We start from the raw sequence: 57671 nt of genomic DNA, 5'->3' as shown, positions 1-57671 counted from the left end.
ATCGCACGGTTCCACAAATATCCATTATTTTCAATTAATTTAAAATAATAATAGTGCTTAAGCACCAGAGTTACACAAAAATAGTGCCAAGTATCCCCGAATTTTGCCACTTTACGGAGCTACTTGGCACACATAAGCTATTTAGTTTGATTCCGTCTGCCACTTTTCTGATGTGGCTTCTTTTGTTTCTGGTTTTTTATTAAGCATCTTTACTACATTCCAGCCGACTGCTGCATTTACAATTGCCATTAAACTAAACAAAAAATAATCACCTTCCGGATCTGGAAGCATTAAATCCATGATCAGCCAACCTCCGGCAGTAGTAGCACCAACAAAAGCACCAAACATAGGTTTCCGAAATCGACTCATTTCTTATACCCACCTTTAACTCTATTAGTAACTCGCATAAAAATTAACAGATATGTGTACAGACCCTCTTTTTACTAACTTCTATATATAAACAAAGCATGCCATATACAAAGTAGATTGACCCTGAAGGATACATTTATGCCTTCATCGCAGGCCTTCTTCTAACCTAGTGAAACAGGTAACATTGAATAACCTATTCAATGCACCAGGTAAACATTAATGTGCTCCGGTGGTTATCCTTTCCGCTTCCCCTCCTTTACGTTGCTTCCTATCAAGCATTCTTACAAATTGCCAACCAATTGCAGCGTTAACCAATCCCATTAATCCGAATAACAAATAGTCACCAATTGGCTCTGGAAGTAATAGATCCATGATCAACCAACCTCCAGCAGTCGAAGCACCTACAAGTCCTCCAATTATTGATTTACGATAACGATTCATTTTTTGCACCACCTCTAATCGTTTTTACGAAGTACTTTCTATGAAGAATAAAAAAGTGGATAAATATAACTTCTTGCTAATGTACTCTTCATGTTTATCCTATGTCTGAGATAGCCATGAAATAACTAGAATTTGCTGTTGGCCTTGTCCACTGGCAGGCTTGGAGGAGCGTTTCTATTTTTTAACTAGAGGGAATTTGGAGCTAGCGTATGTCCCGTCAATCTATATTGATAGAACAGCTTATATAAGGAATACGATAAAAGAAGGATGCATCCTGTTTTCATAAGGAGATTCTCACCGTAAAAAGGAAAACCGACTCCTTCTCACTGGAGAAAGGAATCGGTTCTTTAGTTAATGTATATGGTTATTTCATTGATTCTCCGATTTCGATAAATGTTTCTGTGACATGGTCTTTACCAAATGCCTCTAACATATCATTCGAAATATCTAATTTTATAATATAGTAATAGGTTCCATCATAAAGGTGTAGATTCATACGATCTTCCAAGAAATATGCTTCTTCCCAGCCATCTACTTCTACCTCAAACCCAGTATTCTCATTCATATAGAGCTTCGGTTCGCTATTTCGTATTTCCAAATCCATCTTGATGTCGTTTTCCCCATCACCTCTATAATCGATTAGATAGTCGACTGTTTCACCATCTCTGTAGGAAATGACACGCGGATTTCTTGTTTCTGGCTCACCAATTGGAAATTTCTTAGGGAACTTTAATCCATCCATTTTAAGCTCATGGAAAGCCGTATCGATTGGCTCTAGCGACTGGACAATAGATAGCATTTCATCTTGGGTGTAATCTTCCGCATCGATAAAATAACATACATTGTCAATTAATACACCTGCTTCAACATCGGAATTTTGATATGCATGGAAATAATAGTCATTTCCATTCTTTGTTTCGACAACTTCAAGATCCCTTAGTAATGGACAAGTGTCTCCTTCGTCAATTTTCGAAGTAGTGAAATTAATTTCTTCTCTTTTATGGGATGTTGTATCAACGTATATGGTTTGAGAATATCGTCCTTTACTTGGATCACCGGAATAATGATTGGTTTTATCAGTAACCGTTTCAGGGAACTCGGTTGGGAACATAACCGAGGTACTGCTGTCCCATAATTCAAGGAACAGGTCGGATTCTTCAAACGATGCATCTGATAAGGCAATTTCATCCTGACCAACTTCTTCTCTTTCCCTTTCCTCTTGCGCTTCAAAACTAGTTGTCTCATACGTATTAATATCACCAAGAGATACTCGATAAAGATACGTTGTATAATTATCGTCATTTCTTTCTTTATCTGTATAAATGATAAATTGTCCATTATGAGTTAGGGTGAAATATCCCGAATATACACCTACCTCTATCTCGGGAATGATCTTTGTTTCCTCCCTATCGAAATTATATAGATAAAGGTTTTCGTCTCCTTCTAATAACAAGTTTCCGTGTATGTCAAAATTACGCACACTGTAATCTAATTCACCATAAACACGGACTTCTCCACTTTCTAAATTATGAAAGAAGTATTCTTTATACACTGGATCACTTGAATTTTCACTAATGCTGTAATATAAATATTTCCCATCTGGGGAAAGTCTAGCATTGTATATGAATAAATTGTTATTATCAAATTCTTCTTGATAAGGTTCCACATCTTCTATTTTACGGACATCTCCGGTTTCTGTGTCAAAAAGATATAGCTCTACTACAGTATCAATTAGTATTTGTTTACCATCGTCTGTTGGAATGATTTTACTAATTGAGGCATGCTCAGTTCCAAGTAAATCGTCGAGAACATAATCTTGCGTTGTTTTAGTTTGCACATCATAAAATGTCAATTGTTTTTCCCAGTCGTCATTTTCTGTCTCGAAGTAAACCGTTAAGTCATTCGAAACTCCAAGAATATCGTCTCTGTTTAAACTATCATCCTCTGGGATTTGATGTGTCGTTTCTTCTTCCTCTAAGTCATAGATGGAAAAATGGATGCCATCATCATGACAGTCATACAGTAAATACTTCCCATCCGGAGATAGATTCAAATCTACACATCTTCTCTCTTGATCTGGGTCATTCGCTAACTCAAGAGCCTCAATAACTTGATCATTTCGATCGATAAAATATGTATAATAATCTTTTTTTCTGTCAATGTCTTCTTTGGCGGTAAATACTACTGCAGAACCTTCTGAATCAGTCTTTATGCCTTGCAGAGAATAATCTCTAGATTCTTCATGATCATAAGAATAAAGTACTTCAATAGCTAACGAAGTTTCTCCTGTTTCTTCATTAGCTTGATCATCATTTTCTGATTGCTTCCCTTTTGTTTCCTCGCCAGAATTGGAACAAGCGACCAAAAATGATAGCATTAACAAAATTAAAAATCTTTTCTTCATCTAACCATCCTTTTAATAATTTTCTGTCGATTGCTGGTTTATTCTCCTACATCAAACTGTCGAATTCACCCCTTCTGCCCATGGCTGTGTAACCAGCATAAATTAGTATTTTGACATACATTAATAACCCTAGCACTAATAAAATGAAATATCTTGTGCAGAAGGGCATAGGAAAATAGTCGGATTAACCGATAAAATGTTATATTTTGTCGAATCACGTCGTTTGAGGTAATGGTGGATAATTAACCTTGTTGGGGAGTGATCTGTTTTAGAGAGAAGAGTAGCTCAACTAACTATGGGAGCTTAAACTATAATGGGTATAAAAGAAAGTAACTGTTGGTGGTTCTCTTGAAATAATCGCAGTTTTCCATACTGCGTGAGTTTCAATTTCATAGGCCGAACGAATGACATGAACATTTGGCATAGCACGTTTGCTAGCTAATTGTTCGATTGATTCATATGTTGGACCATCCTCTCCAACTAAATATTCCTTATAATTATTCTGTATCGATTTATATTTTGGGGAACCATCAATACTATTAGTAATAGAAACTAATTGTGAGCAAGCTCAGGCTTGCTCTTTTATTTTGCCTATGTTTCTGTTGCCATCCGAATAATAAACGCCTGTGGAACTAAGATACCAGAAGGCAGAACATTTGGACATAAAATACCAGTTATATATAATAACGATTTTTTAATTGAGGTTTCTTTTGAAAGAGAACTGTATGCTATGAGACTAGATTAATACATGAAGATGAGAAAACAACGTTTCACGGATTAAGAGATCACATGCATCATTTTATTTGCTAATAACATAGATATTGCTTATGTATCAAAGCGATTAGGTCACATTAATGTTAAATCACACAGAATTATTATCTGGAATTAATACCAGAAAAAAAGCACCAGCAAGATGCTGATGCTTTAAATCTGTTAAGTGCTTTATAAGGTTCAAGTGAAGCAACTTAAAAAGCTCTGTAAACATTGATGTATCAATGTTTCTATTAACGTTTTAAGAACTGAGGTGCACGGCGAGCTCCTTTAAGACCGTATTTCTTACGTTCTTTCTGCTAGTCTCGACAGCCTGAGCCTACATTCAAATGTAGGCTCAGGCTGTCGAACCTAATTGCTCTTATAGCTTTGCACTAATCTAGCTATAATTAAGATTACGACTATGAGCAATAAAATTAATGCTGCCGCCAAGAAAGCATAACCCCAAAAAGTAAATTCAAATCCAGCATCAGCGGAAAGAATATGGACATCTTCACCAGCTCCCAAACGAGAATTTAAGTCCTCACGGTTTATTGCTGAACCACGAGCTATAAGAAAAACGCCTGCGGCTGTGAATGAAAATGGATATAACAAGAGCAGCAAGGAATAAAGGTAGTGCCTATTTTTTAATAATTTTATATAGACGATTATGGCAGTAAATATAAGCAGGATAAGAACGAAAACAGCTATAAACATATTAAAAACAAAAAACAAAGCGCCCACAATAAAATCTCCCTTATTCGGTAATAAATGATAGTTGAGGTCTACGCATTTGATTGCTTTTCTCTTGTTCATAATACACATATAAAAATAATCTTTCAATATCACTTATGATTAATTTCAGACCTATCTCGCCCCTTAACGTGGTGGATCAAGCGGAGCATACCAGCTCCGCTTTTTCAGTTTCGCCCATGCTGGGCGAAACTGAAAAACGTCATTCCAAAATAGGAACGACGTTTTATAAGGTGCTATATTCATTTACTGTGATATTAACACTCATTATTTAGTAGTTCGTTATTGTCACTGTTTGCCTCGTCTAGTAATACATGACATTTTAGCTAGGGGTATTCAAATCCAAATTTGGACATAAAAAAACCCTCTCTGCTTTATAAGAGCATAGAGGGCAAACCATTTGTATAAGGTTTTTAACGTTTTGAGAACTGAGGTGCACGACGAGCGCCTTTAAGACCGTATTTCTTACGTTCTTTCATACGAGGGTCACGAGTTAGGAACCCTGCACTCTTAAGCGCTGAACGATAACCTGGATCTGCTTCTAGTAAAGCACGTGCGATACCATGACGGATAGCACCAGCTTGACCAGTAAATCCACCACCATGAACATTAACGATTACATCATATGTTCCTTGAGTTTCAGTAGCTTGTAGTGGTTGGTTAAGAATTAGAATTTGAGTTTCATATGGGAAATAGTCTTTTGCATCACGACCATTTATGGTTACATTACCAGTACCCGGTACTAAACGTACACGTGCAGTTGAGCTTTTACGACGACCTGTGCCGTAGTATTGTACTTGTGCCAATTGATTTACCTCCTTTTATTATCCGCGAAGTTCGTAAACTTCAGGTTTTTGTGCTGCATGATTGTGCTCAGCACCTCTGTATACATGTAATTTCTTAGCCATTTTACGTCCTAAAGATCCTTTTGGAAGCATGCCTTTAATTGCAATCTCAAGCATTTGCTCAGGATATTTTGTACGCATTTCATCAGCAGTACGTTCTTTTAATCCACCTGGATGTCCAGAGTGACGGTAGTACTTCTTGTCACTTAATTTGTTTCCAGTTAGTTCAATTTTGTCAGCGTTAACGATGATTACATAATCACCAGTATCAACGTGTGGTGTATAAGTTGCCTTATGCTTTCCACGAAGGATTGCAGCAACTTCACTTGCTAGACGACCAAGGCGTTGGCCTTCAGCATCCACAACAAGCCATTTGCGTTCGATATTGTTTTCATTCGCCATGAAAGTTGTGCGCATGATTGGTTCCCTCCATATTTTTCATTCATTAATTTTTAAATGTTTAAAGTTCGTTATTCCTATATTTTCAACACAATTAGTTCCGGGGCTAATCGCGGTTTTAGAAATAAAATGCCATAGACCATAATATATCAAAATAGGGTAAATTGTCAAGAGTCTGGCAGATTTATTTATTGATATTTTTTTATAATTCATTGCAAAAACACTCTTTCTATTATACAGCATTTCTATCTAAAAAGAAAGGTGTCGATATTTCCCAGGAAATGTAGTGTTTTGTCAGAAATAATGATTCCTTAATAGCTTACTCTCCACAGGAATAAACCTTGAGCTGGAGCTGTTTTCCCGGCATATTTCCGGTCCTTTGCCTCTAACAACGTGCCAATATCAGGCGGGCTAATTTTCCCTTGCCCAACATCGATTAACGTTCCTACTAAGATTCGAACCATATTATATAAAAATCCGCTTCCTCGGAAAATAAATTCTATTTGCCCGTTATCTTGATTACATGAAACCTCATACAACGTTCTTACCTTATCCCCTTTGACAGTTGCCTTTGCTGAAGAAAAGGTGGTAAAGTCATGGGTTCCTTCTAAATAACGACAAGCTTCTTGTATCGCTTCTATATCAAGCTTATATGGAAAATGATACACATGATTTCGTCTAAAAACATCAGGATTCTTTGTATTTAATAAAAAATAACGATATTCCTTCTCCACTACATTGTATCTAGAGTGAAAATCATTGGAAACTATTTCTGCATGTGTCACATATACATCACTCGGTAATAAGGCATTGAGTGCCTTCCTCCAACTATTTCCCGGGATATCTAGATTCGTTTCAAAGTGAATGGTTTGTCCCTTAGCATGAACCCCTGTATCGGTTCTGCCGGATGCATGAATATGGATTTTTTCACCTTTGTGGATTTTTTCCAATGCATGCTCTATTTCTTGTTGAACGGTTCGTTTATCGGGCTGGACCTGATAGCCATGGAAATTGGTTCCATCATAGCTAATCGTACATTTAATTTTCAGCAAAACTGTCCAACCTCCAAACTATGAATAATTTCTCGTTAAGAATAGCCCAGCAATTACCAATAGGAAGAAAAGCAATACAAAGATATCGATCTTATCAATTTTTAATTGCCTTAGCTTCGTTCTTCCCTCTCCTCCCTGGTAGCCTCTAGCTTCCATCGCCATCGCAAGCTCTTCAGCACGCTTAAATGCACTAACAAATAGCGGTACTAATAGAGGAACAATTGCTTTTAACCGTTCCTTCATTGGTCCAGTACGAAAATCCACTCCCCTTGAGGCTTGTGCCTTTGATATCTTATCTGTCTCTTGTAAAAGGGTTGGGATAAAACGTAAGGATATCGACATCATGAGAGCTAGTTCATGCACTGGGAACTTGATTTTCTTTAATGGATGTAACATATCTTCAATCGCATCTGTGATCTCTATTGGTGTTGTCGTTAACGTTAACAGCGATGTAATCAAGATTAATAGGAAGAATCGTAACGATATCGCAAACCCCTGTATAATGGCTCCTGAGTATATTTTAAACCCAAATAAATCAATAACTACGGAACCTTCCTTTGTTACAATCAAATGCAGCATAAAGGTAAAAATAATTAAGAACCATACTGGTGTTAATCCCTTCAATATAAAACGAAACGGGATTCTCGTGATAACAATCGTTATAATCGCAAATGCTGTCAAAATACTATAGCTAACGACATTATTAGCAAAGAACACAATAATAACGAATAAGAAGATGATCGTAATTTTCATTCTAGGGTCTAACCGATGCACTAAAGAATTTCCTGGGACATATTGTCCGATAATCATCATGTTATTCATCCGATTCAGCCCCCTTTAGTAATTGCTGAATCTCAACCGCAAGCTCTTCAACGGTTTGACGCTTGAAGGGGATGGTTAACCCAAATTTCTCCTGAAATGAGGTAATAAATTGAATAGCTTCAGGGACTTCTAATTGCACCTGATGAAGCGCTTCTCGTTGCGTAAATACTTCTTCTGGCGATCCCTCCATATATTTTGTTCCTTTGTTCATGATAATGACATGGTCAGCGTATTTGACGGCATCCTCCATACTATGTGTTACTAGTATCGTAGTTAAGTTGCGCTCTTGGTGAAGCGTATAGAACATGTCCATTATTTCCAATTGACCTCTTGGATCTAGCCCTGCAGTTGGCTCATCTAAAACAAGAATCTCTGGCTTTATAGCAAGAACTCCAGCTATCGCAACCCGTCTCATTTGTCCACCACTTAGATCAAAAGGGGATCTTTCTAGTAAAGACTCATCCATTCCAACTGCAGGAATAATATCTCGTATTCGTTCCGCTATTTCTGTATCGGAAACCCCAAAGTTCTTCGGTCCAAACGCGATGTCCTTTTCGACGGTTTCATCAAATAATTGGTGTTCAGGATACTGAAAGACGACTCCTACTCGACTACGAAGTTCCTTTAAATTCTCCGGTTTTTTATCCGAATTAATATGAAAGTCACCAATTCGAACTTCACCTTTAGTTGGTGTTAACAGTCCATTTAAGTGCTGGAGTAATGTTGACTTACCAGATCCAGTATGACCAACTATCGCGACAAAGGATCCAGATGGAATATGAAAGGATAGGTCCTTTAACGCAGAATGAGCAAAAGGTGAGTTTGCTTGGTAGATGTAACTTACATCTTTGAATGTAATGTCCATAATTCCTCCAATAATTCTTCATGATTTAAAGGTTCCGTCGAGATCTCTAGCCCATTTCGTTTTAATTCATCTGCCAGTAACGCAATATAGGGAACATCTAAGCCGATTTTCCGTAACTCATCCTTTTTAGCAAAAACCTCTCGCGGTGTCGCCTCTTCCCATACCTTACCGCTATTCATCACGATAACGCGCTCTGCTTGTACTACTTCCTGTAAATCATGTGTTATCGTAATAAGTGAAATCTCATTCTTTGCTTGAATCTCTGAAACGGTTCGCATAATTTCTTTACGACCCTTTGGATCTAACATTGCTGTCGCCTCATCTAGGATTAGAACAGCTGGTTGAATGGCTAGCACACTAGCTATCGCCACTCGTTGCTTTTGTCCGCCTGATAGTCGATGTGGTTCTGTAAGGCGATAATCTTCCATCCGTACAGCCTTTAATACCTCATCAATTCTAGTGACCATTTCTTCTCTTGGGACACCTCTATTCTCCATTCCAAAGGCTACATCATCCTGAACAGTTGTCCCGACAAACTGGTTATCAGGGTTCTGGAAGACCATTCCTACTTGCTTACGAATTTCCCAGACGTGCTCGTCGTTAACTGGCATCCCATTTATTAAAATTTCCCCTTCTTGGGGATACAATAGTCCATTCATTAACTTAGCGATTGTCGATTTACCAGATCCATTATGCCCAATAATCGCTACCCATTCATCTTGATATATTTCAAATGAAACGTTCTCTAATACCCAAGGCTGCTCTTCTCCGTATCGAAACGATACATTCCTAAACTCTATAAACTTCTCTCTCATCTTTATTCCTCCTATTCTCTACGTAGCCTTTAGGTTACATCCATGTATGTATTTTACTACTTCTGTTGTTGAATGTTAATAGATAGGTGTTTAATTTAGCGAAGGGTGTCTGGGGAAAGTGGTTGGGGCTGACCTTACTTAGCTTAGTGAACCTAAAGCAGGATAATTAGCTTTCAACTATGCTTGTATAGCATAACCGTGTATCCGAAACATCTGCCCATTATATGGTATATTTCCCTATTACAGTTCTAGCGACCATCTAAAGGTTCGGATGCCTAATTCCTCTATAACTAACCCTAGTTAACCACTTCATACCGCTTATATTACATGTATATTGCCCATTCAATCGAAACAAGTGATCCACTTAACCTGAAATCCAAGCCCTTTTCTATACAAAAAAAGGGCTTGGATTTCACCTCGTGGAAGAGATCAAGTCCTGCCCTTAACGCGTATGGATTGATTAAACTAGCTCAATAATTGCCATTTTCGCTCCATCACCTTGGCGTTCGCCTAACTTAAGAACGCGTGTATATCCACCTTGTCTGTCTTCATAGCGCTTCGCTACATCATTGAATAGCTTTTGAAGAACTGTATCTTCTTCATTAGCCTCTTTGTTGTATAAGAATGCAGCTGCTTGACGACGAGCGTGTAGATCACCACGTTTACCTAATGTAATCATTTTGTCTACTACAGATCTAAGTTCTTTAGCCTTAGCTTCTGTTGTTTCAATCCGCTCATGAATAATTAAATCAGAAGCAAGGTTGCGAAGTAGTGCTAGTCGTTGATCTGTTGTACGTCCTAGTTTTCTTGCCATGGACTATCCCTCCCTTTCTTGAAACTCTAAAGATGTCCGATATTAATCTTCTTTACGTAAACCTAAACCTAAATCAGCAAGTTTAACTTTAACTTCCTCTAATGATTTACGACCTAGATTACGCACTTTCATCATATCTTCTTCAGATTTATTTGAAAGCTCTTGAACTGTATTAATGCCAGCACGTTTTAAACAATTGTAAGAACGAACCGATAGGTCTAATTCTTCAATTGTCATTTCCATTACTTTTTCTTTTTGGTCTTCTTCTTTCTCAACCATTATTTCAACATTCTGTGCTTCGTCTGTTAAGCCTACGAAAATATTTAAATGCTCAGAAAGAATCTTTGCCCCTAAAGAAATTGCTTCTTCTGGACGAATGCTTCCATCAGTCGTAACATCTAAAGTTAATTTATCGTAGTTCGCACTTTGACCTACACGAGTATTCTCAACTTGGTAAGTGACACGTGATACTGGTGTGAAAATGGAATCAACTGGAATAACACCAATTGGTTGATCTTCATGTTTGTTTGCATCTGCTGGAACATAACCACGACCACGTTGTGCAGTTAATTTCATACGCAAGTTTCCTTTTGCATTTAATGTTGCAATTGGAAGTTCAGGATTCAATACTTCTACATCACTATCATAAGTTAGATCGGCAGCAGTAACGACTCCTTCACCTTGCACATCGATTTCTAATGTTTTTGGTTCGTCTGAATAGATTTTAAGGGCTAGCTTTTTCAAATTCAAAATGATTGTCGTAACATCTTCAACTACTCCATCAATAGTTGAAAATTCATGTAATGCTCCATCAATTTGAACTGACGTAACAGCAGCACCTGGAAGTGAGGATAGTAGGATACGACGCAAGGAGTTTCCAAGAGTTGTACCATAACCACGTTCGAGCGGTTCTACCACAAATTTTCCAAATGTAGCATCATCACTAATCTCAACCGTTTCAATCTTTGGCTTTTCTATTTCAATCATTCCATAATACCCTCCTTTAAAACGTCGAAACCCCGGCTAGATATGATCTAACCGAAATTCCTCGGGATCGGCAGTTGGCGTTTCTGCACTACCTGTGTAATTTATCGTACGTTTGTCTTTGCGATGCTGTATAGTAAGGTCTTAATAAGAAATATATCTCCTCGCCCCTAAAGGCGTGTTGCTATACCATCTTCTCATAATTACCTTGGTGTACTTAAATTTATCTCTATTACCATCTATACTTTTAGTCATCATAACCCATTATAGACAGGGTGACAAATAATATACGTTTAAATTATACACGACGACGTTTTGGTGGACGGCAACCGTTATGAGGTACTGGAGTTACATCTTTAATAGCTGTAACTTCTAGTCCAGCTGCTTGTAGAGAACGAATAGCCGCTTCACGTCCAGCTCCTGGACCTTTAACTGATACTTCTAGAGTTTTCATTCCATTATCAACCGCAGTTTTAGCAGCTGTTTCAGCAGCCATTTGTGCAGCAAATGGAGTAGATTTACGAGAACCTTTGAAACCTAGTGCACCTGCAGAACTCCATCCAACAACATTACCTTGAACATCAGTGATAGTTACAATAGTGTTGTTGAAAGTAGAACGGATATGTGCTACACCAGTCTCAACATTCTTTTTCACACGACGTTTACGTGTATTAGTTTTACGAGCCATCTATTAGTTTACCTCCTTACATTATTTTTTCTTGTTAGCGATTGTACGACGTGGGCCTTTACGAGTACGAGAGTTGTTCTTCGTATTTTGACCGCGAACCGGTAAACCACGACGATGTCTTAGACCACGATATGAGCCGATTTCAATTAGACGTTTAATGTTAAGCGATACTTCACGACGAAGATCCCCTTCAGTTGTGTAACCATCAACCGCTTGACGAATACGTCCTAACTCATCTTCAGTTAGATCACGAACACGAGTATCTTCAGAAACGCCTGCTTCTTTAAGGATATCTTGTGCAGTTTTCTTACCAATACCATAAATGTATGTTAAAGAGATTACTACACGTTTATCACGTGGAATATCTATACCTCCAATACGTGCCATAAAAAATGCGCACCTCCTTCAATTATCCTTGTTTTTGCTTGTGTTTCGGATTTTCACAAATCACCATTACTTTGCCTTTTCGTTTAATGACTTTGCATTTTTCACAAATTGGCTTTACAGATGCTCTTACTTTCATCATCTTTACCTCCTTTTATATCGGAGCTCGCTTATTTATAACGGTACGTAATTCGTCCTCTTGTTAAATCATATGGAGAGAGTTCTACCGTTACTTTATCACCTGGTAAGATACGGATGAAGTGCATACGGATTTTTCCCGACACATGTGCCAAGACCGTATGACCGTTTTCAAGCTCTACGTTGAACATTGCATTTGGCAATGTTTCTGTTACGGTTCCTTCCACTTCAATTACATCATCTTTCGCCATCGCGCCTTACTCCCTTCTTTTAAATCAGTCACAATATTGTTCTAAAACAACATATAAACGATAAATTTTCATTTGTGACACGACCAGTTTCTAGAAGGCTGTTTTGGACTTCTGGAGACGTATAATCCATGTTCAATATGATGTTTACTCATTCTCTTTGGTCGAGATCATATTTACGTGTTCCCCATCTGCTACCAAGACACAACGATCATCAATCACTCAAACCGATAATGCCTTGTCGCCTCTTGCAAATTCGACAAACAAGACCTATTCGTGGCATCGAATCAGTTTCGCTTCATGACGTTCACCTAAATGAGGGTGGAATGTTAAACACAGGGTGTCATTATCCACATAGTAAGCATTAAAGCTAAACGACTCTTATTACTATGAAACAAATAGAATTGTCTATTCGTGCAGGGCCTACAATGAATTACTTTTCAATAATCGATTGAATGTCTTGAAAAACCTTATTGATATCTTGATCACCATCAACGGTTACAAGATATCCTCTATCTTCATAAAAGTCTAGTAACGGCTTCGATTGTTCGATGTTGATCGCCAAACGATTTTTAACCGTTTCTGGTTTGTCATCATCACGTTGAATTAACGCTGAACCATCAATATCACAGATACCCTCTTTTTTGGGAGGATTATATATCACATGATAAGCTCTACCACATGTTGGACAAATTCTACGACCGGATAAACGCTCCACTAATTTATCTTCTGGTACTTCTACATGTAATACATGGTCAATCGCTTGATTCATTTCCGATAAAAGTGCTTGTAAAGCTTCTGCTTGTGCAATGGTTCTTGGGAAACCATCTAACAAGAACCCTTTCTCACAGTCAGCTTTACTCAAACGCTCTTTTACGATTCCAATTGTTACTTCATCCGGAACAAGTGCGCCTTGGTCCATGAAGCTTTTAGCTTTCACGCCAAGTTCTGTTCCTTCTTTAATAGCGGATCGGAACATATCTCCTGTTGAAATATGAGGGATGTTATATTTCTCGCTTATTTTATCTGCCTGTGTACCTTTGCCTGCACCAGGAAGACCCATTAACAATAGATTCAAAACTTTCCCCTCGCTTCATTGGCAAATTCTTACTTAATAAATCCTTTGTAGTGTCGCTTCACTAACTGACCTTCTAATTGCTTCATTGTTTGAATTGCTACACCTACAACGATTAGTAGACTTGTGCCGCCGATTTGAATTGATTGTGGAAGACCTGCAAGTTTACCGAATACAATAGGTAGTACGGAAACTGCAGCCAAGAATATTGCTCCTACAAATGTTAAACGATTGATAACACGAGTAAGATACGTTTCAGTATTTTTACCTGGACGAATTCCTGGAATATATCCACCCTGCTTTTGTAAGTTCTCAGCCATTTGCTCAGGATTAACTTGAACAAATGTATAGAAATACGTAAACGCAATAATTAGCGCCACATAGATAAGCATACCTGTTGTTGTTGTATAATCAAAGATCGATTCAATTGTATTAGCAACATTACCATCAAAGAATCCTGCAACAGTTCTTGGAGCCATAATAAAGGCAATCGCGAAGATTACTGGGATAACTCCCGCAGCATTTACTTTTAGAGGTAAATGTGTAGAATGACCACCAACTGGAGAACGATTTACAAGTTTCTTTGCATATTGAATTGGGATCTTACGTAACGCTTGTTGTACGAAAACAACACCAGCCGTGATTGCTATCGCAACTAAAGCTATTAAAGCTACAATAACGATATTGATAAACAGTTCATCTCCAGGATTTGTAAAGTACTGGGCATATAACTGTTCAACAGCGTTCGGTATAGCAGCTACGATACCTGCAAAAATGAGTATCGAAATTCCATTCCCAACTCCATTTGCAGTGATCTGTTCACCTAACCACATTAGGAATGTTGTTCCAGCAGTTAATACTAATGCAATGATAAGGAACTTCATTGGATCTGGATTGGCAATTAAGAAACCACCAGCCATTGCATTGAAGCCAATAGACATGGCTATTGCTTGAACGAATGCAAGGACCACTGTTCCATAACGGGTAACTTGGGCAAGTTTCTTTCTACCCACTTCACCCTGCTTTTTCCATTCAGTAAACTTCGGTACAACATCCATTTGTAGTAATTGCATAATGATTGAAGCTGTAATATAAGGCATTATCCCCATTGCGAAAATGGAGAAATTCATCAATGCCCCACCGCCAAATGTATCTAGAAATCCAAACACATTATTTTGCGAGTTCAAATGTTCAATTGCAGTTTTATCTGTGAATGGCACAGGAATAAATGTGCCTAGACGGAATACAATTAACAAAGCAAGTGTAAAAAATATTTTCCGTCTAATGTCAGCCACGCGCATAAAATTGGAGAATGTACGGAACATTAGATCACCTCTGTTTTACCGCCCGCTTCTTCGATTGCTGCCTTTGCTGAAGCAGAGAACTTATGAGCTTTAACGGTATATTTGTTTTCGACGGAACCATTACCAAGTACTTTAATACCTGATTTTACGTTCTTTACGACACCTGATTCTAATAATAACTCAGGAGTGATTTCTGTGCCGTCTTCAAATCGGTTTAAAACGTCTAAGTTCACTATAGCATATTCTTTACGGTTTATGTTCGTAAATCCACGTTTTGGTAAACGTTGGAATAAAGGCATTTGTCCACCTTCAAATCCAGGACGTACACCACCGCCAGAACGAGCGTTTTGTCCTTTGTGACCACGACCGGAAGTTTTTCCGTTTCCAGATGATGTTCCGCGACCTACACGGTTTCTCTCTTTACGTGAGCCTTCTGCTGGTTTCAATTCATGAAGTTTCATACGAGCACCTCCTCTTTACGCTTCTGTTTATTAACCTTCTTTAACCGTTACAAGATGAGATACTCTGTTAACCATTCCACGAACAGCCGGAGTATCATCAAGAACTACGGTTTGACGAATTTTTTTAAGACCTAGTGCTTCAACAGTTTTCATTTGTTTTTCTTTTGCACCTATTACACTGCGTGTGAGGGTGATTTCTAATTTTTTAGACATAGTGTTTCCCTCCTTATCCTAACAGTTCTTCTACAGACTTTCCTCGTAGTTTTGCTACATCTTCCGCGCGCTTAAGGTTAGTTAAACCATTCATAGTAGCGCGAATCATATTAATTGGTGTGTTAGAACCAAGTGACTTAGTTAAAATATCACCAACACCAGCAAGCTCAAGTACCGCACGAACCGGACCACCAGAGATAACTCCAGTACCTTCAGAAGCTGGTTTCATTAATACACGCCCAGAACCGAATTCTCCATGAATTTCATGTGGAATTGTTGTTCCAACGATCGGTACAGTGATTAAGTTTTTCTTCGCATCATCAACTGCTTTTCTAATTGCATCTGGTACTTCTTGTGCTTTACCAGTACCAAATCCAACATGGCCGTTCTTATCTCCTACAACTACTAATGCAGCAAAACGGAAACGACGTCCACCTTTTACAACTTTTGCTACGCGGTTTACCGCAACAACACGTTCTTCAAGATCTAATTTATTAGGATCGATTACTGTTTTCATCTGTGTCCCTCCTTTTACAATTAAAATTCAAGACCTGCCTCACGAGCAGCATCTGCTAATGCTTTTACACGTCCATGATAAAGGTAGCCTCCACGATCAAATACAACTGATTTATGACCTTTATCTTGGGCACGTTTTGCAATCAATTCTCCAACTTTAGTTGCAGCATCAACACTGCTAGTTGAATCAACGCTTAATTCTTTATCTACAGTAGACGCGCTAACTAATGTTACACCGTTAGTATCATCAATTAACTGTGCATAAATGTGTTTATTTGAACGATACACGTTTAAACGAGGACGCTCAGGTGTTCCGAAAAGATTCTTACGAACACGGTTATGTCTTCTTTTACGTGCAACATTTTTGTCAGGTTTTGTGATCATCTGGGTCACTCCTTTCTCGCCTAACTAACCTTACTTAGCAGTTTTACCTTCTTTACGACGTACATATTCATCAACGTAACGAATACCTTTACCTTTGTAAGGTTCTGGTTTTCTAATAGCTCTAATGTTAGCTGCAACAGCGCCAACTTTTTCTTTATCGATACCTTTAACAATCACAGAAGTGTTGTTTGGAACATCGATTTCAATACCGTCGATTGGATCTATTTCAACTGGATGTGAATATCCAGCGTTTACTACGATTTTATTACCTTGCTTTTGTGCACGATAACCAACACCGATAATTTGAAGATGTTTTTCAAAACCTTTCGATACACCTTCAACCATGTTAGCTAGTAGGCTACGAGTTGTTCCGTGTAATGAACGATGTGTTTTTTGATCACTTGGGCGTTCCACTGTGATCACGTTATCTGCAACAACAATCTTCATATCAGGATGAAATTCTCTAGTTAATTCACCTTTAGGGCCCTTAACTGTTACTGTATTTTCATTAAGTTTTACTTCTACACCACTCGGAATCTCAATTGGCTTAAGTCCTATACGAGACATTCCATGCACCTCCTCATCATAAAAAATTAATTACCAAACATATGCAAGTACTTCGCCACCAACAGCTTGAGCGCGTGCTTCTTTATCAGAAAGTACACCTTTAGATGTTGATACGATTGCAATACCTAAACCGTTTAGTACACGAGGTACTTCACCAGCTTTAGCATAAACACGTAATCCTGGCTTACTAATACGTTTAATACCTGTAATTACTCGTTCCTCATTCACACCGTACTTAAGGAAAATACGCAGAACGCCTTGTTTGTTATCTTCAATAACTTCATAATCACGTACAAAGCCTTCTCTTTTTAGAATATCAGCAATTTCAGTTTTAATTTTAGAAGCAGGAAGTTCTAACTTTTCATGTTTAACCATGTTCGCATTACGAATGCGAGTTAGCATATCTGCGATTGGATCTGTCATAACCATTAATCATTACCTCCTTCCCGAATCGGGGTTTACCAGCTTGCTTTTTTGACACCAGGAATTTGACCTTTATAGGCAAGTTCGCGGAAACAAATACGGCAAAGTTTAAATTTACGCATTACTGAATGCGGACGTCCACAACGTTCACAACGAGTATACTCTTGTACTTGATACTTTTGTGTGCGTTTTTGTTTCGCAATCATTGATTTTTTAGCCACAATTTTCCCTCCTTGTATTAGCTCATGTCTATTTTTGGAAAGGCATGCCAAGCTGAGCTAAAAGTTCACGTGCTTCTTCATCAGTATTAGATGTTGTTACGATAACAATATCCATACCGCGCACTTTACTTACTTTATCGTAATTAATTTCTGGGAAAATTAATTGTTCTTTAACACCTAGCGTGTAGTTACCACGGCCATCAAAAGCTTTTTTAGAAATACCACGGAAGTCACGTACACGTGGTAGAGATACCGCGATTAGCTTTTGTAGGAATTCATACATGCGCTCACCGCGAAGAGTAACTTTCGCACCAATCGGCATTCCTTCACGTAAACGGAATCCTGCGATTGATTTTTTAGCACGTGTAATCATTGGTTTTTGACCAGAAATTAATGCTAGTTCTTCAACTGCGCTATCTAGTGCCTTAGAGTTTTGAACTGCATCACCAACACCCATGTTGATAACGATTTTTTCGATTCCAGGCACTTCCATAACAGACTTGTAATTAAATTTATTCATTAAAGATGGTACAATTTCATCTTGGTATTTTTGTCTTAATTGATTCACCATGTTGCCCTCCTTTCACAGCACATACTATTTATCTAATGCTTCACCGGAACTTTTAGCGATGCGGACTTTCTTTCCATCACGCACTTCGTAACCAACACGTGTCGGTTTGCCGGTCTTTGGATCTACTGGCATCACGTTAGAAACATGAATTGGAGCTTCTTGGTTAAGAATTCCACCTTGTGGATTCTCTTGAGAAGGCTTAGCGTGTTTTTTGATCATGTTAACACCTTCAACAAGAACGCGATCCTTTTTCGGATATGCTTCTAAAATTGTGCCTGTTTTACCACGGTCTTTACCGGAAATAACAATTACTTTATCACCTTTTTTTACATGCATGCTTTACGCACCTCCTTACAAGGTAATTCTCTTCTTATAGAACTTCTGGAGCTAGAGATACGATTTTCATGAATTGTGCATCACGTAATTCACGTGCAACTGGTCCGAAGATACGAGTTCCTCTTGGACTTTTGTCATCACGAATGATTACTGCAGCATTTTCATCAAAACGAATATATGAGCCGTCTTTACGACGTACACCAGATTTAGTACGTACAATTACTGCTTTTACAACGTCACCCTTTTTGACAACGCCTCCTGGTGTTGCTTGTTTTACGGAACAAACAATAACATCACCGATATTAGCAGTTTTGCGACCTGAGCCACCTAGTACTTTAATCGTAAGTAACTCACGTGCACCAGAGTTATCTGCAACTTTTAAGCGTGTTTCCTGTTGAATCATACGCTTTAAACCTCCCTTCGGATACCTTCCGAGCGAAACTTTATTATATAATTACCGCTTCTTCAACGATTTCAACTAGACGGAAGCGTTTAGTTGATGATAACGGACGAGTTTCCATAATACGAACGATATCACCAGTTTTTGCTTGATTGTTCTCATCATGTGCTTTAAATTTCTTAGAATACTTAACACGTTTACCATATAATTTATGGTTTTTGTAAGTTTCAACTAAAACTGTGATTGTTTTATCCATTTTATCTGAAACTACACGGCCTGTATATACTTTACGATTATTACGTTCAGTCATTTTGAGGCTAACCTCCTCTCATTATCAGTTGTTTACGCTTAGTTCGCGTTGACGGACAACAGTTTTCATACGAGCAATGGTTTTTCTTACTTCACGGATACGTGCAGTGTTCTCAAGTTGACCAGTTGCTAGTTGGAAGCGTAAATTAAATAACTCTTCTTTTAAAGATTTAAGTTTTTGTTCAATTTCGGCAGTGGTTAGTTCTCTGATATCATTAGCCTTCATTGATTTCACCACCAATTTCTTCACGTTTTACGAATTTAGTTTTGATTGGAAGTTTATGAGAAGCAAGACGTAATGCTTCACGAGCAACCTCTTCAGAAACTCCAGCAATTTCAAACATAACTTTTCCAGGCTTAACTACAGCAACCCATCCTTCAGGAGCACCTTTACCAGAACCCATTCGGACTTCTAGAGGCTTCGCTGTATACGGCTTATCTGGGAAAATTTTGATCCATACTTTACCGCCACGTTTCATGTAACGAGTCATAGCGATACGAGCAGCTTCTATTTGACGACTTGTAATCCAAGAAGCCTCAAGAGCTTGTATTCCATATTCACCAAAAGTAACTTGAGTACCACCTTTTGCTTGGCCTCTCATTTTACCACGATGTTGTCTACGATATTTAACACGTTTAGGCATTAACATGTATATAGCCCCCTTCCTTATTTGTTCGATTTAGTTGGAAGGACTTCACCACGATAGATCCACACTTTAATACCAAGTTTACCGTACGTAGTATCAGCTTCTGCTGTTGCATAGTCGATATCAGCACGTAATGTGTGTAGTGGAACAGTTCCTTCACTGTAATGTTCAGCACGAGCAATATCTGCGCCACCTAGACGACCAGATACCTGTGTTTTAATTCCTTTTGCACCAGCACGCATAGCACGTTGGATAGCTTGCTTTTGTGCACGACGGAATGAAATACGATTTTCTAATTGACGAGCAATATTTTCTGCAACTAGCTTAGCATTAACATCAACTTTCTTGATTTCAACAATATTGATGTGAACACGTTTGCCAGTTAAACTGTTTAATGAGTTACGTAGAGCTTCTACTTCAGATCCGCCTTTACCAATAACCATACCTGGTTTACCAGTGTGAATTGTTACGTTTACGCGATTAGCTGCACGTTCAATTTCAACATGGGAAACAGCTGCAGTTTTTAGACGGTTTTCAAGATATTCTCTGATTTTAATATCTTCATGTAGTAAGTCTGCATAGTCTTTGCCAGCATACCATTTAGACTCCCAGTCTTTAATGATACCAACGCGAAGACCTGTTGGATTCACTTTTTGACCCACTAACTATCCCTCCTTCTTTTCTGTTACAACCACTGTAATGTGGCTAGTGCGCTTATTAATCTTGCTTGCACGTCCTTGAGCGCGTGGACGGAAACGTTTTAAAGTAACACCTTCATTAACGAATGCTTCAGAAATCACTAGATTATCTGGATCCATTTCGTAGTTGTGTTCTGCGTTTGCGATTGCAGATTTTAACACTTTCTCTACAACTGGAGAAGCACCGCGTTGTGTGTGGCGTAAAATAGCAATTGCTTCGCCAACTTGTTTTCCTCGAATTAAATCAACGACTAATCGCACTTTACGAGGAGCAATACGAACTGATTTAGCTACGGCTTTAGCTTGCATTTAGAGCGCCTCCTCTCATTAGCGTTTTGTTTTCTTATCGTCACTTGCATGTCCTTTGTACGTACGAGTTGGAGCAAATTCACCTAATTTATGTCCAACCATGTCCTCTGTAACAAATACAGGAACATGTTTACGTCCATCATAAACAGCAATAGTGTGCCCGATGAATGTCGGGAAAATAGTAGAACGACGTGACCAAGTTTTAATAACTTGTTTTTTGTCAGATTCATTTAGTTCATCAATTTTTTTCAATAGATGGTCATCTGCAAAAGGTCCCTTTTTTAAACTACGACCCATGGATAAACCTCCTTTCGAAGTTCCAAGATGGGAGTTATTCCCACCTTAAATTACGATTATTTTTTACGTTTACGCACAATATACTTATCTGAAGCTTTATTACGTTTACGTGTCTTATAACCAAGAGTTGGTTTGCCCCAAGGTGACATTGGTGATTTACGTCCGATAGGTGCACGTCCTTCACCACCACCGTGTGGGTGATCGTTCGGGTTCATAACAGATCCACGTACAGTTGGGCGAATACCTTTCCAACGAGAACGTCCTGCTTTACCGACACGAATTAATTCATGTTCTAAGTTACCTACTTGACCTACTGTTGCGCGGCAAGTTGATAAAATTAAACGAACTTCACCAGAAGCTAAACGCACTAATGTGTATTTTTCTTCACGACCAAGGATTTGAGCTTCAGCACCCGCAGAACGAGCTAACTGTCCGCCATTTCCTGGTTTTAGTTCGATATTGTGGATTACTGTACCTACTGGAATGTTTGCTAACGGAAGAGCGTTACCCACTTTAATATCCGCGCTTTCACCAGATTCAATTACTTGACCTACTTGTAAGCCTTTTGGTGCAAGAATATAACGCTTCTCACCATCAGCGTAGTTGATTAATGCAATGTTAGCGGTACGGTTTGGATCGTATTCGATAGTAGCAACTTTACCTGGAATACCATCTTTGTCACGTTTGAAATCGATGATACGATATTGACGCTTGTGACCGCCACCTTGATGACGAACGGTTAATTTCCCTTGGTTGTTACGTCCACCACGTTTTGGTAGAGGTGCTAATAGGGATTTTTCCGGTTGATCTGTAGTGATTTCTGCAAAATCAGATACAGACATGTTACGTCTACCATTAGTGGTAGGTTTGAATTTTTTAATCGCCATCTTGTTTTCCCTCCTTCACTTATTTACTTTTTAACCTTCAAAGAAGTCTAGATCTTTGCTGTCAGCAGATAGCTGAACGATAGCTTTTTTGCGATTTGGGCGGAAACCACCGTAACGACCCATTCGCTTGAATTTACCTTTTAAGTTCATAGTGTTAACTTTTTCAACTTTCACACCAAAGATTTCTTCAACAGCATCTTTGATTTGTGTTCTGTTAGCTTTCGTACTAACTTCGAACGTATATTTCTTCTCTGCCATTAGATCTGCAGAGTGTTCAGTGATGACAGGGCGCTTAATAATATCACGTGCATCAGTCATTATGCAAGCACCTCCCCTGCTTTTTCAGCTGCATCTTTCGTTAAGATCAACTTGTCATGCATTAATAAATCAAGAACGTTTACTTCTGTAACTGTAAGAACTTTAACCCCTTGAAGGTTATTAGCAGAACGTACTACGTTCTCGTCAGTGTCAGCAGTAACGATAAGAGCTTTTTCATTTACGTTTAAAGCACCTAGCATTTTTACAACTTCTTTTGTTTTAGGAGCATCTAGTGCAAGACTTTCTAAAACAACTAAGTTTTCTTCTTGTACTTTAGAAGATAATGCTGATTTAAGAGCTAAACGACGAACTTTCTTTGGTAGTTTGTAGCTGTAGCTACGAGGTGTAGGTCCGAAAACAACTCCACCGCCTACCCATTGTGGTGAGCGAATAGAACCTTGACGCGCGCGACCTGTACCTTTTTGACGCCATGGTTTGCGTCCACCACCGCGAACATCAGAACGATTTTTAACAGCGTGTGTACCTTGACGCATAGACGCACGTTGCATAACTACCGCTTCGTGTAAAACGTGTGTATTAGGCTCAATACCAAATACAGACGCGTTTAATTCGATTTCACCTGCTTGTGAACCATCTTGTTTAAATAGTGCTACTTTAGGCATGACATATCCTCCCTTCGTATATATGATTAGTTAGCCTTAACTGCACTCGTGATTTTTACGAATGATTTTTTAGCACCTGGCACATTACCTTTGATTAATAGCAGGTTGCGATCAACGTCAACACTTACTACTTCAAGGTTTTGGATTGTTACTTGCTCTTGACCCATGTGACCTGGTAAGTTTTTGCCTGGGAATACGCGCATTGCATCAATTGCACCCATTGAACCTGGAGCTCTATGGTAGTGAGAACCGTGAGACATAGGTCCACGTGATTGACCATGACGTTTAATTGAACCCTGGAAACCTTTACCTTTAGAAGTTCCAGTTACATCAACTTTTTCACCAGCTTGGAAAATTTCAACGCTAACTTCTTGACCTACTTCATATTCATCAAGATTAGCGTTACGGATTTCACGAACGTAGCGCTTAGGGGTTGTGTTTGCTTTTTCAGCATGACCTTTCTCCGCTTTGTTAGTACGTGATTCCTTAAGATCTTGGAAACCGATTTGAATCGCTTCGTATCCATCGTTTTCAAGAGTTCTTTTTTGTAATACTACGTTAGGCTCAGCCTGAACAACTGTTACCGGGATTAATTCTCCGTTTTCATTAAACAATTGAGTCATGCCGATTTTTCGACCTAAGATTCCTTTCGTCATCCGTTACACCTCCTATTTAAAAACAAATTTTATAGTTTAATTTCAATATCAACACCAGATGGTAAGTCTAAACGCATTAGCGAATCTACTGTTTGCGGTGTTGGGTTTACGATATCGATTAGACGTTTATGTGTACGCATCTCGAATTGCTCACGTGAGTCTTTGTATTTATGAACCGCACGTAAGATTGTGTAGACAGCCTTCTCTGTAGGTAATGGAATCGGACCAGACACTTTCGCACCAGAACGCTTCGCAGTATCTACGATTTTTTCAGCAGACTGATCTAAAATACGATGATCATATGCTTTTAAACGAATTCTAATTTTATCTTTTGCCATTATTTTCCCTCCTTTATCGCCCATATTATTATAGACATACTCCGTGAAAATTTCTTAGCCACCGCCCATGGCAAAGGGGCCGGGTGTGCCAACAACCTTCCACATCATCGCCTGAAACGACCAACATTCTTATTATATAGAATATACGTGGTCATTGCAACCCTTTTTTAGTTATAAAACTAATTTGTTGCACATCTATGTATTATACTTAGTAATCTTAGTGATTGCAAGGATTCTAGGGAGTTTTTTGTTGGGAAAGTTTGGTTTTAACGATGTGGTAGCTCGATTCATAGTCCCTTATCATCATTCCACCATTACTATATGAACTGCTATAGCAATATGGTGACGTTCTATGCGAGATAAATACGATGATGCTAGTGCGCCTTTCTCAAGAATAGAGCAGCATCTTTAGGTAGCTTGTAAGCTACTAATCCTTCTTTGTCACCTTACGAAACAAATTTCAGTACAGTATATTGCATTCTAAGCTTCGGGCAACTTATCTACTATACCCCTTATGCCTGAAATGATTGCACTAATCCTTTATACAAAAAAGACAACCGAACAATCGGCTGTCTTTATATATGATTCATTTAATTATTTTTGGATAGAAGATACTACGCCTGATCCTACAGTACGTCCACCTTCACGAATAGAGAAACGAGTTCCTTCTTCGATAGCGATTGGAGAAATTAGTTCAACATCCATTTCGATGTTGTCTCCAGGCATAACCATTTCTACTCCTTCTGGTAAGTTGATAACACCAGTTACGTCAGTTGTACGGAAGTAGAACTGTGGACGGTAGTTTGAGAAGAATGGAGTATGACGTCCACCTTCTTCTTTAGATAATACGTAAACTTCAGCTTTGAAGTTAGTGTGTGGAGTAATTGTACCTGGTTTTGCAAGTACTTGACCACGGTTGATATCTTCACGAGAAACACCACGTAGAAGTGCACCAATGTTATCTCCAGCTTCAGCATAATCAAGAAGCTTACGGAACATTTCAACACCAGTTACAGTAGTTTTGCTTGATTCTTCTTGAAGACCGATGATTTCAACTTCGTCTCCAACTTTAACTTGACCGCGTTCTACACGACCAGTTGCAACTGTACCACGACCAGTGATTGAGAATACGTCCTCAACTGGCATCATGAATGGCTTATCAGTGTCACGTTCTGGAGTTGGAACATACTCATCTACAGCGTTCATTAATTCAACGATTGCTTCTTCGTATTGAGCGTCTCCTTCAAGAGCTTTAAGAGCAGAACCTTTGATTACTGGTACATCATCACCAGGGAAGTCATATTCAGATAATAGATCACGAACTTCCATTTCAACTAGTTCTAATAATTCTTCATCGTCAACCATATCTACTTTGTTTAGGAATACTACGATTGTAGGTACACCAACGTTTTTAGAAAGTAGGATGTGCTCACGAGTTTGTGGCATTGGACCATCAGCAGCAGATACTACTAGGATAGCTCCGTCCATTTGTGCAGCACCAGTGATCATGTTTTTAACATAGTCAGCGTGTCCTGGGCAGTCTACGTGTGCATAGTGACGAGTTTCAGTTTCATACTCAACGTGAGAAGTCGCGATAGTGATTCCACGTTCTTTTTCTTCAGGTGCACCGTCGATTTGGTCATATGCCATCGCAGTACCTTTACCACTTTTCTTAGCCATTACAGTTGTAATAGCAGCTGTTAATGTAGTTTTACCATGGTCAACGTGTCCAATTGTTCCAATGTTAACGTGACTTTTAGAGCGGTCGAATTTTTCTTTAGCCATTTATATTTCCTCCTTAAATAAATGAAAGATTGTAAGTATATGTTGGAGCTAAGAAATAGCAGCTTGTGTTATTTCTTAGCTTACAATAAAAGTTATACTTGAGAATGATAAAAAAATCAATTATTCTCCAGCATTTTTCTTAATAATTTCTTCAGAGATGCTCTTCGGTACTTCTTCATAATGATCGAAGTGCATTGTGTAAGTTCCACGTCCTTGAGTGTTTGAACGTAATGCTGTTGCATATCCAAACATTTCTGATAGAGGAACAAACGCTTTAACAACCTGTTGGTTACCGCGTGCTTCCATTCCTTCTACACGTCCACGACGAGAAGTGATGTCACCCATAATATCTCCAAGATATTCTTCAGGGATTACAACTTCCACTTTCATCATTGGTTCAAGAATTACAGGGTTACACTTACTTTTAGCAGCTTTAAGTGCCATTGATGCAGCAACTTTAAACGCCATTTCGTTAGAGTCGACATCATGGTAGCTACCATCAAATAAAGAAGCTTTAATGTCGATTACAGGGAACCCAGCTAATACACCGTTTTCCATTGCTTCTTTAATACCTTGTTCAACAGCAGGGATGTATTCACGTGGTACTACACCACCAACGATGTTGTTTTGGAATTCAAATCCTGCGCCCTCTTCGTTTGGTTCAAATTTGACCCAAACGTGACCGTATTGTCCACGTCCACCAGACTGACGTACGAATTTACCTTCGACTTCAGCAGCAGCACGGAATGTTTCACGGTATGCAACCTGTGGTGCACCAACGTTTGCTTCAACTTTGAATTCACGTTTTAGACGGTCAACAATGATGTCTAGGTGAAGCTCACCCATACCAGAGATGATTGTTTGACCAGTTTCTGGATTTGTTTCCGTTCTGAAAGTTGGATCTTCTTCTGCAAGTTTACCAAGTGCAATACCCATTTTATCTTGGTCTGCTTTCGTTTTTGGTTCGATAGCAACATCAATAACTGGTTCTGGGAATTCCATGGACTCTAAGATTACAAGATTCTTCTCGTCACATAGAGTATCACCTGTTGAAGTATCTTTCAGACCTACAGCTGCAGCGATTTCACCTGCATATACTCTAGAAATTTCTTCACGAGTGTTTGCGTGCATTTGCAGGATACGACCTACACGCTCACGCTTATCTTTTACAGAGTTACGTACATATGATCCAGAATCTAATGTTCCTGAGTAAACACGGAAGAATGTTAATTTACCCACGAAAGGATCTGTCATAACTTTGAAAGCTAACGCTGCGAAAGGTTCGTCATCAGAAGATGGACGAGTTACTTTCTCATCTGAACCAGGAAGTGTACCTTCAATTGCTGGTACATCTACTGGAGATGGTAGGTAATCAATAACACCATCTAGCATTAATTGAACACCTTTGTTTTTGAACGCTGATCCACAGAATACTGGATAGAACTCAACGTTTACTGTAGCTTTACGAATAACTGCTTTTAATTCCTCATTAGAGATTTCTTCTCCGTCAAGGTATTTCATCATTAGCTCTTCGTCTAATTCAGATACAGCTTCTACTAAGCTAGTACGTAATTCCTCTGCTTGATCTTTTAAATCAGCTGGGATTTCACGTGCTTCAGAACGAGTTCCTAAATCATCCTCATAGAAGTAAGCTTCCATTTCGATTAAGTCGATGATTCCTTGGAATTCATCTTCTGCACCGATTGGGAATTGTACTGGGTGTGCATTAGCACCTAGACGTTCTTTTAATGTACCTACAGAGTATAGGAAATCTGCACCTGTTTTATCCATTTTGTTGATAAATACAATACGTGGTACTCCATAAGTTGTTGCTTGGCGCCAAACTGTTTCAGTTTGAGGCTCAACCCCTGATTGAGCATCAAGTACTGTAACCGCACCATCAAGTACACGTAATGAACGTTCAACTTCTACTGTGAAGTCTACGTGCCCAGGTGTGTCGATGATGTTGATACGGTGACCTTTCCATTGAGCAGTTGTAGCAGCAGAAGTGATTGTAATTCCGCGCTCTTGCTCTTGCTCCATCCAGTCCATTTGTGAAGCACCTTCGTGTGTTTCACCAATCTTGTGAATGCGTCCTGTATAGAAAAGAATACGCTCAGTTGTAGTGGTTTTACCTGCATCAATGTGAGCCATAATACCAATATTGCGCGTCTTTTCCAAGGAGAACTCTCTTGCCATGTATTCTTCTCCTTCCTGTTAAAACCTTTATTTTTATTTATATTACCAACGATAGTGAGCAAACGCTTTGTTTGCTTCTGCCATTTTGTGCATATCTTCGCGTTTTTTAACAGATGCACCTGTATTATTTGAAGCATCTAGAATTTCATTCGCTAAACGCTCTTCCATTGTTTTTTCTCCGCGTAAACGTGCGTAGTTAACAATGTAACGTAAACCTAAAGTTTGACGGCGTTCCGGACGAACTTCAACCGGTACTTGGTAGTTAGAACCACCAACACGGCGTGCACGTACTTCAAGTACTGGCATAACGTTTTTCATAGCTTGCTCAAACACTTCCATCGGATTTTGTCCGCTGCGTTGTTCAACTAGTTCAAAAGCGTTATAAAGAATCTTTTGAGCAATGCCTCGTTTTCCATCCTCCATGATTTGGTTGATTAAACGAGTTACTAGTTTTGAATTATAAATTGGATCTGGCAAGACATCGCGCTTAGGTACTGGTCCTTTACGTGGCATATGTCCCCCTCCTTTCCTGTATCATGTTGTTAAAAAGAGTTATTTTTTCTCTTTAGGGCGTTTTGTACCGTATTTAGAACGACCTTGCATACGACCGTCTACTCCAGCAGTATCAAGTGCTCCACGAACGATGTGATAACGTACCCCCGGTAAGTCTTTTACACGTCCACCACGGATTAAAACTACACTGTGCTCCTGTAGGTTATGACCAATACCAGGAATGTATGCAGTTACCTCCATGTTGTTTGATAAACGAACACGAGCATATTTACGTAAAGCTGAGTTCGGTTTTTTAGGAGTTAGTGTACCAACACGAGTACATACGCCACGTTTTTGTGGAGAGTTTTCATCAGTTAGAGACTTTTTGAAACTGTTGTACCCTTTGTTAAGTGCTGGTGAGTTAGATTTCTTAGGTTTGCTTACGCGACCTTTGCGGACAAGTTGGTTAATTGTAGGCATTATGTTGTCCTCCCTTCTTTTCTTTGGTTAGTAATTAGCTAGTTTATACCGTTTTGTAATTCCACACATCCAGGCGGTTCATCTTAAGGTAAAAAACAAAGCTTTCGCAAGAGTGCCTCTTGCCAAAACCACTTTCTACTTTTTAATTGCAACCGCTGATGCGCCGACATCTATTCCACATGCGGTTCCTAGCTTTTTCTTGGAATCAACACGTTGACATGGAATGTCTAGTGTTTTTGCTAATTCTTCTACTTTTTGTGTAACGAACCGATCAGCATCTTCGGCTATATACACTTGTTTCACTTGGCCATTTTTCATAGCTTTAAGTGTTTGCTTCACACCAATAATCGTTTGTGACTTTACTTGCAGTACTTTTTCATAAGACATGGTATATCCTCCAAAGTTACAAGTATAAATCGGAAGCACCTTGAATATAGTATCATTCTCGTTTTTTAATGTCAACTAGAATTCTAATATTTTTTGTTGCTTCCTTGATATTTTTTTCTTTATTAGATCAAATAAGATGTGAAGTCACACCTGTGGTCCGAATACACTTTCTTTCTACGTGGCTTTATCTTGTGAGAATTCCCATAGTAGATTCCATGAATTCGGACCGTTTAGTGCGACTAATTAATTTGACTGATAACTAGCACTTTTACAGTTACATAGTCAATTAAGTTATTGAACTGGTTGTTCTAATTCTTCTTCTGTTTCTTCTTGTTCTACTGCTGGTAGTTGAATTTTGCGATAGCGTTGCATACCTGTTCCAGCCGGTACTAGCTTACCGATAATGACGTTTTCTTTAAGTCCTAGTAATTCATCACGTTTACCCTTAATTGCTGCGTCAGTAAGTACTCTAGTTGTTTCTTGGAATGATGCAGCTGATAAGAATGAATCCGTTTCTAGGGAAGCTTTTGTAATACCTAGTAATACCGGTCTACCTACAGCAGGCTGGTTACCTTCAAGTAATACTTTGCGGTTCGCTTCTTTGAATTGATGTAACTCAAGTAACGATCCAGGTAATACATCAGTATCTCCAGCATCAAGTACACGAACTTTACGTAGCATTTGACGTACCATTACCTCAACGTGCTTGTCGCCAATTTCTACACCTTGCATACGGTATACACGCTGCACTTCACGTAGTAAGTAGTCTTGAACGCCAGCTACTCCTTGAACACGAATCAGTTCTTTAGGATCCACTGAACCTTCTGTTAGTTCTTGACCAGCAATCACTTGGTCTCCAACAGATACTTTTAAGCGCGCATTGTATGGTACAGCATAAGAACGTTGTTCCACATCACCTTGTATCACAATTTCTTGTTTGTCTTTCACTTCGTGAATTTCTAGTACAGTACCGTGAACTTCACTGATGATCGCTTGCCCTTTCGGATTACGCGCTTCAAACAACTCTTGGATACGAGGTAGACCTTGAGTGATATCGTCTCCTGCTACCCCACCTGTATGGAAAGTACGCATCGTTAACTGTGTTCCTGGCTCACCAATAGATTGTGCTGCAATAATACCAACTGCTTCGCCAACTTCTACTTCTGAACCAGTCGCTAAGTTGCGACCATAACATTTCTTACATACGCCGTGTTTTGTATTACATGTAAACACGGTACGGATTGTTACTTGTTCAATTCCTGCTTCAACGATTTGTTTCGCCTGATCTTCAGAAATCACTGTATCGTATTTCACAATGACTTCTTTTGTTTCAGGATGAACCACTTCTTCGAACGCAGTACGTCCTACTAAACGGTCAAATAATGGCTCGATTACTTCATTTCCATCCATTAATGCTGTTACTGGTAATCCACGGTCGGTTCCACAATCTGTTTCACGAACGATAACGTCCTGTGCCACATCAACAAGTCGACGTGTTAGGTAACCAGAGTCCGCTGTCTTCAGAGCTGTATCGGCTAGACCTTTACGCGCACCGTGCGTAGAAATAAAGTACTCTAATACCGTTAAACCTTCACGGAAACTAGATTTAATCGGTAACTCGATGATTCGTCCTGCCGGGTTAGCCATTAGTCCACGCATACCTGCTAACTGTGTGAAGTTAGATGCGTTACCACGGGCACCAGAGTCACTCATCATGAAGATCGGGTTACGATTATCTAGAGACTGCATTAGTTTATTTTGAATCGTATCTTTTGCTTGCGTCCAAATAGCGATAACACGATCATAACGCTCTTCTTCTGTGATTAAACCACGACGGAATTGCTTCATGACGTTATCTACTTTCTTCTGCGCTTCAATTAAAATTTCTTCTTTTTCAGGTAATACCACGATATCAGAGATACCAACCGTCATACCTGCAGTGGTAGACATACTAAATCCAAGGTCCTTCATACGGTCAAGCATTTTAGATGTTTCTGTAATCTTAAATCGCTTGAAGACCTCCGCAATAATATCACCTAAGAAGCCTTTCTTAAACGGCTTGATGATTTCGCGTTTTTGAATCTCTTCTTTAATATTTGTTCCTTTATCAACAAAGTACATTTCCGGAGTACGCACCTCAAGGTTTGTCTTTGTTGGTTCATTAATATACGGGAACGAGTCTGGTAATATTTCGTTGAAAATCAACTTACCTACTGTTGTAAGTAATAGTTGGTTATTTTGTTCTTCTGTGAATGTTTTGTTGTTTAAACTAGACGCTTGAACAGCAACACGAGTATGCAAATGAACATAACCATTTTGATATGCGATTCTAGCTTCATCTACACCCGTAAATACAGTACCTTCTCCAACTGCACCTTCACGCTCTAACGTTAGATAATAGTTACCTAATACCATATCCTGTGATGGTGTAACAACTGGTTTACCGTCTTTCGGGTTAAGAATATTCTGTGCTGCTAGCATTAGAAGACGTGCTTCTGCTTGTGCTTCTGCAGATAGCGGTACGTGAACAGCCATTTGGTCCCCATCAAAGTCAGCGTTATATGCTGTACATACTAATGGGTGTAGGCGGATAGCACGACCTTCTACTAATGTAGGTTCGAATGCTTGAATACCTAGTCTGTGAAGTGTAGGGGCACGGTTAAGTAATACCGGATGCTCCTTAATCACATCTTCTAAAACTCCCCAAACATCTGGGTGAACGCGCTCAATTTTACGTTTTGCAGATTTGATGTTATGCGCAATTCCACGCTCAACAAGTTCCTTCATAATGAATGGCTTGAATAACTCTAAAGCCATTTCTTTTGGTAATCCACATTGGTACATTTTTAAGTTTGGACCTACTACGATAACAGAACGTCCCGAGTAGTCTACACGTTTACCTAGTAAGTTTTGACGGAAACGACCTTGCTTACCTTTAAGCATATGTGATAGAGATTTCAATGGACGGTTTCCTGGTCCTGTAACCGGACGACCACGACGACCGTTATCAATTAAAGCATCTACTGCCTCTTGTAACATACGCTTTTCGTTTTGAACGATAATGCTAGGCGCACCTAAATCTAATAGACGTTTTAAACGATTGTTACGGTTAATTACACGACGATATAAATCGTTTAAGTCAGATGTAGCAAAACGACCACCATCTAACTGTACCATTGGTCTAATTTCTGGTGGGATAACTGGAAGAACATCTAAAATCATCCAAGAAGTCTCATTACCAGAATTACGAAATGCCTCTAGCACTTCTAAACGTTTAATTGCTCTCGTTCTACGTTGACCTTGAGCTGTTTTTAGTTCCTCTTTTAGCGCATCTACTTCTTTATCAAGGTCAATATCTTGAAGAAGTTTACGGATTGCTTCAGCGCCCATTTGTGCTTTAAAGGCACTACCGTATTTTTCGTAATATGCACGAAACTCTTTTTCTGAAAGAAGTTGTTTCTTTTCTAAAGGTGTATTACCTGGATCTGTCACAATATATGCAGCAAAATAAATTACTTCTTCTAATGCACGTGGTGACATATCTAATACAAGACCCATACGACTAGGGATTCCTTTGAAATACCAAATGTGTGAAACAGGAGCTGCTAATTCAATATGCCCCATGCGTTCACGGCGTACTTTTGATTTGGTTACTTCAACACCACACCGATCACATACAACACCTTTGTAACGCACTCTTTTATATTTTCCACAATGACATTCCCAGTCCTTTTGTGGTCCAAAGATACGTTCACAGAATAAACCATCTTTTTCTGGCTTTAGTGTACGGTAGTTAATTGTCTCTGGCTTTTTAACCTCACCATACGACCAAGAACGAATCTTTTCTGGTGAAGCTAAACCTATCTTCATAAATTCAAAATTATTTACATCTAACAAGGGTATACCTCCCTTTTTAATGTCCGTTTTCCAATGGATTTACTTACGAATGAGCTATGGGGGAAAGACAATAAAGTCAATTCCCCACCAACATTAATTTTCTTCAACTTCTAAATTAAGCTTACTAGCTGCTTGTGTTTCTTCTTCTAAGTCACGCATTTCTATTTCAGATTCGTCTCCAGCTAAGATTTTTACGTCTAAACCAAGACTCTGTAGCTCTTTAATTAATACTTTAAATGATTCTGGAACTCCTGGTTCAGGTACGTTATCGCCTTTAACGATTGCTTCATACGTTTTCACACGTCCAACAACGTCATCCGATTTCACGGTTAGAATTTCTTGTAACGTGTATGCAGCACCATATGCTTCTAGTGCCCATACCTCCATCTCACCGAAACGTTGTCCACCAAACTGTGCTTTACCACCAAGCGGCTGCTGTGTAACAAGCGAGTATGGACCAGTTGAACGAGCGTGTAATTTATCATCAACCATGTGCGCTAGTTTAATCATATACATGACACCAACAGATACACGATTATCAAATGGTACTCCAGTTCTTCCATCATAAAGAATCGTTTTCGCATCACGTGGCATACCAGCTTCTTCTAATGTATCCCAAACGTCTTGCTCTGTCGCCCCATCAAATACCGGTGTAGCAACATGGATACCTAGCTGTCTAGCAGCCATACCTAGATGTAATTCAAACACCTGTCCGATGTTCATACGCGATGGTACCCCTAATGGGTTAAGCATGATATCGACCGGTGTACCATCAGGTAAGAATGGCATATCTTCCTCCGGTAAAATACGGGAAATAACCCCTTTGTTACCGTGACGTCCTGCCATTTTATCCCCTTCATGGATTTTACGTTTTTGTACAATGTAAACACGTACTAATTCATTAACGCCTGGTGGTAGTTCATCACCATCTTCACGATTGAAGACTTTGACGTCTAATACAATACCGCCAGCACCATGTGGTACACGTAAAGATGTATCGCGTACTTCACGAGCCTTTTCACCGAAGATTGCGTGTAATAAACGCTCTTCCGCTGAAAGTTCAGTAACCCCTTTTGGTGTTACTTTACCTACTAGAATATCACCGTCTGAAACCTCTGCACCGATACGAATAATCCCTTGTTCGTTAAGATTCTTCAGTGCTTCTTCCCCTACATTCGGGATATCGCGAGTGATTTCTTCTGGTCCAAGCTTCGTGTCACGCGCTTCAGATTCATACTCTTCAATATGGATCGAAGTATATACATCATCTTTTACAAGACGCTCACTCATGATGATTGCATCCTCGTAGTTGTAACCTTCCCATGTCATGAACGCTACTAATACGTTACGTCCAAGTGCAAGCTCACCTTTTTCCATGGAAGGTCCATCCGCAAGTACCTCACCTTTTGTAACACGATCACCCTCTGTTACATTCGGGCGTTGATTTATACAAGTACCTTGGTTAGAACGAATAAACTTCTGAAGCTTATAGCGATCTAAATCACCTTTTACTTCTTTACCATCCACCACAGATACACGACGTACTAAAATTTCTTTTGCTTCTACTCGTTCTACAATACCATCATTCTTACAGATGATTGCTGCTCCAGAGTCTTTACCAGATACATACTCCATTCCAGTACCTACAATTGGAGCTTCTGGATTTAATAATGGAACCGCCTGACGTTGCATGTTCGCTCCCATTAGTGCACGGTTGGAGTCATCGTTTTCTAAGAATGGAATACATGCTGTCGCAGCCGATACTACCTGCTTCGGTGAAACGTCCATGTAATCTATCTTTTCACGAGCAACAACTGTATTTTCACCACGGAAACGTGCTACTACTTCTTCATCAGCGAATGTTCCATCTTCATTTAATCTAGCATTTGCTTGGGCAACTACATAATTATCCTCTTCATCTGCTGTTAAATAATCAATTTGGCTTGTAACTCTACCAGTATCCGGATCAACCCGACGATATGGCGTTTCAATAAATCCAAATTTATTCACTTTCGCATAGGAAGATAATGAGTTAATTAACCCAATGTTCGGCCCCTCTGGAGTTTCAATCGGACACATACGACCATAGTGGGAATAGTGAACGTCACGCACTTCAAAACCAGCACGTTCACGAGTTAAACCACCAGGTCCTAGAGCTGACAGACGACGTTTATGTGTTAATTCAGCTAACGGGTTAGTCTGATCCATAAACTGTGATAACTGTGAGCTTCCGAAGAACTCTTTAATAGACGCAATAACCGGACGGATGTTGATTAATTGTTGTGGTGTTACACTAGATGTATCTTGAATAGACATACGTTCACGAACCACACGCTCCATACGGGATAAACCAATACGGAACTGGTTTTGTAGTAATTCACCAACAGAACGAAGTCTACGGTTACCTAAATGGTCAATATCATCTGTGTCACCAACTTGGTGTAGTAAGTTAAAGAAATAGCTAATCGATGCTAATATATCAGCCGGTGTAATATGTTTCACACTCGTATCGATATTTGCATTACCAATTAGATTAAGCACTCTTTCACCACTTGGGTCTGTTGGATCAACAATCTTAATAGATTGAATTCGAATCGGATCCTCTAATACACCATCATGTGGCTCTAGAATTTGTTCACCAAGAACAACATCTTTTTTCTCGATATATGGAATGATTTTATCTAACAATCTACGTTCGACCTTATCTCCTGCTTCTGCAAGAACTTCACCAGTATCCATATCAACAATAGGCTCAGCCAATACTTGATTGAATAAACGATTTTTCAGATGAAGTTTCTTGTTGATCTTGTAACGTCCAACATGCGCAAGGTCATAACGTTTAGGATCAAAGAAACGTGAAATTAATAAGCTTTTCGCATTTTCTACAGTAGGTGGTTCACCCGGACGCAGGCGCTCGTAAATTTCTAATAGCGCTTTTTCAGTCGTTTCGGTATTATCCTTTTCTAGCGTATTGATCAGATACTCGTTTTCACCGATTAAATCGATAATCTCTTGATCAGAACCAAAACCAAGCGCACGTAATAGTACGGTAATTGGCAATTTACGTGTACGATCAATACGTACATAAGCGACGTCTTTAGCATCTGTTTCAAATTCTAACCATGCACCGCGGTTTGGAATAACAGTTGCCGCAACACCACGCTTACCGTTTTTATCCATTTTTTCATTAAAATAGACACTAGGTGAACGTACAAGCTGCGAAACAATTACACGTTCAGCTCCATTGATAATGAACGTACCAGTATCTGTCATGAGAGGGAAGTCTCCCATAAAGACTTCTTGCTCTTTCACTTCGCCGGTTTCGTTATTAATCAATCGAACCTTTACACGAAGTGGAGCATTATAAGTAACATCTCTTTCTTTTGATTCATCTACAGGGTATTTCGGCTCACCTAAGCTATAATCAACAAACTCAAGTGATAGGTTACCTGTAAAATCCTCAATCGGAGAAATGTCCTGGAACATTTCTCTCAAACCTTCTTCCATAAACCATTGATATGAAGCGGTTTGGATTTCGATTAGATTCGGCAATTCTAATACTTCACTGATGCGCGCATAACTTCTACGTTGGCGGTGCCGTCCATACTGAACTAGTTGACCTGTCAACTGCTTCACCTCTCAAATCATGCATATTTTATTTGCGAGCAGAGCTCACATGTAAATAACAACTATATTGTTAGAAAACAATTGTTTCATGTTAATGCTTTCTTAGTTAGAGAAACAATTGCTTAAAAACGGAAAAAACTACTAATAGGATTTATGTACAAGTAACAAACCAAAGTGAATCAACAGCGGACGTTGATTCTACTTATAAGGTAAAACTATTACTTGCCATCCCTAAAAATATGGGGTATGATTTTAAAATAGAAAAGCATAATAAGTTGTACATTCATCTGAAACAATTCCACAAAAGCGAAAAATAGATAGAACGCTCATAATTCGATTCTATCATTGTTTCCTAAACTTGATGAATTATACACTTTCCTCTTTCAAAAAAATTCTCTTGACAAAATAATCCCATATTAGCATTTTATTATATTATCATAGTCCTTCTATCGAAGTCAATCATTTATTGACCGCAAAATAAAATAACCTTTACTCTTTGCTATCGTTTCACAATTTCCGAATAAAGATTCTAATTTTTGTATAGCAGAAGGAGCACCTTGCTTTTTCTGAATCACAACCCAAAGTTCGCCACCTTCAAGCAAACTTTCTCTACTACCTTCAAACATCCCATGCACAACCGATTTCCCGGCTCGAATAGGTGGATTAGTTAATATAGCAGCAAACTTTCGATTCTCTAATCCCAAAAATCTATCACTGAGAACAAATTCTACATTCGATACTCCATTTTGCTCCGCATTGGATGCAGCTAATGTTAACGCGCGTTCATTAACATCGGCCATAACAACCTTACGCTCTAGCAATTCATTTGCAATAGAAATCCCTATCGGCCCATAACCACACCCTAAATCCAGTATATCCCCGGGAATTTCAGGCGGAGTAAATGTTTCTATTAATAACCTCGATCCAAAATCTACTTCATTCTTAGAAAACACACCGACATCACTTGTAAATTTATATTCTTTTCCTCTCAGTCTGTAATTCCAATGTTTGGGTGAACTTTTTGATTGGGGTTTTTGTGAAAAGTAATGCTCAGACATTTGGGCACCTACTTTACTTTTATGTAATATAAGGAAGATTCTGTGTAAATGTAGAGCCCGTCGAATAGTTACGACGAGCTCATGTTCATTGAATTATAATTATTTAACTTCTACAGAAGCGCCTGCTTCTTCAAGTTTAGCTTTAACTTCTTCAGCTTCATCTTTAGAAACGCCTTCTTTAACAGCTTTAGGAGCGTTATCTACTAAATCTTTAGCATCTTTTAAGCCAAGACCAGTGATTTCACGAACCGCTTTAACAACTTTAATTTTAGAAGCACCAGCATCAGCAAGTACTACGTCAAATTCAGTTTTTTCTTCAGCAGCTCCACCAGCAGCAGCTCCACCAGCTACAGCAACAGGTGCAGCAGCAGTTACTCCAAATTCTTCTTCAATAGCTTTTACAAGATCGTTAAGATCTAGTACAGACATTTCTTTAATAGCATCGATAATTTGCTCTTTAGTCATTTTTATTTCCTCCTGATTTTTAATGTTTTTTTAATATCCTAAGACAATTGGTTGATTCACAATCAACTTACGCGCCTTGTTCTTCTTTTTGTTCTGCAACAGCTTTTGTAACATAAGCAAAGTTGCGCATAGGTGCTTGTAGTACGCTGAGTAGCATAGATACCATACCTTCGTAGTTCGGTAGATCTGCAAGCTCCTTGATTTGATCAAGCGTTACGATTTTGCCATCTAAGACACCTGCTTTAATTTCTAAAGCTTCGTGCTCTTTAGCAAAATTGCTAAGGATCTTCGCTGGAGCAACTACATCATCTTTACTAAAAGCAATAGCAGTTGGTCCAACTAAAACTTCATTTAATTCAGCTAATTCAGCTGCTTCAGCTGCACGACGAGACATTGTGTTTTTGTACACTTTGAACTCAACACCAGCATCACGAAGTTGCTTACGAAGTTCAGTAACCTCTGCAACGTCAAGACCACGATAATCAACTAAAACTGTTGATTGGCTTTCACGGAATTTATCAGCGATTTCTTGTACGATTTGTTGTTTCTTTTCCATTACTTTTGACATTGTTCCACCTCCCGTTAGTTTCGTCCATCATACCGTTTTAGGTTTCACTATTAAAAGAGCCCCCATATAGACATGGAGGCTCGAATAAACAAAGTTTAACTTGTTTCAAACACCTCGGCAGGATATTAAGCTATTCAGCACCTACTGTCTACGGTACAACGTATTCAATTCATCACAAATTACAGTATACCGAATCGAGGAATAAAAGTCAATTACCAATTAACGGTAGTTGGAAACGTCTACTCTGATTCCAGGTCCCATTGTTGAAGTAATTGCAACATTCTTCATGTAAACCCCTTTAGCAGCTTGAGGTTTTACTTTTACAATTGTTTCAACAAGAGCCTCGAAGTTTTCAACAAGCTTTTGGTTGTCGAAAGAAATTTTTCCGATAGGAACGTGGATATTAGATTGCTTATCTACACGATATTCAACCTTACCAGCTTTAATTTCTTTGATTGCTTTTTCTACTTCGAAAGTAACAGTACCAGTTTTAGGGTTTGGCATTAAGCCTTTAGGTCCTAGAACTCTACCTAATTTACCAACTTCAGCCATCATGTCTGGAGTTGCAACGATCACATCAAACTCAAACCAACCTTGGTTGATTTTGTTGATTAAATCTTGGTCTCCAACATAATCTGCACCAGCTGCTTCTGCTTCTTTCACTTTGTCACCTTTAGCGAATACTAGTACACGTTGTGTTTTACCAGTACCGTTTGGTAACACCATAGCACCACGGATTTGTTGGTCAGCTTTCTTAGGGTCAACCCCTAGACGGAAAGCCACTTCTACAGTTTCATCAAATTTAGCTTTTGCTGTTTCTTTTAATAAAGCAACAGCTTCGTTTATATCATAAGATTTAGAACGATCAATTAGCTTTGCAGCTTCTTGATATCTTTTACCTCTTTTAGCCATTATTTATTTCCTCCTCTAATGTGGTAATAGCGGTAGTACCTCCCACTTATAGAAGCAGCGCTTGCTTCTATAAAGCTTGCGATACAATCTATTAGTTATAGATTGATTTCATGAAAAAGGGTTGCGCGAAACGGAAGACCATTACCGCAACCTCTAGTAGTAACATTTATAGAGTATTAGTCTTCGATTACAATACCCATGCTACGTGCAGTTCCTTCAACCATACGCATAGCCGCTTCAACGTCAGCTGCGTTTAAATCAGGCATTTTAGTTTCTGCAATTTCTCTTACTTTATCACGTTTTAAAGTAGCGACCTTTGTTTTGTTAGGTTCACCAGATCCTGACTCTAATCCAGCTGCTTTTTTAAGTAATACTGCAGCAGGTGGAGTTTTCGTAATAAATGTAAATGAACGGTCTTCAAATACAGTGATTTCAACCGGAATAATTAAACCAGCTTGATCTTGCGTACGTGCGTTGAATTCCTTACAGAATCCCATGATATTTACACCAGCTTGACCTAGTGCAGGTCCCACCGGTGGAGCTGGATTCGCTTTACCAGCTGGAATTTGCAATTTAACTAATTTGATTACTTTTTTAGCCACGAGACACACCTCCTTAAAGTCCGTGATGTGGTAATTGGGGATTTTCCCCTCCCACTCAGGTTTTCATTCCCTCCTAGGGCATGAATAACAAAAGAATTTTAGCATGTATTCCGAAAAAATGCAAGTGCCTTCTGAAAAGTTTAGCATATTCCTTTGGTTCGAATCATGACCATGACCACGATCTATAGACAGGAAAAATTCCTGATACACACCATATACCGCAAGTATTTATTACTATTTTTTTGCGATTTCTATTACGTTTCTATATAAAACTTATATTTTCTCAATTTGCGAGAAATCTAGCTCAACCGGGGTTTCTCTTCCGAACATGTTAACATGTACTTTTATTTTTTGCTTGTCCATGTCGATGTGTTCAATAGAACCAGTGAAGTTCGAGAACGGTCCATCTGTTACGCGAACGTTTTCTTTCAGCTCAAAGTCAACTTGAACAACCGGCTCTGCCATGCCCATTCTTTTTAGAATTGCTTCTGCTTCTCCTGGCATGAGTGGGGTTGGCTTCGTACCTCCACCACTTGATCCGATAAAGCCTGTCACACCTGGCGTGTTACGTACCACATACCAAGAATCATCCGTCATTATCATTTCAGCTAATACATAACCTGGAAATACCTTCTTTTTCAAGACTTTCTTTTTGCCATTTTTTATTTCCGTTTCTTCCTCTTCTGGAACAATGACACGAAAGATTTTATCTTCCATTCCCATCGTTTCGACACGCTTTTCTAAGTTAGCCTTTACTTTGTTTTCATATCCTGAGTACGTATGAACAACATACCAATTTTTCTCCATTTATTTAGGACAATTACGTTGCCCTTCCCTCCCTTTATAGGTGAATTTATATCAAAAAACAACATATTAAAAAAACCCGCAAATTTCGGGTTTTTTTAGAAACTTCCTTAATCTATTTTTCATTATAGCATATTTGTAGGAAAATTATTCAAAAAATAAGTTCAATACTTGTGAAATACCTAAATCAACAACACCAAAGAATAGTGCCATAAAGATAACCGTAGTGATAACAACGATCGTATAGCTTGTTAATTCCTTACCTTTTGGCCAACTAACCTTTTTCATTTCTTTAGATACGTTACCTAGAAACTTAAACATGCTTGTACCCTCCCCAAACTTAGGCCTTGAAGATGCGTAAAAATGAATTTATAAATTTATTTTGTTTCGCGATGCAATGTATGTTGCCCACATGTTTTACAATATTTGCGCACTTCCATGCGTGAAGCTTGTGTGGATACATTCTTACTAGTAGTATAGTTTCTGCTAGAACAAATTGCACACGCTAAAGTAATTTTTTTCGTCATGATTTCACCCCGTATTTCGGGATATTTCCTCACTTAAATGTAGCATGGTTGACAGGCTGTGTCAACGTCGCCCTATTGACCCACTTCGTTTGCTTCCATCAGCTGCTCCAGTTTACGCTTAACTCGTTGTAGTGCATTATCAATTGATTTAACATGTCGGTTAAGATCGGCTGATATTTCCTGATAGGTCCGTCCTTCCAAGTACAATTGAAGAACCCCTCTCTCAAATTCACTAAGTAATTCGGAAAGCTTTACTTCCATATCACCAAACTTCTCTTGGTTAACGAGTAACTCCTGTGGGTCTATCGCCGTTGATCCTGCTATTACATCAAGTAATGTCCTGTCCGACTCTTCATCATATATAGGCTTGTCCAATGACACATATGAATTAAGTGGAATATGCTTTTGTCGAGTGGCTGTTTTGATCGCGGTAATTATTTGCCTAGTAATACACAATTCAGCAAACGCTTTAAATGACGTTAATTTATCCTCATTATAATCGCGAATTGCTTTATAAAGGCCAATCATCCCTTCTTGGATAATATCCTCTTTATCCGCTCCAATTAGAAAATACGTTCTAGCTTTTGCCCGGACAAAGTTCTTATATTTATGTATTAAATAATCTAATGCCTGATTGTCTCCTTGATGAATTAACTCTAAAATTTCATCATCATCAAGCGTAACTAATTTGTCGTTGTCTTTGATTAATTGCTTGATGTTCATCCGGAAAGCCCCCTTGACAAATTGTCAATCATTAAAAATATTATACAGTAAGCGATTTAATAACTCAATAGCTATAATTTTCAAACGTTTTACCGCTTTAATGTTTGCTCCGGTTAGTTATGCGACAAATGAAAAATATAGCTTACCCCTCGATTAAACAATCCTATCCCAATAGCTAGAACCGCTTCGTTTACTTACTACTCTCTTATAACGAAAAAGAGGGAAATGCACAGTTACATTTTCCCTCTTCTCCATTTTTCAAACTTCTCTAATATGTCATCATTTAATGGGATCTTCGACTTTGGTCTTGCCTTCATATGCTCTGACACACTATGCGAGATTTCCCGATTCATATTCTCGAGCTCTACCTTTAATTCTCTAGCTGATTTCCTAAGTGCACCTTGTCCGAAAATCATTCGCTGTTCCTCATAATCAGATGTTGCAACATAGATTTGTGTTCTTACATTTTTTACTTTTTTAACTAACCGCTCGATACATTCGTCAGCTGTTTCCTTCTCTTTTGTATAAATGATTTCTACCTTGTATTGCTTAAGCTTACTCTCAATTCCACGAACATAGTAGGCATCAAATACAATAATCACACGGGATCCAGAATAAGCTTGGTATTCTGCCATTAACTCAATTAACCGATCTCGAGCTTGGCTTAGGTCTTTCTGTTTTAACTGCTTTAGCTCATCCCAATCACCGATAATGTTATAGCCGTCTACTATTAATACAACCATGAACTACTCACCGACAGGATACCTTTTACGGTACACCTCATATAACAATAAGCTACACGCGACAGAAGCATTAAGAGAAGAAACGTTTCCCTTCATCGGGAGACTTACTGTCCAATCACACTTTTCACGTACTAGTCGACTCATCCCTTTTCCTTCGTTCCCTATCACTAATGCAATCGGAAGCGTCCCGTCCAATTTTCGATAATCCTCCGTTGCTTCCGCTTCTGTACCAACAACCCACACATTTTCTCGCTTCAATTCTTCAATTGTGTTCGCAATATTGGTCACACGGACTACAGGGATATGCTCTAGAGCACCTGCTGCTGTCTTCGCTACTGTTGCGGTTAAACCAACAGACCGTCGCTTCGGAATGATGACACCGTGTGCTCCAGTAGCATCTGCTGTTCGCAATATGGATCCTAAATTATGAGGGTCTTCTAATTCATCTAAAATAATAAAAAACGGCTCTTCGTTTCTTTCCTTGGCCTTTCTAAACAATTCATCCAGTGATGCATACTGATAGGAAGCTACATAAGCGACAACCCCCTGGTGGTTTCCATCTGTTATGTGATCTAGCTTCGATTTGGGAACCTTTTGTACAATAGTCCCCGCTTGTTTGCCGAGCTGAATAATCTTTCCTTGTGTATTAGCATTTAATTGATCTGAAATAAGCACTTTATTCACGGATCTTCCTGAATTTAGTGCTTCTATTACTGGGTTTTTACCAATAATCATTTCTTGATCCATTTAGCCATTCCTCCTTTCTATTTGTTCAATCGCTAAATTTATTAAATCCTGTAACCTTGTCTCATTTTTAGATAAGTAATGAAACCCAATTAACGCCTCAAACGCCGTAGAATAACGATAGGTGACAACATCGGTGTTTTTAGGAACGGAGCCGGATTTTGCATTTCTCCCTCTTGCAACAATCCGCTCCTCCTCACTCGTTAAAATCCCTTGCTCTAACCAATCCCGTAAAACAAAGCTTTGCGCTTTGGCCGATACAAAGGTAATGGCCTTCTGATGTAGTTGATTAGGCTTCACGGTTCCTTTTGCTAATAAATGCTCGCGAACAAATACTTCATAGATTGCATCGCCCATATAGGCAAGGGCTAAGCTTTTCATCTGTTTAATGTCAGTTCCCATTCACTAGCCCCTTTTCCAACGAACCCCTTGTGGTGTATCTTCTAAAATAATATTTTTTTCTTTTAATAAATCACGAATTTCATCTGCTCGAGCGAAATTACGCGTTTTTCTTGCTTCATTTCTCTCCTCAATCAGCGCTTCAATTTCCTCATCCAATAAAGCTGTCTCACTTTCAACGGTTACTCCTAAAATTTCTAAGAACGCTTTTATTCTCTCTTGAAATAGGTCGATTACATGTGGTGATGTATGGTCTTGATTTAAATAAACATTTGCTTCTTTTGTTAAATCAAATAGAACAGAAATTGCATTTGCTGTGTTAAAGTCATCATCCATCTCTGCTTCAAACCGCGATGTTAAAACAGCGATTTTATCTACCCATTCTTGCTGGTTTGTATCAAGATTAGTACTTGATGGTTTCCGGTGCTCCAAATTATGATACGAGGTGATAACGCGTTCCAAACTATTTTTGGCTGATTCTAATAGTTCACTTGAGAAATTGATAGGATTTCTATAGTGAACACTTAACATAAAGAAACGAATCACATTAGCATCATGCTGTTCTAATAAGTCTCTTGTTAATACAAAGTTACCTAGTGATTTAGACATTTTCTCGTTATTAATATTAATATACCCATTATGCATCCAATAGTTTGCAAATGTTTTCCCGTTATTTGCCTCTGATTGGGCAATTTCGTTTTCGTGGTGTGGGAATGTTAGATCCTGTCCTCCAGCATGAATATCAATCGTCTCGCCAAGGTATTTCTTTGCCATCGCTGAGCATTCAATATGCCAGCCTGGACGGCCTTTGCCCCATGGAGAATCCCAAGAAATTTCCCCCTCCTTAGCACCTTTCCACAAAGCAAAGTCAAGAGGGTCCTCTTTTTTCTCACCGATTTGGATCCTAGCTCCAGATCGTAATTCATCGATTGATTGATGAGAAAGCTTCCCATAGCCTTCAAACGCCCTCGGTTTAAAATAAACATCCCCCTCCGCTTCATAAGCAAAGCCTTTATCTACTAGGTCTTTAATAAAATCAATTATCTCTTGCATCGTATCGGTTACCCTCGGATTATGTGTTGCCTTTTTAACACCTAATTTACTAACGTCTTCTAAATAAGCATCGATATACTTATTAGAAACCGCAAACACATCGTCCCCTAGCTCATTTGCCCTTTTAATAATCTTATCGTCCACATCGGTAAAATTGAGAACATAGTCAACATGATAGCCCTTATATTCGAAATATCTTCTTACGGTATCAAATACAATTGCTGGTCTTGCGTTTCCAATATGAATGTAGTTGTATACAGTAGGTCCACATACATACATACGGACCTTGCCTTCCTCTATTGGCTTAAACTCTTGTTTTTCACGCGTTAGTGTATTATAGATTGAAATTGACATATCCTATTTCCCTTCCTTTAGTTTAGCAATTTCGGCTTTTAATAATTCAATTTCCTTTTGAAGACTTGAACATTGTTCCTCAACCGGATCAGGTAATTTATGATGGTCTAAGCGCCTAAGCTTCTTCCCGTCTTGAATGACTACTTTACCCGGAATCCCTACTACCGTTGAATTATCAGGAACATCCTTGAGCACAACAGACCCTGCGCCTATTTTGGCATTCTCTCCAATCGTAATTGACCCTAATACCTTAGCCCCAGATGCAATTAATGCATTATCTTTAATCGTCGGATGCCTCTTCCCTTTTTCTTTCCCTGTACCACCTAACGTTACACCTTGAAAGATGGTTACATTGTCGCCAATTTCACAGGTTTCTCCAATTACAACACCCATTCCGTGATCAATGAAAAGCCTGCGCCCAATTTTAGCCCCTGGATGTATTTCTATCCCGGTAAAAAAGCGACTAATCTGTGATATAGTACGTGCAATAAAGTATAGCTTTCGTTTATAGAACGCATGTGCAATACGATGGGACCAAACAGCATGTAAACCAGAATAAGTTAAAAATACTTCAAAATATGTTCGAGCTGCTGGATCTTGTTCGAATACAACATCCATATCTTCCTTCATTCGCCTAAATAACCCCATAAAAAATCCCCCTTGAAAAGGATACATGTTTTTTCAAAATAAAAAGCGTCCCTGTGTAAAAACACAGAGACGCTTTTAGCGCGGTTCCACTCTGTTTGGAGGTGTTTGTTTATATCCCCCCAACTCATACTCTTATAACGGTAGAGTACCGCCGTTATGTACTAATTCCTTCCATAACGGACTCAAAGGAGCACTTCATAGATAGCGATTAAAATCACTCCCAGCCATGGTGATTCTCTCTGTGTAATCTACTAACTATTACTTTCCCTTATCAACGTTCTTTATTTATTGTATTAATACTATATTATAGATTAGTAAAAATGTGAATCACTTCGCTCCAGTATTTTGAAAAAGCGAATGACGATCATCGGGTCCCGAATATACTTCCTTTTCTAAAGTATGCTAGTGCACGCCTCTTGCTACGACGACTAAAGTTTCGGAAGCGGACCAAGCTCTTCTAATAAGAACTGGTCAGAAGCTATAAGAATAATAAGTACCGACATCCTAAGCTACATAATCCAAACCCCGTTCATTAAGCTCCTAAATCGTTTAACAATTTATCTAGGCGTTCAACGATTAATTCTTTACCTAATAATTCAATTGCGAGCGGTAGCTCTGGGCCATGGGTTTGTCCTGTTGTCGCAACACGGATTGGCATGAATAGTTTTTTACCACGGTGTCCGGTTTCTTTTTGCGTTGCTTTAATTTGATCTTTAATTGTATCTTTATTGAATTCTTCTAAATGGATTAGCTTATCCGTAAACACTTGTAATACTTCTGGTACTTGTTCTTCTGCTAATACATTCTTCGCTTCTTCATCGTAAGCTATTTCTTTATTGAAGAACATCTCTGTAAGTTCTACGATTTCTTGACCGTACCGCAATTGTTCCCGGTATAATCCAATCACTTTTTCCGCCCATTCTTTTGTTTCCTCATCCATATCAGCTGAAAGTCTTCCCGCTTCAATCAAATGAGGCATGGCTAGTTCAATTACTTTATCTAGATCTGATGCTTTAATATATTCGTTGTTCATCCACTTTAATTTTTGTACATCAAAGATAGCTGGAGAAGTGGATAGTCTTTCTGGATTAAAGATTTCAATAAGCTTTTCTTTTGCGAAAATCTCTTCTTCCCCAACAGGAGACCATCCTAATAGTGTAATAAAGTTAAACAAAGCTTCTGGTAAGTAACCAAGATTTTTATACTGTTCAATGAACTGAATAATATGTGAATCACGTTTACTTAACTTCTTACGGTCCTCATTTAAAATTAATGTCATATGACCAAATGTTGGTGCTTCCCAACCAAATGCCTGATAGATCATCAATTGTTTTGGTGTGTTCGAAATATGCTCTTCACCACGAAGTACATGTGTAATATTCATTAGGTGGTCATCAATCGCAACTGCAAAGTTATACGTTGGAACACCATTTTTCTTCACGATAACCCAGTCACCGAAATCACTAGATTCAAACTTAATTGTACCACGTACCATGTCCTCAAATGTATAGGTTACATTATCAGGAACTCGGAAACGAATACTTGGTTTTCTACCTTCTGCTTCATATGCAGCTATTTGTTCTGGTGTTAGGTTACGATGCTTTCCGCCATATTTAGGTGCTTGGCTATTGGCGATTTGCTCTTCACGTTCTTGCTCCAGTTCTTCTTCTGTCATGTAGCATTTATATGCTAGTCCTCTTTCTAGCAATTCATTAACATACTGATTATAAATATCAAGGCGTTCCATTTGGCGGTAAGGTCCGTAATTTCCACCGACATCCGCACCTTCATCCCATTCCACGCCTAACCACTTAAGGAATTTAAGTTGGCTTTCTTCTCCACCTTCTACGTTACGCTTTTCATCGGTATCCTCAATCCGAATGATAAACTTCCCATCGAAATGCTTCGCATATAAATAGTTAAATAAAGCTGTACGAGCATTTCCGATATGTAAATGGCCAGTTGGACTTGGCGCATAACGCACACGAACTTCTTTTGTCATAATAGTCTCTACCTTCTTTTCTATATTTATATAATAATCATTCCTATAACATTATAACAAAAAGTGATAACACTGACTGTTATCACTTTTAATTTATTGTCAATCTTCAATATAAGTTATACCTTTTTTATAATGCTTTTTCAAGTAATTTTGGCTTTGCAAAAATCATGCGTCCGGCAGAGGTTTGTAAGACACTAGTTATTAGTACTTCAATCGTTTTACCGATGTAATTTCTACCTTCTTCCACAACAATCATCGTACCGTCGTCTAAATATGCAATTCCTTGATTTTGCTCTTTACCATCCTTAATCACTTGAACCATTAATTCTTCTCCAGGCAATACGACTGGTTTTACAGCGTTCGCAAGGTCATTAATATTCAACACCGATACACCTTGCAAATCACATACTTTATTTAGATTAAAATCATTGGTAACTACAATACCATCCATTACTTTGGCTAATTTAATTAATTTACTATCTACTTCCTGTATCTCTTCAAAATCACCCTCGTAGATTTCTACTTTAATAGGTAATTCCTTTTGAATACGATTCAAGACGTCTAGGCCTCTTCGACCGCGATTTCTTTTCAGGACATCTGAAGAATCTGCAATATGTTGCAGTTCACCTAACACAAATTGTGGGATAACAATTGTCCCTTCGATAAAGCTTGTTTGGCAAATATCTGCAATACGCCCATCAATAATCACACTTGTATCTAATATCTTCGGTCTCGGTTCATTACTATCTAGTTGATCTAGATCAGTAGAACCCTTCTTCTTATCCTTGCGATTAATACTTAACAGATTAATTAATTCATCACGTCTACGGAAACCGACCTGAAATCCAAAATAACCTAGAAGTATGGTAATAAATAACGGGATGACCTTCGATACAAATTCAATGTTGATTTCCTGAATTGGCAAATTGATTAAAAATGCCGTTACTAAACCAATAATTAGTCCAAGACTACCAAATAGTAAATCACCAATTGGTATCTTTACTAATCCCTCTTCAATCCACCTTAAGAAATCTACAATATAATCCGTAACCAGATAGGAAATAACAAATAATATAATTGCGCCTAATACAGCACCTAAATACGGTGATTCCAACCATGCTAAACTGTTAAAATCTAATAGCCTAATAACATATGGTATATATAAATACCCAATGGTACCCCCTGAAATGATAAAGAACAAATGAACAATCTTTTTCAGCACCACCGTCACCTCCTAACCATTATTATTACCTATTAACCTAAAATAATAACCATTAATTTTTAATAAACTTCACTTTCTTCAGTTATTTAAGACGAATTATTTCGTTACGGATATGGAAAAATCCAAAACATTACCATCTACCAATTTAGAGTAGTACTTCACCATAATAGCATAGCTTCAAAAAACAATCAAATTGGCAAAACATTAGATTTTATCACACTAAATTAACCAAGTCAATCAAAATTCGACAAAATTCTACTGATTTTTTAAATCTATTATCTTGGTACCCCTAGATCTAGCGCTTCTTGAATCGTTCTGACACCAATAACTTGAATATCCTTTGGAATAGTCCATCCTTCTAGATTATTTTGTGGACAAATGACACGTTTAAAACCAAGCTTTGCTGCCTCTTGAACGCGTTGCTCTATTCTAGATACCCTTCTAATTTCTCCAGTTAATCCAACTTCGCCTATGAAGATATCATCCGGCCTAGTCGAAATATCTCTAAAACTAGATGCAATACTAACCGCCGTTGCCAAATCTATCGCTGGTTCGTCTAACTTCACTCCACCCGCTACCTTTATATAGGCATCCTGATTTTGTAGCATTAATCCGACTCGCTTCTCTAAAACCGCCATTAGTAATGATACGCGATTGTGATCGATACCAGTTGCCATTCTTCTTGGATTACCGAAGCTAGATGGGGATACTAAGGCCTGAATTTCCACTAATACAGGTCTTGTCCCTTCCATCGACGCTACAACTGTCGAACCGGCAGTACCTTGTGACCGCTCCTCGAGGAATATCTCAGAAGGGTTCAACACTTCTCGTAAACCCTCTTCCTTCATTTCAAAAATACCCATTTCATTCGTGCTACCGAAGCGATTCTTTACACCACGTAAAATTCGGTATGTGTGATGTCTTTCTCCTTCAAAATAAAGCACGGTATCTACCATATGCTCTAATAACCTCGGACCAGCAATTGCTCCTTCTTTCGTTACATGCCCTACGATAAAAATAGGTATACCACTCGTTTTAGCAATTCGCATTAATTCACTTGTACATTCTCTAACCTGGGATACACTTCCAGGTGCACTAGTTACCTCTTCACGATAGATGGTTTGTATTGAATCAATAATGACGAGAGATGGTTTTAATTGATCGATATGGTTCGTTATCGTTAGTAAATTCGTTTCAGAGAGTACATAAAGTAAGTCTGAGCTTACACCTAACCGATCTGCACGAAGCTTCGTTTGTCTAGTAGATTCTTCACCAGATATATATAAAACTGGTAGCTGCTTCTTGGCAAGCTGTGATGAGACTTGTAATAGGAGCGTTGACTTCCCAATACCCGGGTCACCACCGATTAGTACTAATGATCCAGGTACAACACCCCCGCCAAGCACACGGTTTAACTCGTTTAAGTTTGTTGTAATTCGTGGCTCATCCTGTGACTCAATGGATGTTATTTTTTCTGGTTTACTACCAGAGCTAGAAAGGCCACTAAATGTATGTCTTGATTGTTTACCTGTAATTTCGGTTTCCTCTACAAAGCTATTCCAATTATTACAACCTGGGCATTTGCCCAACCATTTTGCAGTTTCATATCCACATTCCTGGCAAACAAATTTAGTCTTTCTTTTTGCCAATCATATCATTCCTTTCGGATACCTCTATTATATACGTTTTACGTGGTATTAAGGTTACAAAAATCTATCAATTTAGTATTATTTTTCCTTAAGTTTGCCACATATTCTTCATAAGTTAGGGTTTCATTAACATTATTTTACTAACAGAACACATCGCTCTATATACTATATCCGCTATAAAACTGCCAATTTATAGACGCCCTACAATTATAACTTGCATCGTACCATACTTTTCTGAGGAAGAAAAAAGCTAGAAGGTGAAATCCTCCTAGCTTTTTCTTCAAGAAAATAAAAGTTTTTTTACGGTAAAATAATAAATTCACCTTTATTATTTAACCCAATTTTAACCTTTTCTCCGATTTTAATCGAACCTTTTAGTAGCTCCTCTGATAATAGGTCTTCAATATTCTTTTGTATGGATCTTCTTAATGGTCTTGCACCATATTCAGGATCAAAGCCCTCATTAGCAATTTTTTCAAGTGCTTTATCGGTAAGTGTGAAATCAATTTCCTGTTCGATTAAACGCTTTTGTACGTCTTTAACCATTAACGTAACAATTGATTTCATATGTTTCTTCTCTAAGGAATGGAATACAATCGTTTCGTCGATTCTATTCAAGAATTCTGGACGGAAAGCTTTTTTCAATTCATCCATGACTTTTGATTTCATATTCGCATAGTCCTTGTTTTCATCATCTAAGTTAAACCCGACATATTTGTTACGCTTCAGCTCACTTGCTCCAACATTTGATGTCATGATTACTACCGTATTACGGAAGTCTACGACACGACCTTTTGAATCAGTTAGGCGTCCATCTTCTAGCACTTGTAGAAGGATATTAAACACCTCAGGATGTGCTTTTTCTATTTCATCTAATAATACAACAGAGTATGGTTTTCTACGAACTTTTTCAGTTAGTTGGCCACCCTCCTCGTATCCAACATATCCCGGAGGAGATCCAACAAGTCGTGAGGTCGAATGTTTTTCCATGTATTCGGACATATCAATACGAATCATCGCATCCTCATCGGCAAACATCGCCTCAGCAAGTGCACGAGCCAATTCTGTTTTCCCTACTCCCGTTGGTCCTAAGAAAATAAAGGAACCAATTGGACGTTTCGGATCTTTAAGTCCTGCTCTTGCTCTTCTTATTGCTTTTGCAACAGCTTTAACGGCTTCTTCTTGGCCGATAACACGATCGTGTAATACCTCTTCTAAATGTAGCAGACGCTCACTTTCATCTTTTGTTAATTTAGAAACCGGTACACCAGTCCAAATCGACACAATACTAGCAATATCTTCAACTGTTACTTGAGAATCCTCTTGTCCTTGTTTCTCTTTCCATTCATTCTTTGTCGTCTCTAGTTGCTCACGTAAACGCTGCTCTGTATCTCTAAGTGAAGCTGCTTTTTCAAACTCTTGACTCTGTACTGCAGCATCTTTTTCTTTCCGTACCTCTTCAAGCTTTTGCTCCAAGTCCTTTAGATTTGGCGGAACAGTGTAGGAACGTAATCTTACTTTAGAACCTGCCTCATCAATTAAATCGATTGCTTTATCTGGCAAGAAACGATCGGTAATATATCGATCCGATAATTTAGCAGCCGCTTCTATCGCTTCATCGGTAATCGTTACACGGTGGTGCGCCTCATAGCGATCACGTAATCCTTTTAAAATCTGAATCGTTTCTTCTAATGTTGGCTCATCCACTTGAATTGGTTGGAAACGTCTCTCTAAAGCTGCATCCTTTTCAATATATTTACGATACTCTTCCAGTGTAGTAGCACCGATGCATTGTAATTCTCCACGCGCTAATGATGGCTTTAAAATATTGGAAGCATCAATTGCCCCTTCTGCACCTCCAGCACCAATTAACGTATGCAACTCATCAATAAATAAGATAATATTGCCTGCTTGGCGGATTTCCTCCATTACCTTCTTCAAGCGGTCCTCAAATTCCCCACGATATTTCGTACCTGCTACAACAGTACCCATATCCAATGTCATGACACGCTTATCTCGTAATGTTTCTGGTACTTCATTATTAATGATTTGCTGTGCTAATCCTTCTGCTACAGCTGTCTTACCAACACCAGGCTCTCCGATAAGGACTGGATTGTTTTTCGTACGGCGGCTTAACACTTGGATAACACGTTCTATTTCTTTACTTCTTCCAATGACCGGGTCAATGTTCCCCTCTTTTGCACTTTGTGTTAAATCTCTCGCTAGTGAATCCAATGTCGGTGTATTAGCATTAGAAGCTTGGCCTCGACCTTGTCTGCCAGCTTGAGATTCATTACTACCTAATAATTGAAGCACTTGTTGTCTTGCCTTATTTAAACTAACCCCAAGGTTATTTAAAACACGAGCAGCTACGCCCTCACCTTCTCGGATTAGGCCTAATAGTATGTGTTCTGTTCCTACATAGGAATGACCTAATTTTCTTGCCTCATCTTGGGATAGCTCGACTACCTTTTTTGCTCTAGGTGTATAGTGAATGGTTTGCATTGGTTGCTTACCAGTTCCAATTAGCTTTTCCACTTCTTCTTGAATTTTTGATACTTCTAATCCAAGAGATTCTAATGCTTTCGCAGCTATACCTTCCCCTTCACGCACTAATCCAAGAAGAATATGCTCTGTACCTATATTATTATGACCAAGACGTACGGCTTCTTCTTGTGATAAGGCTAAAACTTTCTGTGCTCTCTCAGTGAAACGTCCAAACATCATATAAGATTTCCTCCTACCTATTCCTCAAATTGTAATCGTTCCCGGATTAAAGACGCTCTTAGTACATCTCTCTCTGAAGCGGTTAGCGTCTTTTTTGCATAATGCTGCAAGAAACCTGGTTGTGTTAAAACCATCAGTTCATTAAGTATATTACGAGAAACATTTTTAATGATTCCTAAATCAATTCCCAGTCTAACATTAGATAAACATCTTGCAGCCTCTTTTGATTCAATAATTCTACTATATTCCAAGACACCTAAAGAACGGAAAATACGGTTCTCTAGTTCGATTCCGGATTGTTCTAAAATTCTAGTACGAGCCTTTCGCTCATGTTCAATTAACTGTTGTACAACACTCTCTAAATCTTCTATGATGTGCTCTTCCGTCTTTCCAAGTGTAATCTGATTAGAAATTTGAAAGATATTTCCTAATGCTTCGCTACCTTCCCCATAAATCCCTCTTACTACTAGTCCTAGCTGATTTATAGCTGGCATCATTCGATTGATTTGTTTCGTCATAGCAAGTGCTGGTAAATGCATCATTACCGATGCTCTCATCCCTGTCCCAACATTAGTCGGACAGCTTGTTAAGAAGCCCCGCTTTTCATCAAAAGCATAATTTACCTTTTCTTCAATCCAATCATCAAACTCCAGGGCTTTATTTAATGCCTTCGTTAATTGTAAACCAGGAAAGTATAGTTGAATTCGAATATGATCCTCTTCATTTATCATGACAGAGACTTGTTCGTTTTGTGAAATTAGTGTAGCAGCTGCACCTTCTCTTTTCGCAAGTAATGGACTAATTAGGTGCTTCTCTACTAATACACTTTTCTCAATTGCGGTTATGTCTCGAATCGAGATAAATTCAAAGTTCTTATATTCTCCAAATGACGTATGCTCATATTCCTGTTTAAAGAATTTACGGATTTGCTCTAAGTCTTTTTGATCGGCAATAATAGGAAATGGCATGTCTGCAAAGTTACGCGCCAAACGAATGCGACTACTTAGTACAATATCATGATCTGGACCTTGTTCACGCATCCAAGGACTGATTGCTTCATTCATGAAATGTTGAAGTGTCATTACTATCACCTGTTTCCTTACGATTAATCTTTGCTTCTAATTCCTTAATCTTATCTCGAATTACAGCAGCTTGTTCAAATTCTTCATTAATAATTAATTCTTTTAACTCCGTCTTATAATTTGCTAGCTGTTTCTTAAGATGTAAATTGCCACCTTTTCGCTTCGGTATCTTACCCCTATGTTCTGTATTCCCACTATGAACACGACGGAAAATTGGATTTAGATTGGAAGAAAAGGTATGGTAACACTCCCCACATCCAAACTTACCGATTTGTTTAAATTCCGTAAAGGTCAAACCACATTTTGGACATTGAACATCTTTTTCCTTTTGTAAGTGTGCTCCAGGTGACCCGACGGTTCCAGACTCAAAGTTAAATAGTCCCGTTAATAGATTGTGAAGCGAATATCCATCTTCCGGATACGTCATATATCCTTTTTCTTTTGCACAGACCTCACAAATTTGAATTTCAGTCTTATGTCCGTTAATCACCTGTGTATAATGCAAAGTAGCTGGCCGTTGATGACATTCCTGACACTCCACCTTGTTTCCCCCTTATCTAAAATCTGAACCGATTAACTTATAAGTACTTTAATGTTGTGAGCATAGAGGTTAAAATTCTTGCTCTAATCTCATCTCGTAGAGGCAATTTAAATGCTAATGTCTCCCTACTGATTCCATTAGCCATTATCTTAGCTTCTCGTTCCGTTAAGATTCCCTCTTCCATAAGGCGTTCTAATACATTTACAGCGGCTTGCTGTGTTACCGTAGGGTTAATTAGCTCAATAATCTCATCAATTAATTCTGATTTATCGCGGTGTCTAATTCGAATTATTCGAATATATCCTCCTCCACCACGCTTACTTTCAACAATATATCCTTTTTCCACAGTAAAACGAGTATTAATCACATAGTTTATTTGTGATGGAACACATTGAAATCGATCTGCAATCTCGCTACGTTTTATTTCAATAGCATCTTGCCCTTTTGCTTGTAAGACTTGTTTTAAATATTGCTCAATTACATCTGAAATATTGCTCATTTGGTTCCCTCCTAGATTCCAGAGTAATCTCAGGTTCGTCCACCATATTGACTTTGACTATCTTTGACTTTACTTTTATTATACTTCAAATTTTATCAGATGCAACTATCTTACAATAACTATTGTAGACAAATTCATAACAATCAAAACCATTTATCTAAAGAAGATCTTCCACCCTTATAATTATATAAAAAAACCTACACAGCTGTTCATGGCGTGTAGGGGACTAAAAAGTTACTTATTATCTTTCTGAAACACTTTTTACAGCATCTATACTAGATAAACGTTCAAACAACTCAATTTTATTTAGATTAGCCTTTCGTTCAACCTTTATAAAAATACTTTTTAGATCATTTTCAACTTTAATAACTTCCACCTGTCTTACTTTTAGCTCACTATCCTCTAACACAGAAACAACTTTATTAATTGGTAGCCCACTATACGAAATAATCTCTAATACTAGGGACGTTTTGCCTCTAGTGAATAGCTTTTCAAAGTTATTAAGAAAAACTAGGCTTAACAAGATAATCAAGGTGGTAAATACAGCGACAGCATACATTCCTGCTCCTACAACAAGGCCTAGACCTGCTACTGCCCAAATGGAAGCTGCAGTAGTTAAGCCTCTTATCGTGCCTCCATACACCATAATTGTTCCCGCTCCTAAAAAGCCAATCCCACTAATTACATAAGAGGGAATACGTGCTGGATCAAATTGAACATTATTATATTTTTCAATATATGCCTCAAAGCCAAATAAAGATAGGAGCATCATTAAACAAGCACCAACACCAACTAGAATATGAGTACGAAAGCCAGCTGAATGATTTTTCAATTCACGCTCAAAACCAATCAAACCAGATAATACTAAAGCAATTAGTACACGTGCTATTATTAGAAGGAAGTTATCATCGATTAAGTTTTCAAAGACCGCATTCATGTTAGTTCCCCCTTCTCTTAACTATTTCTCTCTTATCAGTTTAGTCATTCCAATTGAAAATATGATAATTGAATTATATTATATACAAAAAAGCCAAGAGACAATACAATCTCTTGGCTTAAATCTTGCCTGGCAACGTCCTACTCTCGCAGGGGCAATGCCCCAACTACCATCGGCGCTGAGAAGCTTAACTTCTGTGTTCGGTATGGGAACAGGTGTGA

At 38.6% G+C, this 57671-nt stretch carries 68 protein-coding genes, 1 rRNA gene, 2 pseudogenes and 2 other annotated features; all 71 genes and pseudogenes read right to left on the bottom strand.

From position 1 onward, the window contains the following. Positions 1-141: 141 nt before the first annotated feature. Entirely contained in the window at positions 142-369 is a 228-nt protein-coding gene (locus tag ACSKT4_RS18040) for a hypothetical protein (RefSeq protein ID WP_186871288.1), read from the bottom strand. 216 nt (positions 370-585) lie between these two features. After that, complete coding sequence (locus ACSKT4_RS18035; protein ID WP_186871287.1) at positions 586-810, bottom strand: hypothetical protein; 225 nt, start codon at positions 808-810, stop codon at positions 586-588. A gap of 364 nt (positions 811-1174) precedes the next feature. Continuing rightward, entirely contained in the window at positions 1175-3214 is a 2040-nt protein-coding gene (locus ACSKT4_RS18030; protein WP_186871286.1) for a TolB-like translocation protein, read from the bottom strand. 334 nt (positions 3215-3548) lie between these two features. After that, positions 3549-3695 (bottom strand): annotated as a pseudogene (locus ACSKT4_RS18025) (transketolase family protein); the annotation flags it as partial. Between the two features lie 523 nt (positions 3696-4218). Continuing rightward, positions 4219-4281 (bottom strand): annotated as a pseudogene (gene rpsI / locus ACSKT4_RS18020) (30S ribosomal protein S9); the annotation flags it as partial. Between the two features lie 55 nt (positions 4282-4336). Next, entirely contained in the window at positions 4337-4780 is a 444-nt protein-coding gene (locus tag ACSKT4_RS18015; RefSeq protein WP_465823710.1) for a hypothetical protein, read from the bottom strand. A 350-nt stretch (positions 4781-5130) separates the two neighbouring features. Continuing rightward, positions 5131-5523 carry a 30S ribosomal protein S9 gene (gene rpsI, locus ACSKT4_RS18010; RefSeq protein ID WP_186871284.1) on the bottom strand — a complete coding sequence of 131 codons (393 nt, stop codon included), beginning with the start codon at positions 5521-5523 and terminating at the stop codon, positions 5131-5133. Positions 5524-5541: 18 nt separating this feature from the next. Further along, positions 5542-5979 (bottom strand): 50S ribosomal protein L13, encoded by a 438-nt coding sequence (gene rplM / locus ACSKT4_RS18005; RefSeq protein WP_186871283.1) that lies wholly within the window; start codon positions 5977-5979, stop codon positions 5542-5544. A 293-nt stretch (positions 5980-6272) separates the two neighbouring features. Beyond that, the gene (gene truA, locus ACSKT4_RS18000) at positions 6273-7013 is read right to left on the bottom strand and encodes a tRNA pseudouridine(38-40) synthase TruA (protein ID WP_465823709.1); all 741 of its coding nucleotides are present in this window, start codon (positions 7011-7013) and stop codon (positions 6273-6275) included. Between the two features lie 18 nt (positions 7014-7031). Continuing rightward, positions 7032-7835, bottom strand: a complete 804-nt coding sequence (locus ACSKT4_RS17995; protein WP_186871281.1) for an energy-coupling factor transporter transmembrane component T family protein — start codon at positions 7833-7835, stop codon at positions 7032-7034. Then, on the bottom strand, positions 7828-8700 hold the full coding sequence (locus ACSKT4_RS17990; protein WP_186871280.1) for an energy-coupling factor ABC transporter ATP-binding protein: 873 nt from the start codon (positions 8698-8700) through the stop codon (positions 7828-7830). Before ACSKT4_RS17990 ends, ACSKT4_RS17995 begins: the two co-directional genes overlap by 8 nt. Continuing rightward, on the bottom strand, positions 8676-9515 hold the full coding sequence (locus tag ACSKT4_RS17985) for an energy-coupling factor ABC transporter ATP-binding protein (RefSeq protein WP_186871279.1): 840 nt from the start codon (positions 9513-9515) through the stop codon (positions 8676-8678). Before ACSKT4_RS17985 ends, ACSKT4_RS17990 begins: the two co-directional genes overlap by 25 nt. A 460-nt stretch (positions 9516-9975) precedes the next feature. Continuing rightward, the gene (rplQ, locus tag ACSKT4_RS17980) at positions 9976-10329 is read right to left on the bottom strand and encodes a 50S ribosomal protein L17 (protein WP_186871278.1); all 354 of its coding nucleotides are present in this window, start codon (positions 10327-10329) and stop codon (positions 9976-9978) included. Between the two features lie 42 nt (positions 10330-10371). Then, the gene (locus ACSKT4_RS17975; protein ID WP_186871277.1) at positions 10372-11316 is read right to left on the bottom strand and encodes a DNA-directed RNA polymerase subunit alpha; all 945 of its coding nucleotides are present in this window, start codon (positions 11314-11316) and stop codon (positions 10372-10374) included. A gap of 295 nt (positions 11317-11611) precedes the next feature. Next, positions 11612-12001, bottom strand: coding sequence for a 30S ribosomal protein S11 (gene rpsK, locus ACSKT4_RS17970; protein ID WP_010095726.1), 390 nt, complete (start codon positions 11999-12001; stop codon positions 11612-11614). Positions 12002-12022: 21 nt separating this feature from the next. After that, the gene (rpsM, locus tag ACSKT4_RS17965; RefSeq protein ID WP_186871276.1) at positions 12023-12388 is read right to left on the bottom strand and encodes a 30S ribosomal protein S13; all 366 of its coding nucleotides are present in this window, start codon (positions 12386-12388) and stop codon (positions 12023-12025) included. A gap of 22 nt (positions 12389-12410) precedes the next feature. Continuing rightward, positions 12411-12524: a 50S ribosomal protein L36 gene (rpmJ, locus tag ACSKT4_RS17960; protein WP_010095733.1), complete on the bottom strand. Its 114-nt coding sequence runs from the start codon at positions 12522-12524 to the stop codon at positions 12411-12413. Positions 12525-12555: 31 nt separating this feature from the next. Then, complete coding sequence (infA, locus tag ACSKT4_RS17955) at positions 12556-12774, bottom strand: translation initiation factor IF-1 (RefSeq protein ID WP_010095735.1); 219 nt, start codon at positions 12772-12774, stop codon at positions 12556-12558. 430 nt (positions 12775-13204) lie between these two features. Then, on the bottom strand, positions 13205-13849 hold the full coding sequence (locus ACSKT4_RS17950; protein ID WP_186871275.1) for an adenylate kinase: 645 nt from the start codon (positions 13847-13849) through the stop codon (positions 13205-13207). Positions 13850-13878: 29 nt separating this feature from the next. Continuing rightward, the gene (secY, locus tag ACSKT4_RS17945) at positions 13879-15171 is read right to left on the bottom strand and encodes a preprotein translocase subunit SecY (protein WP_186871274.1); all 1293 of its coding nucleotides are present in this window, start codon (positions 15169-15171) and stop codon (positions 13879-13881) included. Further along, positions 15171-15611, bottom strand: coding sequence for a 50S ribosomal protein L15 (gene rplO / locus ACSKT4_RS17940; RefSeq protein WP_186871273.1), 441 nt, complete (start codon positions 15609-15611; stop codon positions 15171-15173). Before rplO ends, secY begins: the two co-directional genes overlap by 1 nt. 30 nt (positions 15612-15641) lie before the next feature. Next, positions 15642-15824: a 50S ribosomal protein L30 gene (gene rpmD / locus ACSKT4_RS17935; protein ID WP_186871272.1), complete on the bottom strand. Its 183-nt coding sequence runs from the start codon at positions 15822-15824 to the stop codon at positions 15642-15644. 13 nt (positions 15825-15837) lie between these two features. Then, positions 15838-16341, bottom strand: a complete 504-nt coding sequence (gene rpsE / locus ACSKT4_RS17930; RefSeq protein ID WP_186871271.1) for a 30S ribosomal protein S5 — start codon at positions 16339-16341, stop codon at positions 15838-15840. Between the two features lie 20 nt (positions 16342-16361). After that, complete coding sequence (rplR, locus tag ACSKT4_RS17925) at positions 16362-16724, bottom strand: 50S ribosomal protein L18 (RefSeq protein WP_186871270.1); 363 nt, start codon at positions 16722-16724, stop codon at positions 16362-16364. A 30-nt stretch (positions 16725-16754) separates the two neighbouring features. Next, complete coding sequence (rplF, locus tag ACSKT4_RS17920) at positions 16755-17291, bottom strand: 50S ribosomal protein L6 (protein WP_186871269.1); 537 nt, start codon at positions 17289-17291, stop codon at positions 16755-16757. 30 nt (positions 17292-17321) lie between these two features. After that, complete coding sequence (gene rpsH / locus ACSKT4_RS17915; RefSeq protein WP_186871268.1) at positions 17322-17720, bottom strand: 30S ribosomal protein S8; 399 nt, start codon at positions 17718-17720, stop codon at positions 17322-17324. 29 nt (positions 17721-17749) lie between these two features. Further along, entirely contained in the window at positions 17750-17935 is a 186-nt protein-coding gene (locus ACSKT4_RS17910; protein ID WP_186871267.1) for a type Z 30S ribosomal protein S14, read from the bottom strand. A 28-nt stretch (positions 17936-17963) separates the two neighbouring features. Beyond that, positions 17964-18503: a 50S ribosomal protein L5 gene (rplE, locus tag ACSKT4_RS17905; protein WP_186871298.1), complete on the bottom strand. Its 540-nt coding sequence runs from the start codon at positions 18501-18503 to the stop codon at positions 17964-17966. Between the two features lie 27 nt (positions 18504-18530). Beyond that, on the bottom strand, positions 18531-18842 hold the full coding sequence (rplX, locus tag ACSKT4_RS17900) for a 50S ribosomal protein L24 (protein WP_186871266.1): 312 nt from the start codon (positions 18840-18842) through the stop codon (positions 18531-18533). Between the two features lie 34 nt (positions 18843-18876). After that, positions 18877-19245 (bottom strand): 50S ribosomal protein L14, encoded by a 369-nt coding sequence (rplN, locus tag ACSKT4_RS17895; protein WP_010095756.1) that lies wholly within the window; start codon positions 19243-19245, stop codon positions 18877-18879. Between the two features lie 43 nt (positions 19246-19288). Beyond that, positions 19289-19552 carry a 30S ribosomal protein S17 gene (rpsQ, locus tag ACSKT4_RS17890; protein WP_186871265.1) on the bottom strand — a complete coding sequence of 88 codons (264 nt, stop codon included), beginning with the start codon at positions 19550-19552 and terminating at the stop codon, positions 19289-19291. A gap of 24 nt (positions 19553-19576) precedes the next feature. Continuing rightward, positions 19577-19777: a 50S ribosomal protein L29 gene (rpmC, locus tag ACSKT4_RS17885; RefSeq protein ID WP_047983280.1), complete on the bottom strand. Its 201-nt coding sequence runs from the start codon at positions 19775-19777 to the stop codon at positions 19577-19579. Continuing rightward, the gene (gene rplP / locus ACSKT4_RS17880; protein WP_010095762.1) at positions 19767-20201 is read right to left on the bottom strand and encodes a 50S ribosomal protein L16; all 435 of its coding nucleotides are present in this window, start codon (positions 20199-20201) and stop codon (positions 19767-19769) included. Before rplP ends, rpmC begins: the two co-directional genes overlap by 11 nt. Positions 20202-20218: 17 nt before the next feature. Beyond that, positions 20219-20860 (bottom strand): 30S ribosomal protein S3, encoded by a 642-nt coding sequence (rpsC, locus tag ACSKT4_RS17875; RefSeq protein WP_186871264.1) that lies wholly within the window; start codon positions 20858-20860, stop codon positions 20219-20221. Positions 20861-20863: 3 nt separating this feature from the next. Further along, positions 20864-21205, bottom strand: coding sequence for a 50S ribosomal protein L22 (gene rplV, locus ACSKT4_RS17870; RefSeq protein WP_186871263.1), 342 nt, complete (start codon positions 21203-21205; stop codon positions 20864-20866). Between the two features lie 18 nt (positions 21206-21223). Continuing rightward, positions 21224-21502, bottom strand: a complete 279-nt coding sequence (rpsS, locus tag ACSKT4_RS17865) for a 30S ribosomal protein S19 (RefSeq protein WP_186871262.1) — start codon at positions 21500-21502, stop codon at positions 21224-21226. A gap of 56 nt (positions 21503-21558) precedes the next feature. Further along, a complete protein-coding gene (gene rplB / locus ACSKT4_RS17860; protein ID WP_186871261.1) occupies positions 21559-22389 on the bottom strand; it encodes a 50S ribosomal protein L2 in 831 nt (276 codons plus the stop codon). A gap of 30 nt (positions 22390-22419) precedes the next feature. Further along, positions 22420-22707 carry a 50S ribosomal protein L23 gene (gene rplW, locus ACSKT4_RS17855; RefSeq protein WP_186871260.1) on the bottom strand — a complete coding sequence of 96 codons (288 nt, stop codon included), beginning with the start codon at positions 22705-22707 and terminating at the stop codon, positions 22420-22422. Beyond that, positions 22707-23330, bottom strand: coding sequence for a 50S ribosomal protein L4 (gene rplD, locus ACSKT4_RS17850; protein WP_186871259.1), 624 nt, complete (start codon positions 23328-23330; stop codon positions 22707-22709). The genes rplW and rplD overlap by 1 nt, the downstream gene beginning before the upstream one ends. A gap of 26 nt (positions 23331-23356) precedes the next feature. Then, entirely contained in the window at positions 23357-23986 is a 630-nt protein-coding gene (gene rplC / locus ACSKT4_RS17845) for a 50S ribosomal protein L3 (RefSeq protein ID WP_186871258.1), read from the bottom strand. Between the two features lie 29 nt (positions 23987-24015). Next, complete coding sequence (rpsJ, locus tag ACSKT4_RS17840) at positions 24016-24324, bottom strand: 30S ribosomal protein S10 (RefSeq protein ID WP_186871257.1); 309 nt, start codon at positions 24322-24324, stop codon at positions 24016-24018. Positions 24325-24918: 594 nt separating this feature from the next. Further along, positions 24919-26109: an elongation factor Tu gene (gene tuf, locus ACSKT4_RS17835; protein WP_186871256.1), complete on the bottom strand. Its 1191-nt coding sequence runs from the start codon at positions 26107-26109 to the stop codon at positions 24919-24921. A gap of 120 nt (positions 26110-26229) precedes the next feature. Further along, a complete protein-coding gene (gene fusA / locus ACSKT4_RS17830) occupies positions 26230-28308 on the bottom strand; it encodes an elongation factor G (RefSeq protein ID WP_186871255.1) in 2079 nt (692 codons plus the stop codon). A 42-nt stretch (positions 28309-28350) separates the two neighbouring features. Then, a complete protein-coding gene (rpsG, locus tag ACSKT4_RS17825) occupies positions 28351-28821 on the bottom strand; it encodes a 30S ribosomal protein S7 (protein ID WP_186871254.1) in 471 nt (156 codons plus the stop codon). 39 nt (positions 28822-28860) lie between these two features. Beyond that, on the bottom strand, positions 28861-29280 hold the full coding sequence (gene rpsL, locus ACSKT4_RS17820; protein WP_186871253.1) for a 30S ribosomal protein S12: 420 nt from the start codon (positions 29278-29280) through the stop codon (positions 28861-28863). A gap of 135 nt (positions 29281-29415) precedes the next feature. Continuing rightward, positions 29416-29667: a 50S ribosomal protein L7ae-like protein gene (locus ACSKT4_RS17815; RefSeq protein ID WP_186871252.1), complete on the bottom strand. Its 252-nt coding sequence runs from the start codon at positions 29665-29667 to the stop codon at positions 29416-29418. A gap of 291 nt (positions 29668-29958) precedes the next feature. Further along, positions 29959-33564: a DNA-directed RNA polymerase subunit beta' gene (rpoC, locus tag ACSKT4_RS17810; RefSeq protein WP_301332220.1), complete on the bottom strand. Its 3606-nt coding sequence runs from the start codon at positions 33562-33564 to the stop codon at positions 29959-29961. 93 nt (positions 33565-33657) lie between these two features. Further along, on the bottom strand, positions 33658-37191 hold the full coding sequence (rpoB, locus tag ACSKT4_RS17805; protein ID WP_465823708.1) for a DNA-directed RNA polymerase subunit beta: 3534 nt from the start codon (positions 37189-37191) through the stop codon (positions 33658-33660). 455 nt (positions 37192-37646) lie between these two features. Continuing rightward, positions 37647-38249, bottom strand: coding sequence for a class I SAM-dependent methyltransferase (locus ACSKT4_RS17800; RefSeq protein WP_465823707.1), 603 nt, complete (start codon positions 38247-38249; stop codon positions 37647-37649). Positions 38250-38348: 99 nt separating this feature from the next. Next, the gene (rplL, locus tag ACSKT4_RS17795) at positions 38349-38714 is read right to left on the bottom strand and encodes a 50S ribosomal protein L7/L12 (protein ID WP_186871248.1); all 366 of its coding nucleotides are present in this window, start codon (positions 38712-38714) and stop codon (positions 38349-38351) included. Between the two features lie 67 nt (positions 38715-38781). Next, positions 38782-39282, bottom strand: coding sequence for a 50S ribosomal protein L10 (gene rplJ / locus ACSKT4_RS17790; protein WP_186871247.1), 501 nt, complete (start codon positions 39280-39282; stop codon positions 38782-38784). A gap of 43 nt (positions 39283-39325) precedes the next feature. Next, positions 39326-39454, bottom strand: a sequence feature (ribosomal protein L10 leader region). A 47-nt stretch (positions 39455-39501) separates the two neighbouring features. After that, positions 39502-40194 (bottom strand): 50S ribosomal protein L1, encoded by a 693-nt coding sequence (gene rplA / locus ACSKT4_RS17785; RefSeq protein ID WP_186871246.1) that lies wholly within the window; start codon positions 40192-40194, stop codon positions 39502-39504. 176 nt (positions 40195-40370) lie between these two features. Further along, a complete protein-coding gene (rplK, locus tag ACSKT4_RS17780) occupies positions 40371-40796 on the bottom strand; it encodes a 50S ribosomal protein L11 (RefSeq protein WP_010095790.1) in 426 nt (141 codons plus the stop codon). A 273-nt stretch (positions 40797-41069) separates the two neighbouring features. Then, the gene (gene nusG, locus ACSKT4_RS17775; RefSeq protein WP_186871245.1) at positions 41070-41603 is read right to left on the bottom strand and encodes a transcription termination/antitermination protein NusG; all 534 of its coding nucleotides are present in this window, start codon (positions 41601-41603) and stop codon (positions 41070-41072) included. Between the two features lie 144 nt (positions 41604-41747). Then, the gene (gene secE, locus ACSKT4_RS17770; RefSeq protein ID WP_186871244.1) at positions 41748-41921 is read right to left on the bottom strand and encodes a preprotein translocase subunit SecE; all 174 of its coding nucleotides are present in this window, start codon (positions 41919-41921) and stop codon (positions 41748-41750) included. 56 nt (positions 41922-41977) lie between these two features. Continuing rightward, positions 41978-42127, bottom strand: coding sequence for a 50S ribosomal protein L33 (rpmG, locus tag ACSKT4_RS17765; protein ID WP_186871243.1), 150 nt, complete (start codon positions 42125-42127; stop codon positions 41978-41980). A 72-nt stretch (positions 42128-42199) separates the two neighbouring features. Beyond that, positions 42200-42850, bottom strand: coding sequence for an RNA polymerase sporulation sigma factor SigH (gene sigH / locus ACSKT4_RS17760; RefSeq protein ID WP_186871242.1), 651 nt, complete (start codon positions 42848-42850; stop codon positions 42200-42202). A gap of 233 nt (positions 42851-43083) precedes the next feature. Next, positions 43084-43593: an NYN domain-containing protein gene (locus ACSKT4_RS17755; RefSeq protein WP_186871241.1), complete on the bottom strand. Its 510-nt coding sequence runs from the start codon at positions 43591-43593 to the stop codon at positions 43084-43086. A 3-nt stretch (positions 43594-43596) separates the two neighbouring features. After that, positions 43597-44340, bottom strand: coding sequence for a 23S rRNA (guanosine(2251)-2'-O)-methyltransferase RlmB (gene rlmB, locus ACSKT4_RS17750; protein WP_186871240.1), 744 nt, complete (start codon positions 44338-44340; stop codon positions 43597-43599). Then, positions 44341-44739: a Mini-ribonuclease 3 gene (locus tag ACSKT4_RS17745; protein ID WP_186871239.1), complete on the bottom strand. Its 399-nt coding sequence runs from the start codon at positions 44737-44739 to the stop codon at positions 44341-44343. 3 nt (positions 44740-44742) lie between these two features. Next, positions 44743-46143: a cysteine--tRNA ligase gene (gene cysS / locus ACSKT4_RS17740; RefSeq protein WP_186871238.1), complete on the bottom strand. Its 1401-nt coding sequence runs from the start codon at positions 46141-46143 to the stop codon at positions 44743-44745. 3 nt (positions 46144-46146) lie between these two features. Beyond that, positions 46147-46791, bottom strand: a complete 645-nt coding sequence (cysE, locus tag ACSKT4_RS17735) for a serine O-acetyltransferase (protein WP_186871237.1) — start codon at positions 46789-46791, stop codon at positions 46147-46149. Between the two features lie 62 nt (positions 46792-46853). Next, positions 46854-47075: a binding site (T-box leader), on the bottom strand. Between the two features lie 248 nt (positions 47076-47323). Further along, entirely contained in the window at positions 47324-48793 is a 1470-nt protein-coding gene (gene gltX / locus ACSKT4_RS17730) for a glutamate--tRNA ligase (RefSeq protein WP_186871236.1), read from the bottom strand. A gap of 127 nt (positions 48794-48920) precedes the next feature. After that, positions 48921-50015 carry a PIN domain-containing protein gene (locus ACSKT4_RS17725; RefSeq protein WP_186871235.1) on the bottom strand — a complete coding sequence of 365 codons (1095 nt, stop codon included), beginning with the start codon at positions 50013-50015 and terminating at the stop codon, positions 48921-48923. A 275-nt stretch (positions 50016-50290) separates the two neighbouring features. Further along, positions 50291-51664 carry a DNA repair protein RadA gene (radA, locus tag ACSKT4_RS17720; RefSeq protein ID WP_186871234.1) on the bottom strand — a complete coding sequence of 458 codons (1374 nt, stop codon included), beginning with the start codon at positions 51662-51664 and terminating at the stop codon, positions 50291-50293. Positions 51665-51964: 300 nt separating this feature from the next. Then, complete coding sequence (gene clpC / locus ACSKT4_RS17715) at positions 51965-54391, bottom strand: ATP-dependent protease ATP-binding subunit ClpC (protein WP_186871233.1); 2427 nt, start codon at positions 54389-54391, stop codon at positions 51965-51967. A gap of 17 nt (positions 54392-54408) precedes the next feature. Further along, positions 54409-55473 carry a protein arginine kinase gene (locus tag ACSKT4_RS17710; protein WP_186871232.1) on the bottom strand — a complete coding sequence of 355 codons (1065 nt, stop codon included), beginning with the start codon at positions 55471-55473 and terminating at the stop codon, positions 54409-54411. Beyond that, positions 55448-56014, bottom strand: a complete 567-nt coding sequence (locus tag ACSKT4_RS17705) for a UvrB/UvrC motif-containing protein (RefSeq protein ID WP_186871231.1) — start codon at positions 56012-56014, stop codon at positions 55448-55450. Before ACSKT4_RS17705 ends, ACSKT4_RS17710 begins: the two co-directional genes overlap by 26 nt. 37 nt (positions 56015-56051) lie before the next feature. Then, complete coding sequence (locus ACSKT4_RS17700) at positions 56052-56513, bottom strand: CtsR family transcriptional regulator (RefSeq protein WP_186871230.1); 462 nt, start codon at positions 56511-56513, stop codon at positions 56052-56054. Positions 56514-56754: 241 nt separating this feature from the next. After that, positions 56755-57450 carry an MgtC/SapB family protein gene (locus ACSKT4_RS17695; RefSeq protein ID WP_186871229.1) on the bottom strand — a complete coding sequence of 232 codons (696 nt, stop codon included), beginning with the start codon at positions 57448-57450 and terminating at the stop codon, positions 56755-56757. A 127-nt stretch (positions 57451-57577) separates the two neighbouring features. After that, a 5S ribosomal RNA gene (gene rrf, locus ACSKT4_RS17690) occupies positions 57578-57671 on the bottom strand; the annotation flags it as partial.

Source organism: Ornithinibacillus liuyingii (assembly GCF_055550225.1).
Note: the sequence above shows the minus strand (reverse complement) of the source record. Positions and strands in the feature narration are given on the sequence as shown.

Bases quoted from the DNA above. Each gene is read 5' to 3' on its own strand.
- rplF (WP_186871269.1), bottom strand. From the start codon at position 17,291: ATGTCTCGTATAGGACTTAAGCCAATTGAGATTCCGAGTGGTGTAGAA.
- ACSKT4_RS18035 (WP_186871287.1), bottom strand. From the start codon at position 810: ATGAATCGTTATCGTAAATCAATAATTGGAGGACTTGTAGGTGCTTCG.
- rpmG (WP_186871243.1), bottom strand. From the start codon at position 42,127: ATGACGAAAAAAATTACTTTAGCGTGTGCAATTTGTTCTAGCAGAAAC.
- tuf (WP_186871256.1), bottom strand. From the start codon at position 26,109: ATGGCTAAAGAAAAATTCGACCGCTCTAAAAGTCACGTTAACATTGGA.
- rpsH (WP_186871268.1), bottom strand. From the start codon at position 17,720: ATGGTTATGACAGATCCAATCGCAGATATGCTAACTCGCATTCGTAAT.
- ACSKT4_RS17800 (WP_465823707.1), bottom strand. From the start codon at position 38,249: ATGTCTGAGCATTACTTTTCACAAAAACCCCAATCAAAAAGTTCACCC.
- rpsG (WP_186871254.1), bottom strand. From the start codon at position 28,821: ATGCCACGTAAAGGACCAGTACCTAAGCGCGATGTCTTGCCAGATCCA.
- rplV (WP_186871263.1), bottom strand. From the start codon at position 21,205: ATGCAAGCTAAAGCCGTAGCTAAATCAGTTCGTATTGCTCCTCGTAAA.
- rplX (WP_186871266.1), bottom strand. From the start codon at position 18,842: ATGCATGTAAAAAAAGGTGATAAAGTAATTGTTATTTCCGGTAAAGAC.
- cysE (WP_186871237.1), bottom strand. From the start codon at position 46,791: ATGGGGTTATTTAGGCGAATGAAGGAAGATATGGATGTTGTATTCGAA.
- rplR (WP_186871270.1), bottom strand. From the start codon at position 16,724: ATGATCACAAAACCTGACAAAAATGTTGCACGTAAAAGAAGACATAAC.
- ACSKT4_RS18015 (WP_465823710.1), bottom strand. From the start codon at position 4,780: ATGAACAAGAGAAAAGCAATCAAATGCGTAGACCTCAACTATCATTTA.
- rplD (WP_186871259.1), bottom strand. From the start codon at position 23,330: ATGCCTAAAGTAGCACTATTTAAACAAGATGGTTCACAAGCAGGTGAA.
- rplJ (WP_186871247.1), bottom strand. From the start codon at position 39,282: ATGTCAAAAGTAATGGAAAAGAAACAACAAATCGTACAAGAAATCGCT.
- rpmD (WP_186871272.1), bottom strand. From the start codon at position 15,824: ATGTCTAAAAAATTAGAAATCACCCTCACACGCAGTGTAATAGGTGCA.
- rpsJ (WP_186871257.1), bottom strand. From the start codon at position 24,324: ATGGCAAAAGATAAAATTAGAATTCGTTTAAAAGCATATGATCATCGT.
- rlmB (WP_186871240.1), bottom strand. From the start codon at position 44,340: ATGGATCAAGAAATGATTATTGGTAAAAACCCAGTAATAGAAGCACTA.
- ACSKT4_RS18030 (WP_186871286.1), bottom strand. From the start codon at position 3,214: ATGAAGAAAAGATTTTTAATTTTGTTAATGCTATCATTTTTGGTCGCT.
- infA (WP_010095735.1), bottom strand. From the start codon at position 12,774: ATGGCGAAAGATGATGTAATTGAAGTGGAAGGAACCGTAACAGAAACA.
- fusA (WP_186871255.1), bottom strand. From the start codon at position 28,308: ATGGCAAGAGAGTTCTCCTTGGAAAAGACGCGCAATATTGGTATTATG.
- ACSKT4_RS18040 (WP_186871288.1), bottom strand. From the start codon at position 369: ATGAGTCGATTTCGGAAACCTATGTTTGGTGCTTTTGTTGGTGCTACT.
- ACSKT4_RS17755 (WP_186871241.1), bottom strand. From the start codon at position 43,593: ATGGTTGTATTAATAGTAGACGGCTATAACATTATCGGTGATTGGGAT.
- secY (WP_186871274.1), bottom strand. From the start codon at position 15,171: ATGTTCCGTACATTCTCCAATTTTATGCGCGTGGCTGACATTAGACGG.
- nusG (WP_186871245.1), bottom strand. From the start codon at position 41,603: ATGGAGAAAAATTGGTATGTTGTTCATACGTACTCAGGATATGAAAAC.
- secE (WP_186871244.1), bottom strand. From the start codon at position 41,921: ATGTTTAAGTTTCTAGGTAACGTATCTAAAGAAATGAAAAAGGTTAGT.
- rplL (WP_186871248.1), bottom strand. From the start codon at position 38,714: ATGACTAAAGAGCAAATTATCGATGCTATTAAAGAAATGTCTGTACTA.
- rpsQ (WP_186871265.1), bottom strand. From the start codon at position 19,552: ATGACTGAACGTAATAATCGTAAAGTATATACAGGCCGTGTAGTTTCA.
- ACSKT4_RS17985 (WP_186871279.1), bottom strand. From the start codon at position 9,515: ATGAGAGAGAAGTTTATAGAGTTTAGGAATGTATCGTTTCGATACGGA.
- cysS (WP_186871238.1), bottom strand. From the start codon at position 46,143: ATGTCAATTTCAATCTATAATACACTAACGCGTGAAAAACAAGAGTTT.
- ACSKT4_RS17995 (WP_186871281.1), bottom strand. From the start codon at position 7,835: ATGAATAACATGATGATTATCGGACAATATGTCCCAGGAAATTCTTTA.
- ACSKT4_RS17990 (WP_186871280.1), bottom strand. From the start codon at position 8,700: ATGGACATTACATTCAAAGATGTAAGTTACATCTACCAAGCAAACTCA.
- sigH (WP_186871242.1), bottom strand. From the start codon at position 42,850: ATGAACATCAAGCAATTAATCAAAGACAACGACAAATTAGTTACGCTT.
- ACSKT4_RS17815 (WP_186871252.1), bottom strand. From the start codon at position 29,667: ATGTCTTATGAAAAAGTACTGCAAGTAAAGTCACAAACGATTATTGGT.
- rplW (WP_186871260.1), bottom strand. From the start codon at position 22,707: ATGACTGATGCACGTGATATTATTAAGCGCCCTGTCATCACTGAACAC.
- rpsS (WP_186871262.1), bottom strand. From the start codon at position 21,502: ATGGGTCGTAGTTTAAAAAAGGGACCTTTTGCAGATGACCATCTATTG.
- rpsE (WP_186871271.1), bottom strand. From the start codon at position 16,341: ATGAAAACAGTAATCGATCCTAATAAATTAGATCTTGAAGAACGTGTT.
- clpC (WP_186871233.1), bottom strand. From the start codon at position 54,391: ATGATGTTTGGACGTTTCACTGAGAGAGCACAGAAAGTTTTAGCCTTA.
- gltX (WP_186871236.1), bottom strand. From the start codon at position 48,793: ATGACAAAAGAAGTTCGTGTGCGTTATGCGCCAAGTCCAACTGGCCAT.
- rplB (WP_186871261.1), bottom strand. From the start codon at position 22,389: ATGGCGATTAAAAAATTCAAACCTACCACTAATGGTAGACGTAACATG.
- rplA (WP_186871246.1), bottom strand. From the start codon at position 40,194: ATGGCTAAAAGAGGTAAAAGATATCAAGAAGCTGCAAAGCTAATTGAT.
- rpsK (WP_010095726.1), bottom strand. From the start codon at position 12,001: ATGGCTCGTAAAACTAATACACGTAAACGTCGTGTGAAAAAGAATGTT.
- rplC (WP_186871258.1), bottom strand. From the start codon at position 23,986: ATGACGAAAGGAATCTTAGGTCGAAAAATCGGCATGACTCAATTGTTT.
- rplO (WP_186871273.1), bottom strand. From the start codon at position 15,611: ATGAAACTTCATGAATTGAAACCAGCAGAAGGCTCACGTAAAGAGAGA.
- ACSKT4_RS17975 (WP_186871277.1), bottom strand. From the start codon at position 11,316: ATGATTGAAATAGAAAAGCCAAAGATTGAAACGGTTGAGATTAGTGAT.
- rpmJ (WP_010095733.1), bottom strand. From the start codon at position 12,524: ATGAAAGTAAGAGCATCTGTAAAGCCAATTTGTGAAAAATGCAAAGTC.
- ACSKT4_RS17695 (WP_186871229.1), bottom strand. From the start codon at position 57,450: ATGAATGCGGTCTTTGAAAACTTAATCGATGATAACTTCCTTCTAATA.
- rplP (WP_010095762.1), bottom strand. From the start codon at position 20,201: ATGTTAATGCCTAAACGTGTTAAATATCGTAGACAACATCGTGGTAAA.
- rpsM (WP_186871276.1), bottom strand. From the start codon at position 12,388: ATGGCACGTATTGGAGGTATAGATATTCCACGTGATAAACGTGTAGTA.
- ACSKT4_RS17700 (WP_186871230.1), bottom strand. From the start codon at position 56,513: ATGAGCAATATTTCAGATGTAATTGAGCAATATTTAAAACAAGTCTTA.
- rplQ (WP_186871278.1), bottom strand. From the start codon at position 10,329: ATGGCAAGAAAACTAGGACGTACAACAGATCAACGACTAGCACTACTT.
- rpsL (WP_186871253.1), bottom strand. From the start codon at position 29,280: ATGCCTACAATTAACCAACTTGTCCGCAAAGGTCGCGTAAGCAAACCT.
- rplN (WP_010095756.1), bottom strand. From the start codon at position 19,245: ATGATTCAACAGGAAACACGCTTAAAAGTTGCAGATAACTCTGGTGCA.
- rplM (WP_186871283.1), bottom strand. From the start codon at position 5,979: ATGCGCACAACTTTCATGGCGAATGAAAACAATATCGAACGCAAATGG.
- rpmC (WP_047983280.1), bottom strand. From the start codon at position 19,777: ATGAAGGCTAATGATATCAGAGAACTAACCACTGCCGAAATTGAACAA.
- ACSKT4_RS17710 (WP_186871232.1), bottom strand. From the start codon at position 55,473: ATGACACTTCAACATTTCATGAATGAAGCAATCAGTCCTTGGATGCGT.
- ACSKT4_RS17745 (WP_186871239.1), bottom strand. From the start codon at position 44,739: ATGGGAACTGACATTAAACAGATGAAAAGCTTAGCCCTTGCCTATATG.